The sequence below is a fragment of the Pseudomonas caspiana genome, from assembly GCF_040224095.2.
In the GTDB taxonomy this organism is placed as follows: Bacteria; Pseudomonadota; Gammaproteobacteria; order Pseudomonadales; family Pseudomonadaceae; genus Aquipseudomonas; species Aquipseudomonas caspiana.
Genome location: NZ_CP167995.1, coordinates 3,275,155 through 3,332,825, shown reverse-complemented (window position 1 = coordinate 3,332,825; position 57,671 = coordinate 3,275,155). Strand labels below are relative to the sequence as shown.

General features: G+C 57.4%; 46 protein-coding genes and 2 riboswitches (2 of these 48 only partly in view). Of the genes, 27 read left to right on the top strand and 19 right to left on the bottom strand.

The window, feature by feature from the left end:
- Together ABRP31_RS15260 and ABRP31_RS15255 are read left to right on the top strand one after the other, a co-directional pair.
- Positions 1-385, top strand: partial view of a gallate dioxygenase gene (locus ABRP31_RS15260; RefSeq protein WP_349969141.1) — the final stretch only. It extends 878 nt beyond the left edge of the window; 385 of the gene's 1,263 nt are visible here — the last part of the coding sequence; the start codon falls outside the window, past its left edge; the stop codon is at positions 383-385.
- 123 nt (positions 386-508) lie between these two features.
- On the top strand, positions 509-1,756 hold the full coding sequence (locus ABRP31_RS15255; protein WP_349969139.1) for an OprD family porin: 1,248 nt from the start codon (positions 509-511) through the stop codon (positions 1,754-1,756).
- Here the strand turns inward: ABRP31_RS15255 and ABRP31_RS15250 are convergent.
- Positions 1,731-2,966 (bottom strand): LysR family transcriptional regulator, encoded by a 1,236-nt coding sequence (locus ABRP31_RS15250; protein ID WP_349969136.1) that lies wholly within the window; start codon positions 2,964-2,966, stop codon positions 1,731-1,733. The genes ABRP31_RS15255 and ABRP31_RS15250 overlap by 26 nt on opposite strands.
- 156 nt (positions 2,967-3,122) lie before the next feature.
- On the opposite strand from ABRP31_RS15250, the gene galB reads away from it, so the two are divergent.
- The 3 genes from galB to ABRP31_RS15235 are packed head-to-tail and all read left to right on the top strand — an operon-like array spanning position 3,123 to position 5,661.
- Positions 3,123-3,857, top strand: a complete 735-nt coding sequence (gene galB, locus ABRP31_RS15245; protein WP_041064224.1) for a 4-oxalmesaconate hydratase — start codon at positions 3,123-3,125, stop codon at positions 3,855-3,857.
- The gene (locus ABRP31_RS15240; protein WP_098479577.1) at positions 3,854-4,570 is read left to right on the top strand and encodes a 4-carboxy-4-hydroxy-2-oxoadipate aldolase/oxaloacetate decarboxylase; all 717 of its coding nucleotides are present in this window, start codon (positions 3,854-3,856) and stop codon (positions 4,568-4,570) included. Before galB ends, ABRP31_RS15240 begins: the two co-directional genes overlap by 4 nt.
- 2 nt (positions 4,571-4,572) lie before the next feature.
- Positions 4,573-5,661 (top strand): 4-oxalomesaconate tautomerase, encoded by a 1,089-nt coding sequence (locus ABRP31_RS15235; protein ID WP_349969133.1) that lies wholly within the window; start codon positions 4,573-4,575, stop codon positions 5,659-5,661.
- Between the two features lie 831 nt (positions 5,662-6,492).
- On the opposite strand, the gene ABRP31_RS15230 is transcribed toward ABRP31_RS15235, so the two are convergent.
- A complete protein-coding gene (locus tag ABRP31_RS15230) occupies positions 6,493-7,407 on the bottom strand; it encodes a LysR family transcriptional regulator (protein ID WP_349969132.1) in 915 nt (304 codons plus the stop codon).
- A 559-nt stretch (positions 7,408-7,966) separates the two neighbouring features.
- Between ABRP31_RS15230 and ABRP31_RS15225 the strand changes: the two genes are divergently transcribed.
- From ABRP31_RS15225 to pgm, 4 genes are all read left to right on the top strand, one after another.
- Positions 7,967-8,995, top strand: a complete 1,029-nt coding sequence (locus ABRP31_RS15225; protein ID WP_349969131.1) for a zinc-dependent alcohol dehydrogenase family protein — start codon at positions 7,967-7,969, stop codon at positions 8,993-8,995.
- A gap of 679 nt (positions 8,996-9,674) precedes the next feature.
- The gene (locus ABRP31_RS15220; protein WP_349969129.1) at positions 9,675-11,180 is read left to right on the top strand and encodes a hypothetical protein; all 1,506 of its coding nucleotides are present in this window, start codon (positions 9,675-9,677) and stop codon (positions 11,178-11,180) included.
- Positions 11,181-11,390: 210 nt separating this feature from the next.
- Entirely contained in the window at positions 11,391-13,703 is a 2,313-nt protein-coding gene (locus tag ABRP31_RS15215) for an ATP-dependent DNA helicase (protein WP_349969573.1), read from the top strand.
- Positions 13,704-13,836: 133 nt separating this feature from the next.
- Positions 13,837-15,477 carry a phosphoglucomutase (alpha-D-glucose-1,6-bisphosphate-dependent) gene (gene pgm, locus ABRP31_RS15210; RefSeq protein WP_349969127.1) on the top strand — a complete coding sequence of 547 codons (1,641 nt, stop codon included), beginning with the start codon at positions 13,837-13,839 and terminating at the stop codon, positions 15,475-15,477.
- Between the two features lie 226 nt (positions 15,478-15,703).
- On the opposite strand, the gene ABRP31_RS15205 is transcribed toward pgm, so the two are convergent.
- Positions 15,704-16,399, bottom strand: coding sequence for a pirin family protein (locus ABRP31_RS15205; RefSeq protein ID WP_087264148.1), 696 nt, complete (start codon positions 16,397-16,399; stop codon positions 15,704-15,706).
- A 279-nt stretch (positions 16,400-16,678) separates the two neighbouring features.
- On the opposite strand from ABRP31_RS15205, the gene ABRP31_RS15200 reads away from it, so the two are divergent.
- Positions 16,679-19,171: a UvrD-helicase domain-containing protein gene (locus ABRP31_RS15200; RefSeq protein ID WP_349969126.1), complete on the top strand. Its 2,493-nt coding sequence runs from the start codon at positions 16,679-16,681 to the stop codon at positions 19,169-19,171.
- 128 nt (positions 19,172-19,299) lie between these two features.
- On the opposite strand, the gene ABRP31_RS15195 is transcribed toward ABRP31_RS15200, so the two are convergent.
- Positions 19,300-19,572 carry a DUF1652 domain-containing protein gene (locus ABRP31_RS15195; protein WP_158099085.1) on the bottom strand — a complete coding sequence of 91 codons (273 nt, stop codon included), beginning with the start codon at positions 19,570-19,572 and terminating at the stop codon, positions 19,300-19,302.
- Between the two features lie 79 nt (positions 19,573-19,651).
- Positions 19,652-19,798, bottom strand: coding sequence for a hypothetical protein (locus ABRP31_RS15190; protein WP_158099086.1), 147 nt, complete (start codon positions 19,796-19,798; stop codon positions 19,652-19,654).
- 133 nt (positions 19,799-19,931) lie between these two features.
- On the opposite strand from ABRP31_RS15190, the gene ABRP31_RS15185 reads away from it, so the two are divergent.
- The 6 genes from ABRP31_RS15185 (at position 19,932) to ABRP31_RS15160 (ending at position 27,834) form a co-directional block, all read left to right on the top strand.
- Positions 19,932-21,050, top strand: a complete 1,119-nt coding sequence (locus tag ABRP31_RS15185) for an MFS transporter (RefSeq protein ID WP_349969123.1) — start codon at positions 19,932-19,934, stop codon at positions 21,048-21,050.
- Between the two features lie 285 nt (positions 21,051-21,335).
- Positions 21,336-22,016 carry a hypothetical protein gene (locus ABRP31_RS15180; protein WP_349969121.1) on the top strand — a complete coding sequence of 227 codons (681 nt, stop codon included), beginning with the start codon at positions 21,336-21,338 and terminating at the stop codon, positions 22,014-22,016.
- Between the two features lie 65 nt (positions 22,017-22,081).
- The gene (gene lexA / locus ABRP31_RS15175; protein WP_349969120.1) at positions 22,082-22,699 is read left to right on the top strand and encodes a transcriptional repressor LexA; all 618 of its coding nucleotides are present in this window, start codon (positions 22,082-22,084) and stop codon (positions 22,697-22,699) included.
- Positions 22,699-23,316, top strand: a complete 618-nt coding sequence (gene imuA, locus ABRP31_RS15170; protein WP_144443217.1) for a translesion DNA synthesis-associated protein ImuA — start codon at positions 22,699-22,701, stop codon at positions 23,314-23,316. The genes lexA and imuA overlap by 1 nt, the downstream gene beginning before the upstream one ends.
- Before the next feature lie 7 nt (positions 23,317-23,323).
- Positions 23,324-24,739, top strand: coding sequence for a DNA polymerase Y family protein (locus ABRP31_RS15165; RefSeq protein WP_349969118.1), 1,416 nt, complete (start codon positions 23,324-23,326; stop codon positions 24,737-24,739).
- Positions 24,736-27,834, top strand: coding sequence for an error-prone DNA polymerase (locus ABRP31_RS15160; protein WP_349969116.1), 3,099 nt, complete (start codon positions 24,736-24,738; stop codon positions 27,832-27,834). The genes ABRP31_RS15165 and ABRP31_RS15160 overlap by 4 nt, the downstream gene beginning before the upstream one ends.
- A gap of 146 nt (positions 27,835-27,980) precedes the next feature.
- Here the strand turns inward: ABRP31_RS15160 and ABRP31_RS15155 are convergent, their stop codons facing one another.
- Positions 27,981-28,418: a response regulator gene (locus ABRP31_RS15155; protein ID WP_349969114.1), complete on the bottom strand. Its 438-nt coding sequence runs from the start codon at positions 28,416-28,418 to the stop codon at positions 27,981-27,983.
- Positions 28,419-28,941: 523 nt separating this feature from the next.
- Here ABRP31_RS15155 and ABRP31_RS15150 point away from each other — a divergent pair.
- Positions 28,942-29,841 carry a polysaccharide deacetylase family protein gene (locus ABRP31_RS15150; protein WP_349969113.1) on the top strand — a complete coding sequence of 300 codons (900 nt, stop codon included), beginning with the start codon at positions 28,942-28,944 and terminating at the stop codon, positions 29,839-29,841.
- A gap of 93 nt (positions 29,842-29,934) precedes the next feature.
- Here ABRP31_RS15150 and ABRP31_RS15145 read toward each other — a convergent pair whose 3' ends face one another.
- The gene (locus ABRP31_RS15145; RefSeq protein ID WP_349969112.1) at positions 29,935-31,023 is read right to left on the bottom strand and encodes an NADH:flavin oxidoreductase/NADH oxidase; all 1,089 of its coding nucleotides are present in this window, start codon (positions 31,021-31,023) and stop codon (positions 29,935-29,937) included.
- Positions 31,024-31,108: 85 nt separating this feature from the next.
- Here ABRP31_RS15145 and ABRP31_RS15140 point away from each other — a divergent pair, with 85 nt between their 5' ends.
- Complete coding sequence (locus ABRP31_RS15140) at positions 31,109-31,411, top strand: helix-turn-helix transcriptional regulator (RefSeq protein ID WP_087264167.1); 303 nt, start codon at positions 31,109-31,111, stop codon at positions 31,409-31,411.
- A 46-nt stretch (positions 31,412-31,457) separates the two neighbouring features.
- Positions 31,458-31,745, top strand: a complete 288-nt coding sequence (locus tag ABRP31_RS15135) for a DUF1883 domain-containing protein (RefSeq protein ID WP_349969110.1) — start codon at positions 31,458-31,460, stop codon at positions 31,743-31,745.
- Positions 31,746-31,941: 196 nt separating this feature from the next.
- Here the strand turns inward: ABRP31_RS15135 and ABRP31_RS15130 are convergent, their stop codons facing one another.
- From ABRP31_RS15130 to ABRP31_RS15105, 6 genes are all read right to left on the bottom strand, one after another.
- Positions 31,942-33,159 carry a M20/M25/M40 family metallo-hydrolase gene (locus ABRP31_RS15130; protein WP_349969108.1) on the bottom strand — a complete coding sequence of 406 codons (1,218 nt, stop codon included), beginning with the start codon at positions 33,157-33,159 and terminating at the stop codon, positions 31,942-31,944.
- Positions 33,149-34,783: an ABC transporter ATP-binding protein gene (locus tag ABRP31_RS15125; RefSeq protein ID WP_349969105.1), complete on the bottom strand. Its 1,635-nt coding sequence runs from the start codon at positions 34,781-34,783 to the stop codon at positions 33,149-33,151. The genes ABRP31_RS15130 and ABRP31_RS15125 overlap by 11 nt, the downstream gene beginning before the upstream one ends.
- Positions 34,780-35,613, bottom strand: a complete 834-nt coding sequence (locus ABRP31_RS15120; RefSeq protein WP_087264173.1) for an ABC transporter permease — start codon at positions 35,611-35,613, stop codon at positions 34,780-34,782. Before ABRP31_RS15120 ends, ABRP31_RS15125 begins: the two co-directional genes overlap by 4 nt.
- Positions 35,606-36,553, bottom strand: a complete 948-nt coding sequence (locus ABRP31_RS15115) for an ABC transporter permease (RefSeq protein WP_349969103.1) — start codon at positions 36,551-36,553, stop codon at positions 35,606-35,608. The genes ABRP31_RS15120 and ABRP31_RS15115 overlap by 8 nt, the downstream gene beginning before the upstream one ends.
- Positions 36,554-36,568: 15 nt before the next feature.
- Positions 36,569-38,140 carry an ABC transporter substrate-binding protein gene (locus ABRP31_RS15110; RefSeq protein ID WP_349969102.1) on the bottom strand — a complete coding sequence of 524 codons (1,572 nt, stop codon included), beginning with the start codon at positions 38,138-38,140 and terminating at the stop codon, positions 36,569-36,571.
- A gap of 94 nt (positions 38,141-38,234) precedes the next feature.
- The gene (locus ABRP31_RS15105) at positions 38,235-39,527 is read right to left on the bottom strand and encodes a M20/M25/M40 family metallo-hydrolase (RefSeq protein ID WP_349969101.1); all 1,293 of its coding nucleotides are present in this window, start codon (positions 39,525-39,527) and stop codon (positions 38,235-38,237) included.
- A 70-nt stretch (positions 39,528-39,597) separates the two neighbouring features.
- Here ABRP31_RS15105 and ABRP31_RS15100 point away from each other — a divergent pair, with 70 nt between their 5' ends.
- Entirely contained in the window at positions 39,598-40,368 is a 771-nt protein-coding gene (locus ABRP31_RS15100; protein ID WP_087264179.1) for a GntR family transcriptional regulator, read from the top strand.
- A gap of 170 nt (positions 40,369-40,538) precedes the next feature.
- Here ABRP31_RS15100 and ABRP31_RS15095 read toward each other — a convergent pair whose 3' ends face one another.
- Positions 40,539-41,468 (bottom strand): LysR family transcriptional regulator, encoded by a 930-nt coding sequence (locus tag ABRP31_RS15095; RefSeq protein ID WP_087264181.1) that lies wholly within the window; start codon positions 41,466-41,468, stop codon positions 40,539-40,541.
- A gap of 171 nt (positions 41,469-41,639) precedes the next feature.
- On the opposite strand from ABRP31_RS15095, the gene ABRP31_RS15090 reads away from it, so the two are divergent.
- Both ABRP31_RS15090 and ABRP31_RS15085 read left to right on the top strand, forming a co-directional pair.
- Positions 41,640-42,863 carry an acyl-CoA dehydrogenase gene (locus tag ABRP31_RS15090; protein ID WP_087264183.1) on the top strand — a complete coding sequence of 408 codons (1,224 nt, stop codon included), beginning with the start codon at positions 41,640-41,642 and terminating at the stop codon, positions 42,861-42,863.
- A 283-nt stretch (positions 42,864-43,146) separates the two neighbouring features.
- Positions 43,147-44,322, top strand: a complete 1,176-nt coding sequence (locus ABRP31_RS15085; protein ID WP_349973837.1) for an IS481 family transposase — start codon at positions 43,147-43,149, stop codon at positions 44,320-44,322.
- Between the two features lie 755 nt (positions 44,323-45,077).
- Here ABRP31_RS15085 and metH read toward each other — a convergent pair.
- Positions 45,078-48,785, bottom strand: a complete 3,708-nt coding sequence (gene metH, locus ABRP31_RS15080) for a methionine synthase (RefSeq protein ID WP_349972837.1) — start codon at positions 48,783-48,785, stop codon at positions 45,078-45,080.
- 165 nt (positions 48,786-48,950) lie between these two features.
- On the opposite strand from metH, the gene ABRP31_RS15075 reads away from it, so the two are divergent.
- The 3 genes from ABRP31_RS15075 (at position 48,951) to nfuA (ending at position 53,222) form a co-directional block, all read left to right on the top strand.
- Positions 48,951-51,251, top strand: a complete 2,301-nt coding sequence (locus tag ABRP31_RS15075) for a fatty acid cis/trans isomerase (protein ID WP_349972838.1) — start codon at positions 48,951-48,953, stop codon at positions 51,249-51,251.
- Positions 51,252-51,532: 281 nt separating this feature from the next.
- Positions 51,533-52,558 carry an acyltransferase gene (locus tag ABRP31_RS15070; RefSeq protein ID WP_349972839.1) on the top strand — a complete coding sequence of 342 codons (1,026 nt, stop codon included), beginning with the start codon at positions 51,533-51,535 and terminating at the stop codon, positions 52,556-52,558.
- Positions 52,559-52,628: 70 nt separating this feature from the next.
- Entirely contained in the window at positions 52,629-53,222 is a 594-nt protein-coding gene (gene nfuA / locus ABRP31_RS15065) for a Fe-S biogenesis protein NfuA (RefSeq protein ID WP_027902653.1), read from the top strand.
- Between the two features lie 196 nt (positions 53,223-53,418).
- On the opposite strand, the gene cobM is transcribed toward nfuA, so the two are convergent.
- The 4 genes from cobM to ABRP31_RS15045 form a co-directional block, all read right to left on the bottom strand.
- Entirely contained in the window at positions 53,419-54,180 is a 762-nt protein-coding gene (gene cobM, locus ABRP31_RS15060) for a precorrin-4 C(11)-methyltransferase (protein ID WP_087264190.1), read from the bottom strand.
- 37 nt (positions 54,181-54,217) lie between these two features.
- Positions 54,218-54,634: a cobalamin biosynthesis protein gene (locus ABRP31_RS15055; protein ID WP_349972840.1), complete on the bottom strand. Its 417-nt coding sequence runs from the start codon at positions 54,632-54,634 to the stop codon at positions 54,218-54,220.
- 162 nt (positions 54,635-54,796) lie between these two features.
- Positions 54,797-55,504: a CbtA family protein gene (locus ABRP31_RS15050; RefSeq protein WP_349972841.1), complete on the bottom strand. Its 708-nt coding sequence runs from the start codon at positions 55,502-55,504 to the stop codon at positions 54,797-54,799.
- Positions 55,505-55,515: 11 nt separating this feature from the next.
- The gene (locus tag ABRP31_RS15045; RefSeq protein WP_349972842.1) at positions 55,516-55,701 is read right to left on the bottom strand and encodes a CbtB-domain containing protein; all 186 of its coding nucleotides are present in this window, start codon (positions 55,699-55,701) and stop codon (positions 55,516-55,518) included.
- A gap of 96 nt (positions 55,702-55,797) precedes the next feature.
- Positions 55,798-56,023: riboswitch (cobalamin riboswitch) on the bottom strand.
- 57 nt (positions 56,024-56,080) lie between these two features.
- Positions 56,081-56,310, top strand: a riboswitch (cobalamin riboswitch).
- 124 nt (positions 56,311-56,434) lie between these two features.
- Here ABRP31_RS15045 and cobW point away from each other — a divergent pair.
- Positions 56,435-57,499 carry a cobalamin biosynthesis protein CobW gene (gene cobW, locus ABRP31_RS15040; RefSeq protein WP_087264196.1) on the top strand — a complete coding sequence of 355 codons (1,065 nt, stop codon included), beginning with the start codon at positions 56,435-56,437 and terminating at the stop codon, positions 57,497-57,499.
- 3 nt (positions 57,500-57,502) lie between these two features.
- Positions 57,503-57,671 carry the 5' portion of a cobaltochelatase subunit CobN gene (gene cobN, locus ABRP31_RS15035; protein WP_349972843.1) on the top strand. Its footprint extends 3,593 nt past the window's final position, so only the first 169 of its 3,762 coding nucleotides appear in the window; the start codon lies at positions 57,503-57,505; the stop codon falls past the right edge of the window.

Sequence of the window (57,671 nt, the reverse complement as noted above, 5' to 3'; positions counted from 1 at the left end):
CATGCAGCATCAGTTGGCGGGTATCGAGAAGCTCGAAGGCACCTATCCGTTCACCCTGGAACGCAGCGCCAAGGGCTATCGGTTGAACAAGTTTTTGCATCGCATGATCGAGCCGCACTGGCGTCAGCGTTTCCTTGACCAACCCGAGGCGCTGTTCGATGAAGCAGGACTGAGTGATGAAGAGCGGGATTTGCTGCGCCGCCGCGACTGGCGCGGATTGATTCACTACGGGGCGATTTTTTTCGTGCTGGAAAAACTCGCTGCCGTGGTCGGGGTGCCGAATCTGCAGATCTACGCGGCAATGCGCGGACAAAGTCTTGAGGAATTCATGAAAACCCGTAATCAGCAGGTGCTCTATTCGGTAGCGGGCAAGACCCCACGCTAACGACACGGCGTCATCGGCGGCTCGCTCCGGGCCGCTTCGCAACACCCTTGAATGACTTCACTGCGCCCGGCTCATGCGGGCGTAGCGGACTGCTTCATCCCAAAAAAATGGATAACAATAACAATGAAAATCACCGCCAATACACGCGTAGTCTTCACGCTGTCCGCCGTTTGTGCTCTGCCTGTCGAGGCGAGCGCCGCAGGCTTTGTGGAAGACGCCAGCGCCAATCTCAACCTGCGCAACTTCTACATCAATCGCAACTTCACCAACCCGGCCAATACGCAGGGCAAAGCCGAGGAATGGACGCAGAATTTCATTCTCGACTTCCGCTCCGGATTCACCCAGGGCACAGTCGGCTTCGGTGTGGATGTGCTGGGCCTGTATTCGCTGAAACTTGATGGCGGTCAAGGCACGGGTGGCACGCAGTTGCTGCCGCTGGACAGTGATGGCCGACCTGCCGATCAATTTGGTCGCCTGGCTGTCGCCGGGAAAATGAAAGTCGGCAAGACCGAAATCAAGCTCGGCGAGTGGATGCCAGTGTTGCCGATATTGCGTTCCGACGACGGTCGCTCGTTGCCACAAACCTTTCGTGGCGGGCAGGTCACTTCTCAGGATATCGCCGGGTTGACCTTGTATGGCGGTCAGTTCCGGCAGAACAGTCCGCGCAACGATTCAAGCATGGAAGACATGTTCATGCAGGGCAAAACCGCGTTTACCTCTGACCGTTTCAACTTCGTCGGCGGCGAATACGCGTTCAACGAAAAACGCACGATGATCGGCGTGTGGAATGCTCAGCTAAAGGACATCTACCAGCAACAATATCTGCAATTGGTTCATAGCCAACCACTGGGTGACTGGACGCTGGGCGCCAATCTTGGCTACTTCTGGGGGCGCGAGGATGGCAGTGCCCGCGCAGGCGATCTGGACAACCGTACGTTCTCGGCATTGCTGTCGGCACGCTACGGCGGCACCACGTTTTACCTCGGTTTGCAAAAGCTCAGCGGCTACGATGCCTGGATGAGAGTCAACGGCACCAGCGGCGGAACGCTGGCCAACGACAGCTACAACAACAGTTACGACAATGCGCGGGAGAAATCCTGGCAACTGCGCCATGACTACAACTTCGCCGTCCTTGGCGTGCCCGGTCTGACCCTGATGAACCGTTACATCAGCGGCGACGATGTGCACAGCGGGGCCGTCACCGACGGTAAGGAATGGGGGCGCGAATCCGAGTTGGGCTACACACTGCAAAGCGGTGCGTTGAAGAACCTCAACCTGCGCTGGCGCAACTCGAGCATTCGCCGCGATTACAGCAGCAATGAGTTCGACGAGAATCGCTTGATCATCAGCTATCCGTTGAACCTGCTTTAAGCGCCTCAGCGGCCTGTGCCTGGATCACCCGGCGGATCATTTCCATCAACGCCTGCGCGACCGGTGAGTGCAGGCAGCCGCTGCGGTAGGTCAGGCCAATGGCTCTGGCAGTCTGTTTCAATTCCAGCGGCAAAATGCACAACTCGCCGCTAGCAATTTCCTGTTCCAGTTGATGCGCTGACACGGCCGCGAGCATGTCCGAGCGTAACAACAGTCCGCGAATGATTGCCATGTCGGCGCTTTCCACTACCGGTGAAGGCGCAGGAATGCCGAAACCGGCGAAGCATTCCTCGAGCATCGTCCGCGCCGGTGAGCCGGCGCGAGGCAATACCCAGCGCGCGTTGCCCAGAAGATTCTGCAAATCGCCGTTGCCGCAGAGCGGATGATCACGCCGCGCAAGCACGACCATTTCTTCCGTCAGCAGTGACTCGCCGACTAGGTCGCTGGCATAGGTCGATGAACGCAGCGCACCCAAAATGAAATCCACATCTCCGGCACGCAACTCGGTCGCCAGCAGGTCGAAGGGACTTTCATTGGTAATCACTTGAATGCCGGGATGCTCTGCCATCAGGCGCACGATGGCCTCGGGCAGGATGCGCGTGCGGCCGAGGGGCAGGGCACCGACGTGCACAACACCGTGCAAGGCGCCGCGAAGGGCGGTGATGTCGGTGTCGATATGGCGCAATTCGTTCAGAGCACGGCGGATTGCAAACAGGATGTCATGGCTCGCGCGGGTCGGTTGCAAACCGCGCGGCGTGCGCTCGAACAGCGATTGGCCGCAGCCGTTTTCGAGGACTTTCAGCGTCGAACTGACCGCAGGCTGACTCAGCCCCAGCAGGTTGGCCACTGTCTGCATGTGCTGGGTTTCACAGAGTTTGACGAACACTTGCAGGCGTCGCGCCTGGAACAGATAAAGCGGTTCAATCGCGGCTTTTTCGCCTAGGCCGAGCAATGTCGGCACGCTCCCAAGCTCCGCCAGCACCCGTCGCGCTCGGGGCAGCAAACGCTCTCCGAAATTGGTCAGACGCATACCGTTGGCGTGGCGCTCGAACAGCGTCACGCCCAGGCGGGCTTCAAATTCCGATATGGAGCGGGTGACCACTGATTGCGCTCGGTACAGCGCCACTGACGCCTTGGAGACGCTGCCGTGATCAGCTACGCGGACGAAGGCACGCACGTGCATCAGATTTGGCAGTTCGGGGTTTTCCATCGGGCGAGGACTCTGCGGATCGGCGGTTCAGGCGACTATGCCGCCGGCATGTTTGAGTGGCAATAAAAAAAACGCATACCTCGAAAACTCGAACGCATTACTCCGTCGGCGGGGTGCGATGCGATGCTCTTTCGCAACGCAAGAGGAGAATCCGCAATGATCGATTCAACCAAAAACGCGCTGGTCGTCAGCGCCCACTCAGCCGATTTTGTCTGGCGTGCCGGTGGCGCCATCGCTCTGCATGCCCAGCAGGGTTACCACGTTCACATTGTCTGCCTGTCGTTCGGTGAGCGCGGCGAATCCGCCAAGCTGTGGCGCAAGGGCGAGATGAGCGAAGACAAGGTCAAAGCCGCACGTCGCGAAGAGGCTCAGGCCGCCGCCGATATTCTCGGGGCCAGTGTCGAGTTCTTCGATATCGGCGATTACCCGATGCGCGCCGACAAGGAAACCTTGTTCCGCCTTGCCGATGTGTTCCGCCGGGTGCAGCCGGAGTTCGTCCTCAGTCACTCGCTCAAGGACCCGTACAACTACGATCACCCGCTGGCCATGAACCTGACGCAGGAGGCGCGCATCATCGCCCAGGCCGAAGGCTATAAACCGGGTGAGAAAATCGTCGGCGCACCGCCGGTCTACAGTTTCGAGCCGCACCAGCCCGAGCAATGCGAATGGCGCCCCGATGTATTGCTCGACATCACGGAGGTCTGGGACAAGAAGTACGCGGCCATCCAGTGCATGGCCGGTCAGGAACATTTGTGGGAGTACTACACGCGCGTTGCCCTGCAACGCGGTGTGCAAGCCAAACGTAATGTCGGGATCACCTCAACCCGCAACATCGTCTATGGCGAGGGTTATCAGAGTATTTTCCCGCGTGTCACGGAGAATCTGGGATGAGCGAACATATCGGCAAGACTGGCGTTGTCGTGCGCAATATTCAGCGGGCCGAAGCGGCGCTGGTCGATGAGTTGAATCGCTTCGGGGTGGCGACTATTCATGAAGCACAAGGCCGCAAAGGACTGTTCGCGGCTTCGATCAGACCAATTCAACAAGGCTCGGTAATCAGTGGTTCAGCCATCACGGTACTCGTCGCTCCGGGCGACAACTGGATGTTCCATGTGGCCGTCGAACAATGTCGGCCCGGTGATATTCTGGTGGTTGCACCGAGTTCACCTTGCACCGACGGCTACTTCGGCGACCTTTTGGCCACCTCGCTCAAGGCTCACGGCGTTCGGGCGCTGGTAATTGATGCGGGCGTGCGCGACACCCACACCCTGCGCGAAATGGGCTTCCCGGTCTGGTCCCGCGCCATCAGCCCCCAAGGCACAATCAAAGAAACCCTGGGCTCGGTCAACCTGCCGCTGGTGTGCGGCGGGCAACTGGTGCACCCGGGTGATGTGGTGGTTGCGGATGACGATGGTGTTGTGATCGTGCGACGTACCGAGCTGCAGCAAGTCGTCGAAGCCAGTCGCGCCCGGGCCGACCTGGAGGAACAGAAGGCATTGCGCTTGGCCAAGGGCGAACTGGGTCTGGACATCTACAACATGCGCGCGCGCTTGGCGGAAAAGGGTTTGCGTTACGTCGACAATCTTGAAGAGCTGGGAGACTGAGCATGGCGCAGACCCGCATTCCCTGTCTGTTGATGCGCGGCGGTACGTCGAAAGGCGCTTACTTTCTGGCCGACGATTTACCGCAAGAGCCTGCGCTGCGAGACCGCGTGTTGCTGGCGGTGATGGGCTCGCCGGATGCGCGGCAGATCGACGGCATTGGCGGTGGTGATTCACTGACCAGCAAAGTGGCGATCATCAGACCGTCAAGCCGCGCGGGTGCAGATGTCGATTACCTTTTCGCCCAGGTGCTGGTGGATGAGCCGCGCATCGATTACGGTCAGAACTGCGGAAACATCCTCGCCGGTGTCGGCCCGTTCGCCATCGAGCGCGGGTTGGTGGCGGCGATAGCCGACGTAACCCCAGTGCGGATCTACATGGAAAACACCGGACAGATCGCCATCGCCCATGTACCAACCTCTGATGGTGAGGTGCGCTATGACGGCGACGCGTGTATCGACGGCGTGCCAGGACAGGCCGCACCATTGATTGTCGAATTCAAGGATATCGCTGGCGCCAGTTGCGGCGCCCTGTTGCCGACCGGCAGCGCCCGGGACGTGATCGACGGCGTTGAAGTGACCTGCATCGATAACGGCATGCCCGTAGTGCTGATCAACGCGCAAGAGCTTGGTTGCAGTGGCTATGAGAGTCCTGCGCAACTCGACGTCAATGCTTCACTGAAACAGCGTCTGGAGTCCATTCGACTGCAAGCGGGGCGACGTATGAACTTGGGAGATGTGAGCCAGCGCAACGTGCCGAAGATGTGCTTGATTGCACCACCGCAAATAGGTGGGGCCATCAGCACACGCAGTTTCATTCCCCATCGATGCCACACCAGCATTGGTGTGTTTGGCGCCGTCAGTGTAGCTGCTGCCAGCCTAATTGAAGGCAGTGTTGCGGAGGGCATGGCAGTTGTGGAGGAAGGTGATATGAAGCGCTTGTCGATCGAACACCCGACGGGCGAGTTTACTGTTGAAGTACGGTTAAAGGATGGGAAAATAGCGGGCTGCGGGTTGATGCGCACCGCCAGACTTTTAATCAGCGGCATCGTATTCGTTCCGTCGGGTCTATGGCGTGATATGCCAATCGGTTAAATTCGACCCTCCAATTAAGATCAACCGAGCGATCCTGTAGACACGGTTGTTAGTTTTGGTTGCGGAAGCCGAACAAATCATGCGGAAAGGATTTACGAAATCCGCGATTACAATCGCTTACCTCACAAACGACAAAGCCCTGAATAATCATGGCTTTGTCGTATCAAATACGGATGAGGCGGTGGGATTCGAACTCATGGACTTGTTACAGTTGACTGTTTCAATTCCATGACTATAACAAGTAGTTTCAATGGGTTATGGCCCAAAGTATTCCGCTTTGATCGTGTGCAAATGTCACTCGGTACGGCCGCTAACGGGCCAGAGTGTGTAAAAATGTCAGATTGGGTTTTCAGGACATCGAAAATGCTCTAGAAAAAATCGTAGAGACAGGAATTTTCGAGTCTGGCGACATCGTGGATCAGTATGCTCTGGAAGCAGCTCTAACTTAGCTCTGGATTATTTCCGCGCTCATTGCCTGTGCCGACTGAACGGCATCGCTAGACTGCCATCTACGGCGACTGACTCATGTCGACCCAAAGCTGCCATCACTGCTTACGACAATCGGTTTAGAACAGACATCGAGACTAGTAGAGTAGAGCCTACACTCTATTGCTACTGATCAAAACAGTTCGTGCGATGGTGGTTGCGAGCAGTAGCGTATGACTTTTCCGAGAAGGGGCTGTCGAACCTTAGGTTGGGGGCATCCTTTTCAAACCATCCAAAGCATGCCCTCAGATGTGCCCCCAATGTAGCAATCCACTGGAAGTGAATGGAGCTCCATGGTTTGTGGAAAGGCAGAAATGATTAGCCGAACTGCCTGCCTGACGAAACCTAAAGACTCTCAGGGTCGCCAAAAAACATCTGAATCCGCGACCTCAACCATCGCTCACCCGGATCGTTATCCTGCGACCCACGCCAGGCCATGTGCAGTTCGAAAGTCTGGCTTTCAATGGGCAATGCCTCGGCCCTTACGCCACCGGCAGCGGCCAGCACGGCCGCGGCGTAGTCCGGCACTGTGGCGATGATGTCGGTTCCGGCAAGCAGCGTTGCCAGCCCGTTGAACTGCGGTACCGCGAGGACGACGTGGCGTTTACAGCCAATCTTCTCGAGGTGTTCGTCGATAAAGCCACTCAAGTCGCCGGCAAAGGAAACCAGTGCGTGGGGGCGGGAGCAGAAGTCTTCGAGGCTTAATGCGCCGGGCATGGTGTCGGCGCGTAGCAGCATGGGTTTGCTGCGGCGCAGGACCTTGCGTTTGGCGTTGGCTGGCAGGTCACTGGTGTAGCTGACTCCGATGGATATCTCGCCGGACGCCAACAGTGCAGGCATCAGGATGTAGTTAACCCGGCGGATGACCAGAACGATGCCCGGTGATTCCGAGCGCAGGCGTTTGAGCAGGGACGGCAGCAGAGCGAATTCAACATCGTCTGACAGACCAATTCGAAATACGGCGGTGCTGGTCGCCGGGTCAAACTCCGAAGCGCGGCTAACGGCGGTGGAAATAGAATCCAGAGCCGGCGAGAGCAGGGCGAAAATCTCGGTCGCTCTTGCCGTGGGCTCCATGCTGCGTCCGGTACGCACAAACAATGGGTCGTCAAACAAACCACGCAGCCGCGACAGGGCTGCACTGATAGCCGGTTGCCCGAGAAACAGCTTCTCGGCCGCCCGCGTAACACTGCGCTCATGCATCAGGGTTTCGAAAACGATGAGCAAATTGAGGTCAACGCGACGCAGGTCGTTGCGATTCATGGCGGGATATCTCGGGCCGTTTATCAATGCGATGGTATGCAAACAGCTGACGTTTGTAGCTGTTTGGTGAAGCCGGATGGATCAAGCTGACATTCCAGCGGCGACCTTTCCTCAACAAAATATGGTGCTGGTATTTCCGTACGGATGCGGAGGTGATGACGACAGCGACGCTGTGTGTCAGATAAACCGCTATCGCGACCTCAATGCTGGTGCACGCCAAAAGACTAATCTTCTCCAGACGACAGCACTGTGTCGGAGGTTTAGCGACAATTCCTACACCCCTCGGGCGTGAATAGTACGAGCAAACGCTACCTTTGCGCATTCATAAATTTTACGCTGTGCCAGACGCCCGGCGACGCTGCGGGTTGCATTGTCAGGCTGACATGCCAACAATGGCGGCCCATGAATGCATGAGCGTTTGACGATTGGCCTGGGAATATCCCTGCGAAACCTATGACAATCGATGACAGACATGTCGACTATTAATAGCCACTGATAGTGTTACCGGCAGAGCCCGGATAGAGTTCATGGCATTAAGGTTTTCTAGGCGAGGTTCGAAATGTCCCGCACGATTCGTTTTCATCAGTTTGGTCCAGCCGAGGTGCTCAGGGTAGAAGAGCATCCGGTCGCGTTGCCAGCACCCGGTGAGGTACAGGTACGTGTCCAGGCGATCGGTATCAGCTGGTACGACGTGCTTTGGCGGCAAAATCTGGCACCTTCTCAAGCACGGCTTCCCGCGGGCCTCGGTCACGAAATGGCCGGTGTTGTCACCGCGGTTGGCGAAGGTGTTGATGACCTGAAGGTGGGTGACAAGGTCGCCAGCTTTCCGTCAGCCGATCCGAATCAGCACCCGGTGTATGGCGAACTTATCGTCATCCCGCGCACGTCATTGACGCGCTATCCCGATGTGCTGACTCCGGTTGAGGCCAGCGTTCACTACACGCCGTTGTTGGTTGCGTACTTTGCCTATGTTGATCTGGCGCGAATCAAACCGGGACAAACTGCTTTGGTCACAGATGCTAGCCATTGTTCAGGGCCCTCGTTTGTGCAGTTGGGCAAAGCGTTGGGGTTGAAGGTGATCGCGGTCACGAAAACCGACGACGCTCGCGACTATCTGCTGTCGCTGGGTGCCGACAAAGTAGTGGTGACCGAAGAGCAGGACCTGCTGATGGCCGTCAACAAGTACACGGACAATCGCGGTGTCGATGTGGTGCTCGACGGTTTGGGGGGGCCACAGATGTCGATCATGGGTGATGTTCTGGCACCACGTGGCAGCCTCGTGTTGTATGGCCTGCAAGGTGGTAATCAGACGCCATTCCCGGCCTGTGCGGCGTTCCAGAAGAACATTCAGTTCTTCGTCCACTGCCTGGGCAATTTCACGGGCAAGCCGGAACTGGGTATTACTCAGGATGACGCAGCGCTGCAACGTGCGCTGCGTGACATCAATCAACTGACTGCCGATCGGGTGCTGGAACCCCTCAAGACACGGGTTTTCGCCTTCAGCGACGTGGTTCAGGCGCACCGTTACATGGATGGTTGCCCGATTGGTGGCCGTGCAGTGCTCGAGGTTGAAGAGCCTCAGGCTTGATCAGATTCAGCGCTGCACCTCTTAAAATGCCTTCCGCTCTGGAGGGCATTTTGCTGTGGGGTATTTGGTTTAGTCCGTAACGGTATAGTGTCGGGATGTTTTTAAACATCCGGCTACCTATTGTCTGTCTGAACAAGCAACTATTAAACAGCGAGCTTTTTGCCTCGCTGTCGCATGCTCGTCCTCGATGTGAATGCACTAATGCTTATAGGCGTTAATGTGTTTAATAATGGGCGTATATTGATGCAGGCGAATCCAGATATCTTGAGTAACCGCAAATGCCTGAACTGAAATCCGGCTCGCTGTCGGGGCGAATTTGTTCTCGAAGCCGACACATGTTGTGCCTGATTTACCTCATCCGCTAATGAACTCTCGGCCTCAGGGATAGCGTTGCAGCACGCACGCCTTGCGCAAGTCCTTATCAGAAGCGGCCGGCCAGTGGGGCTTTTATAAACATTAAATTAAACTAAAGTGTTTAATAGCTGCAAACTTAAACGTACTTGCCTCGCAATATTATTCCCGTCCCTGATCTTGTAATTGTTAAATTAATATCGATAATAGTTGGGTGCTTACCACTCAGGGAATGAGTCATGGTCAATTATAATTTTGTGGTGCTTTCTGATTCAGAACTCCTTTCTTGCAACGCGCCTCGTTGGGGAAAACACAGGAGTGAGACAGCATGAGTTCTATTCACGAACAGGCAATGAACTACGTCTATCAGCAAGTGCTGCAACGCCTGCTGGGTTATTTTCGACGATCAGAGCGCACTGCATTGCAGCTACTGATACAGCGTCTGATCGTTGCGGCGGGCGGTATCGAACGTATTTCCGATTTCAAGGTGCTGGTGCCCTTCAGTGGCGGCAAGGACAGCGCTTACACGGTCGCATTGCTGCGGGCCGCCCAGTTGAGCATCGCTGGGCGTGCCCCCGCGACTTTTCATCTGCGTATTGCCAACATGCGTCACGCGGGCATGACCCCGGCGGTCATGGAGAACATCCAGCGCACGTACGCCGCACTGTTTCTGCATGACGACCCTCGTGTGGAACTGCTGGAGGTCGATCATCAGGCCGTCAGGATATTCGAGCCGGGTCAGCCGATGTCCCATGTCGGGCGCGAGCAAAATCGCTCCGACATGCTGGTCAGTGGTCACGTTTCTGCCGGTGACGGGCGCACGACATTCTGCAACAGCTGTTATCTGGGCATCGCTGAGTTCTTTGAGCTGGCGACTACCTGGGGCAGCGGTGTAGATGCCGTCGTGAGTGGCGACTCACGCAAGGAGCAGAAGCAATATGTCACATGGGTCATGCGACTTGCGCCACGTACGGCGTACCGCTTTACCGATTGGGGCAACCAGAACTTCAGCGCGATGCTGAGTATCATCGGAAATATCAGCCAGTCCTACCATCAGGAACTTTATGGGGCGAATGACGAATCTGCGGAGCCGTTGATTGCGCCTGTCAGTGTTGCGAATAAAGCCGCCGCTCCGGCATTCATTGCCATCAGTGACCTGATCGCCAGCAACGCAGAAGAACACTGGAAGTTGCTGACTGAATTCCTGGAGTTTCGTTTCGATGAGCTGGCGTTCGGTTTCAGCGAGTCCGATTGTGCCAACCCGCTGTTGATGGCGCATATGCGCGGGTTGAAAGTGCAATACGTCCAAGGCCGCAGTTACGCCGAAGGGATTGCCGAGTATCTGCAGTTGGCTAAAGCCATGATGCGTCGTAAACACATGCCTCAACGCTTGATCGATCAGGCCATGAACGCATATGCCAGCGAGGAGGAGATTGCCTCGCGTCGCGAGCTGGCCTCGGCCTTTGCTCAGGAAGGCTTCGGCGTGAGCGAAGCACAATTGATCTGCCTGTTGTTTTCCCCGTTCATCAACGAAGGTCGGGATCTCGAAGCTTTCCTGCGGCGTCTTCATCCGGGCATGCTGGTGGCTCTGCCGGATTTGCATAAGGCCTTGCAGGGCTTGGCCGCGCCTGATCAGGTTCTGCAATGGCTTGGCGATATAAGCGGGTTGACTCTTGAAGGCCTGCAGAGCCTTTATCGGAAAAAACGGGTGGACTTCAGTGATCCGACGTCGATCATTGCCCGGGTGCGCGCATCCGATCCTGACAAAAAACGAGTCATGACGATTGATCCGCAAACGGGGGGCAATATTGTCGAGGTGCTTTCCGGGCGTTGACGGTCGCCCTTATCGAGCCCGGATTGAAATGCATTCCCTGTGGGAACTGCCGGACACATGTTTGCTTCACGACAGTCCTGTGCCGCTGAGGTAGAGCGGCCCATTGATCCATTTGTATTTGCCAGATATGACCGGTGCTGTTATCTGTATGCCCATCCAGTACCGGCATCTCAGGTTGTGACCGTCATTTCTTTATCCAGCAGTTCCGAAATAAAGCCCGAGGTCAGCGCTGAAGAGCTCCGCTCGCTCGCTCCTGACCCCACTGATCAAGCTCGTTACCTTGTGGCTGTTCGTGCACTGTGCGAGTTCACCGCCAAGGCAGGTGATCTCGATCTGCGCTTTACGCCATCACCTACGGCCCAGGAAGGCATCGCCGGGCATCGCACTGTGGCGGCGCGACGCAGCCCCGGTTATCAAACCGAAGTTTCGCTGTCAGGGGAGTATCAGCAACTGAAGATCCGCGGCAGGGCAGATGGTTACGACCCTGCTCTGAACCAATTGGAGGAGATCAAGACCTACCGCGGTGAGTTGTCAGCGATGCCGGATAACCATCGGCAGTTGCACTGGGCACAGGTGAAGGTCTACGGCTGGCTGCTTTGTCAGCAATTGCAGCTGGATGAGGTGAATCTGGCGCTGGTGTATTTCAACATTGTCACCGAGCAGCAAACGCTGATTCGAGAGCGCTTCTCTGCGTTGACCCTACAGACGTTTTTTCAGCAGCACTGCGCCATATTTCTGCAATGGGCTGAGCAGGAACTCGCGCACGCTGGTGAGCGTAATCAGCAACTGAGCCAACTGAAGTTCCCCCATGCAAGTTTTCGTACCGGCCAGCGTCATCTGGCGGAATCGGTTTACAAAGCGGTCAGTACCGGACGTTGTCTGATGGCGCAGGCGCCCACCGGCATTGGTAAAACCATTGGCACATTGTTTCCGATGCTCAAGGCCGCGCCGACGCAGAAGCTGGACAAAGTGTTCTTCCTGACGGCGAAAACGCCGGGTCGCAAGCTGGCACTGGATGCGTTGACGGTGATTCGGACCAGTGCACCAGAGCTGAAACTGCGTGTGCTGGAGCTGGTCGCCCGGGACAAGGCTTGCGAGCATCCGGATAAGGCCTGCAATGGCGATTCCTGCCCGCTGGCCAAAGGGTTTTATGACCGTTTGCCGGCTGCGCGCAGTGCTGCGCTGGCCGCGCCCTGGCTGGATCAGGCCGGAATGCGTGAAGTGGCACTGGCGCATGAGGTCTGCCCGTACTACCTCAGCCAGGAAATAGCGCGCTGGGCCGACGTGGTGATTGCTGACTACAACTACTATTTCGATCTCAGCGGATTGTTGTTCGGGCTCAGTCAGTTCAATCAATGGCGCGTGGCCGTGCTGGTGGATGAAGCCCACAACATGGTCGAGCGTGCGCGGCAGATGTACAGCGCCAGTCTTGATCAGCAGAACTTGAACGCATTGCGTCAGACAGCGCCTGAGGCGTTACAGAAAACCCTGCAGCGGCTGAATCGTGAGTGGAACGCGCTGCATAAAGAACAACTTGCCTCTTATCAGGCTTACCCCGAAACCCCTGGCAAATTTCTGCAGGCCCTGAACCTCTGCGTGTCTGCCATGGGAGATTATTTCAATGATCACCCCCAGGCGCTGAACGGCGGGCTGCAAAGCTTTTATTTCGAGGTGATCGCGTTTGTGCGTATCGCCGAGTTGTTCGACGAGCACTTTGTATTCGATATCAGTAAAAGGGCGCTAAGCAGCAAGCGCAGCTACTCCAGATTGTGCCTGCGTAACGTGGTGCCAGCCCGGTTCATTCGACCGAGGCTGACGGCCGCACGCAGCAGCGTTTTATTCTCGGCCACCCTGAGCCCTCGTCACTATTACGCCGATCTGTTGGGGCTGCCCGCTGATACGGCGTGGATTGATGTGGAGTCGCCGTTCAGTCGGGAACAACTGGACGTGCAGATCATCAGCCGGATTTCCACGCGGTTCACCCATCGCCAGGCGTCACTGGCGCCGATCGTGGAACTGCTGGCTGAACAGTTTCAGGCTCGGCCGGGCAACTACCTGGCGTTTTTCAGCAGTTTTGATTATCAGCAGCAAGTCGCGGACTTGATGCAGCAAAGCCATCCGCACATCCCGCTCTGGCAGCAGGCGCGTGGGATGAGTGAAAGTGAGCGTCAGGGCTTTCTTGATCGTTTTACCCTTGAAAGCCAGGGGATAGGCTTCGCTGTACTGGGCGGCGCGTTTGGTGAAGGTATCGATTTGCCGGGCGCGCGACTGATCGGCGCATTCATTGCCACGCTAGGCCTGGCTCAACTCAACCCGGTCAATGAGCAGCTCAAACAACGTATGGCTGTGTTGTTCGGTGCGGGCTACGATTACACCTACCTTTTTCCGGGTGTGCAAAAGGTTGTGCAGGCGGCGGGGCGGGTGATTCGTGGGCAGCAGGACCGGGGTGTGGTCATGCTGATTGATGATCGATTTGCCGAGCCCAAAGTCCGTCAGTTACTCCCTCGCTGGTGGCAGCTTTGATTGCTCAAAGACTTAGGGATCGATAGCCAAGCAGCGAGGTCAAACTGCCAGTAAACTGCCGCGCCGCTGATCATTTTTTGTTTGCCGTACAGCAGCCAGCTTTATTTCTATTCTGTTTTTTCATGGAGGTTGTATGAGTCTCAGTCCCTTCGCCGGCAAGCTGGCACCGCCTCAGTTGCTGGTCGATATTCCGCGACTGGTTACCGCTTATTACACCGGCCAGCCTGATGCGTCGATTTCGACCCAGCGCGTGGCGTTTGGTACTTCCGGCCACCGTGGCAGCTCGTTTGAACTCAGCTTCAACGAATGGCACGTTCTGGCCATCAGTCAGGCGATTTGCCTGTACCGTCAGGCTAATGGCATCGATGGCCCGCTGTTCCTGGGCGCCGATACCCACGCCTTGTCCACGCCGGCCGCTGCCAGCGCCCTGGAAGTCCTTGCCGCCAATGGCGTGCAGGTAATGATTTCCGAAGGTGATGAATACACCCCGACACCGGCTGTTTCCCACGCGATCATTTGCTACAACCGTGGCCGCACATCCGGCCTGGCCGACGGCATTGTCATCACGCCGTCGCACAACCCGCCGGAAAGCGGTGGCTTCAAGTACAACCCGCCTAACGGTGGCCCGGCAGACAGCCACATCACCAAGTGGATTGAAGCCAAGGCCAATGAACTGCTGGCTGAAAAGATCAAGGGCGTCAGCCGCATCACTCATGAACGAGCGCTGCGTGCCGACACGACTCATCGTCATGATTACCTCAACACCTATGTTGCTGACCTGAAAAACGTCATCGACATGGACGCCATCCGCAATGCAGGTCTGCGCCTTGGCGTTGATCCGCTGGGTGGTGCCGGGGTTCGTTACTGGTCGGCAATCGGTGAGCATTACGGTCTGAATCTGGACGTCGTCAATCAGTTCGTCGACCCGACGTTCCGCTTCATGAGCGTTGACTGGGACGGCCGCATTCGTATGGATCCGTCGTCCAACTTTGCCATGCAGGGCCTGATCGGCCTGAAAGACAAGTATCAGGTCGCGTTTGCCTGCGACCCTGACCACGATCGCCACGGCATCGTGACCCCAAGCGGCGGGCTGCTGGCCCCGAACAACTATCTGGCTGTTTCCATCGATTACTTGTTCCAGAATCGTCCGGATTGGCGTGCGGATGCGGCGGTTGGTAAAACCGTGGTCAGCAGCGGTATGATCGATCGGGTCACGGCCCGCCTGGGTCGTCGTCTGTACGAAGTGCCAGTGGGCTTCAAGTTCTTCGCTGATGGCCTGTTTGATGGCTCGCTGGGTTTTGGCGGGGAAGAGAGTGCAGGTGCATCGTTCCTGCGTAAGGACGGCACCGTCTGGACCACCGACAAGGACGGTCTGATTCCTGCGCTGCTGGCTGCAGAAATCACCGCTCGCAAAGGCCGAGACCCAAGCGAAATTTACCAGTCCCTGACTCAGGAGCTGGGTGAGCCATTCTCGACGCGGGTTGAAGCCAAGGCGAGTCCGGAACAGAAAGCTGCGCTGAGCAAGCTGTCGCCGGATCAGGTCAAGTCCACAGAGTTGGCGGGCGAGGCGATTCAAAGCGTTCTCAGTCATGCTCCTGGCAATAATCAGGCGATTGGCGGCCTGAAGGTCATCACGGAGAACGGCTGGTTTGCGGCTCGTCCATCAGGGACTGAGGACATCTACAAGATCTACGCCGAGAGCTTCGTCGGTGAAGAGCACCTCAAGCGGCTGGTAGCAGAAGCTCAGGTGTTGGTGGATGCTGCGATTGCCTGACACACCGTTATCGCGGGCGTCGCGTATTCTCCGTGCTCTCTTACAGACTCATTATTGAACGGACGAATGATCTGTAGGAGCTGCCGAAGGCTGCGATAGCGGTGTGTCAGGACGACGGATTTCGCAGCCTTCGGCAGCTCCTACAAGTGATCTATTTCAATTCAGCGCAAAAAAGCCCGGACTCGCGAGAGTCCGGGCTTTTTCATTTGCAGCGCTTGCTCAAGGTTCAAGCCACGTCGACCAGCACGATTTCGCTGTCTTCGATGGCGGTGACCCGCAGTACGCGTTCATCTTCAACGGCAACACCGTCTCGGGCGTTCGCTTGCAGACCGTTGACCTCAATGCTGCCGGTAGCAGGTACCAGGTAGGCACGTCGACCCGCATCCATATGGTACTCGGCACTTTCCCCGGCTTTCAGGTTGGCGGCCACCAGACGTGCATCAGCGCGGATACGCAGGCTTACATCATCACCGGACTTGCCGCTGGCCAGGGTCACGAAACCTTCCCGATCACCTTTTGGAAACGGTTTGGCGCCCCAAGAGGGTGCTGCACCGGTTTCATTGGGCATGATCCAGATCTGGAAGATCTTGGTCGCGGTAGGTTCCATGTTGTATTCACTATGAGCCACACCCGTCCCGGCACTCATGACCTGAACGTCGCCAGCCTCAGTACGCCCTTTGTTGCCCAGGTTGTCTTCGTGAGTAATGGCGCCTTCACGAACATAAGTGATGATTTCCATGTCCCGGTGCGGGTGTTTCGGGAAGCCGGTCCCGGCCTGAATAACGTCATCGTTCCAGACTCGCAGCTGACCCCAGTTCATGCGTTTTGGGTCGTAGTATTCAGCGAACGAGAAGTGGTGGTGTGCGTCCAGCCAGCCGTGGTTGGCGCCGCCCAAAGTGTTGAAAGGTCGTAATTGCAGCATGGTGTGGCCTCCTGTGCAGAAGCGGGCATTGATTGTGAGCCCGGGCTGCTGAACGTTGTAGGTTGTTGATGGCAGCTATGATTGATCAAATAATTATCGATAAAAAGCGTAAATACTCGCTTTTAATTATCTATTTAATCGATGTTATGTCGGGCCATTATTCTCCAATTGACCTGCACTTGATCGGCTAATTACCTGATGGAAAAGCATTTACTGGAGCTAAAGGACGAATCGGGCGACCATAGGCGACTTTTGCCCTATCTGTGCCCCGGAGCCTGCGTGCCAGACAATCTGCCTGTTGATGTTGCCGCCGATGTCGAACCCGAACTCACACCTCCCCATCAGCTTCCATTGATCAAGCGCGTGCTCTCGCGCTTGTTGGGGCGAGGGCTAAACCGTCTGGGCGGGCAACACCTGCCGTCATGGACTCAAGGCCATGCCGACGGTTATCTCAACGGCCACTTGCAGGGTGTCGAAGAGGGTTATGCCGAGGGGCATCTGGACGGCATTGAAGAGGGCCGCAAGGTTCTGGTGATCCGCGATACTCGCCCCCATGAGCATCGCGGGCCGAAAGTCGACGACCATCTGTTCGATGACTGGCGCCTGCCGCTGACCGCTGACATCAAGAAGCGGATGAAAGCCGATGTCAGTCAGAAGTTACCCGCTCATGCGCAACCGAGTGCTGCGCAGTGGAAGATGATCTTCAGTGACACGCCATCGACGTACGTCATCGCCGGGGCAGGCGCAGGCAAGTCGACTTCATTGGTATTGCGGATTTTGCTGCTCAGCCATTATTTGGGCTTCGAGCTGGACTCCATGACCGTGGTGACTTTCACCCGTGAGTCGCGCAAGGACTTCGTCAATAAGCTGGTCGAGATATTTGCTTGCTGGGGTCTCAATCTGGATCAGAAACAGGCGCGGGACGTGGTTCGCACCTTCCATTCGCGGATTCTGCCGCTGGTGCGAAGTATGCCGGGGCTTGAGAGACTCACTGCTTTTGAAAATCTGGGTGCTCAATCCACAGCAGGGCTGGAGGAGGGGGCGGATAGCAATCCTTTTGACTTACGCATCAATGACGCACAGCGTCAGCAACTGAACCTGTGTTACCGCGACCTGTACGCCAGCAACGAGCGTTTCCGTGATGTCATGGCGCCGTTGTATCGCCAGGCACTGCAGCTCAAGGAGCTGGAGCGCGATCATCCCGATGTGCAGAAGCGGGTGACGGTCACCGAGTTGTCGGCCAAGCGTGATGAAGAGCTGTGCGACACCATCGAAGACCTGTGGATTCGCGCAAAAGCCTGGCCCGTCAAAGGCATCGAGCCGATGCGGCAAACGGTCGAGATCAACGGCTTCGGCTTTCATCTGCATGGCTACGTGGCAGAACTGGACGCCTGGGTGGTGCTCGGGTTTGATCCATCCGAAGACCAGCAGATGAAACGCCCTGGCGCCAAGTTGCCGATCTGGGCGGAATGGGTCATCAAGCGCACACTGTTTCAAGCTTTCTGTCGCAAGCCGGTGATCTGGCTCGATAACTATGAAGCGGGCGGTCGTGTGCTGCAGTCCTTGTCCGGCGCAGCGGTGGCCGGGCCGGGCTTCGATTACAAGGTCAAGGGCGATCTAAGTGCTGCGCCACTGCTGGACAGTTTTGTCGCGGCAGCAGGCTTTATCGAAAACCTGGGGCTTGATGTTGCGGCTGCCGTTGCCGAAATGAGCTTTGCCAACAACGATCCTGACCGGTATTTCTTTGAAGCCCTGAGCCTGTTCTGGAAGGCGTTTGAAAATCACTTGTTGAGCCAGACACCGCCGGTGATGACCTATAACCGGATGTTTGCCTTGTTTGGCGAGAACTCACCGGAAAACCTCAAGCTTGTCGGTGATCATCAGCTCAGGCCACTCTCGCATTTGATGATCGATGAGTTCCAGGACGTCTCGCCGCAGATCGTTTCCTGGGTCCGCGCCTGTTTGCGAGAGATCCGCCGTCGCGGTTCCGACCTGCATATCGGCCGCACCGCTCAGCACGCATCGCTGCTGTGTGTGGGGGATGACTGGCAGTCTATCTATGGTTGGCGTGGCAGCTCTCCGAAGTTCTTCATGGAGTTTCCCAAGGAGTTTCCGGCTCCCGCCACCACTAAGGTCATGCTCAGCGATAACTATCGCAGTCATCAGCACATCATTGATGCTGCGGAACATATTGTGCGGGCGGCACCGGCCATTGCGGGCAAAAAAGCCAAAGCCAGCGGAGCAGCGCAGGAATTAATACCGGTCACGGTGCTGGAGCGCGATGATGATTCACTGACAGAGCGTCTGATCGAGCATTACAACGACGGTGATTCGATCCTGTTGCTATATCGAAAGAGCAGCGATAAAGCTTTATTTTCCGATAAGTTACAGGCGCTTGTTAATGCTGATTATGCATTGCCACCTCAATCGCGGCGCTTCAAACAACTGACCTACCACAGCGCCAAGGGCCTGCAGGCGGACGCAGTATTCCTGCTGGGTGATTGCCAGCATCTGACTCACTCGCCGCACAAGAATCAGCTTTATCGTCAGGCCGGGTTAGGTAATCCCGGGGATACGGATGCCTTCGACAATGCGCAAAAAGACGAAGTCTTGCGCTTGGCATACGTGGCAATCACTCGTGCAGTGCGACATTGCTATTGGTATATCGATGGCAGCGCGAAGGAAGGGGTGAACACGACAAAGGCGTCAGACCGGATCCCGGCAGACAAGCCGTTTTTTGAGGATCTGCGCGGTCGTAGGGGAGGATTGTAGATATCGCTCCAGGACAGTGTCCTTCTGTAGGAGCTGCCGAAGGCTGCGAAAGCACTGATTCTGATGCCTCGCCATCGCAGCCTTTGTCGCTCCTACAGATCAACTGCTTTCTGAAGTGCGAAGGCTGTTCAGAGCCCTACAGCGCGCAATGGCACGAACGATTCCAGTTCTGCCTCAATAGCCTCAATAATCAGCTCCACCTCGGTTGCGTTCATGACGGTTGCGCAACGCAGACCGGCAACAGCGATGACCGTCTCGCCACTGGCCCGATCAAACAGGCGGACCACCATGCTACTGGGGGCGTCCATGGTGGCTTCAAAGCCCACCGGGTGGAAATACCAGCGCATCAGCTGACAAGCATTGGGGAACGTGACTTTATTCATGAGGCCTACCTCTTTCAAACGAGCACTTCCATAGCTCAAATGGGGAGGCAAGGGAGTTGTCGAAACGTCAGCAAAAGCTGAATGGCCTTAGAGTGAATCAGTCGATTTCTGCGTCAGCCATGGCGCTTTCTTGCAACATTTTTGGACAGTCCTTACGAAGAGCAAAAGTAGCACTCTTGTAGAACGCCAGCAGAGATTTTTTTGCAGTAAATGAAAAATATTTCGATTTATTGATGTGAGTCATGTTCGTTATTCCTAAAGGCTATTTGCGCTGAGCGCTAACATTGAAAATGCTATTTCGCGTCGTCACAGGGTTGTCATGACCAACCCTCACGCGGCATGCTGCGGCTCCGCTTTGTAACCGGATTTTTCTGGATATGGCTTCGGCTCTGCGCACTGTTGATGTGGCTTCCCGTCGTTCCGCAATTGTTCTGGCGCTGTGTCTACCCAGCGATGTCTTGCTGTATCTCTTGCTCCCCATGCATGTGCAGGCTTTTGGTATCACCCTCGCGCAAGCGGGTGTGTTGCTGGCGGCTAACCGGTTGGTGCGGATCTTCGGTTACAGCTATGTGGTGCGTTACTACGCACGCAAGGGGGATCGGCCTACGGTCATGCTGGCCGCCGCAACGGCTGCCATTTGTGCGTTGGGTAATGCGTTTATTTCGGGCTTTTGGTGGCTATTGATATTGCGCCTGGGGTGGGGGCTGGCTTATGCGGCCATGAATCTTTCGACCCAAGTGTTGGCGACTTCGGATGCGGCGGGTGCCGCTCATCGTTCGGGTCGATCCAGAGCCTTTATTGCCATAGGACCGATGATTGCACTGCCGCTGGGCGCTTTATTAAGTATCGAATTTGGCCCACGGCTGATATTCCTACTGCTGGCGGTTGCTGCGGCTGTCGGTTGGTGGCTCGCCCGAAGCTTGCCCGACAGCCCGCATAGCATGCCCGCACCGACTGGTCGTCGGTTCAAGGCACCTGACAGTGTCGCTGTCTGGTCATTCATCGAAGGTGTTGCGCTGGACGGCCTGTTTATCTTCGGTCTCGCTTTGCAGGCGCAATCTGTCATGGGCGCGAATGCGGTGGTGGTTGCCGGAGTTCTTCTGGCCCTGCGCTATGTTTCCGAAATGGTTCTCAGCCCTTTGGGAGGGCGTGCTGCGGACCACTTTGGCGCGGTGCGCATGCTGGTGGTCTGCTCTGTCCTGACCTGTATTGCGCTGACCGCTTTTGGCTCGCACTGGCTGATACTGGGCGCGGGCGGCGTACTGGTGCTGCGTGCAGTGCAGCTGCCGCTGGTGGCAACGCTGGTTGCTCAGCGCAATCCCGGGCCTGATCGCGTGCAGGCATTAGCGTCCAATGCGGTCTGGCGGGATATCGGTGCGGGCATCGGGCCTTTATTGGCGGGGCTATTGTTGCCTGTAACTTCGGCGGTATGGGTGTATGCTCTGGCGGGTCTGGCGGTAGCGCTCAGTGCCGTATTCTGTGGGCTTCGCAAGTAGAAGACGCCAGCAGACCGAGTGTTTATAGCTGAGAAAACACACATTCAATTACACCTTACTCTTTGATTTGTCCGGCTTTCGGGAGTGTCTGGTGAAACCTTAGGGGCTATTTTGACTCCTATTGGCACGTCAACAAGATCGAAACATGTGCGCGTTAGGCTGTGGGGCGTTTCAGGGACACGCTTCGGAGTGCTCGAAAAAGGGAGTTGTACGGGGTAGCTGACCCAGTCAGGGAAGCATTTCACGCTACGCACCTCACTACTGCACACCAAAAATCAGAGACTCATGAATATTCTCAAATCCCCCATCCTCAGCCGGTTTCAGCGCCGCTGTGCCTGGTTTTTTGTTCCCGTGGCATTGGTCGCTTCCTCCATTGCACTGTTCAGCCTGGGCAAAGGCGTACATGCCGAACCCAAGAACGGTACCCAGACGCTGGTGTTCATGCGCCATGCGGAGAAACCCTCCATGGGGCTCGGGCAACTCAACTGCCAAGGCCTGAACCGCGCCATTGATCTCTCCGAACTGCTGCCACGACAATTCGGTAAGGCCAACTTTATCTTTGCCGCCAGCCCCAGCCGTCATGTGGAAGAGGGCGAGGGTGATCTTTCCTATAGCTACCTTCGGCCATTGATGACCGTTGGCCCGAGCGCCATCAAGCTTGGTCTGCCGGTCAATATTGATTTCGGTGCCAATGACACCGGCGCGCTGGCTGATGAGTTGATGCGCGACAAGTATCACGACGCTACGATCTATACGGCCTGGTCTCACGGTTATCTGCCGGAACTGATCAACAAGGTGGCCGAAGAGGCTTCCGGAAAGAAAATCAAACTCCTGGATGACTGGACTGGTGATGATTTCGATTCAGTGCTGGTCCTGACCCTCAGGTGGGTCAATGGCAAAGCCACGCTGGAATACGAGAACTACAAGCAGGGGCTTAACGACGGTGCTGAGGGTTGTCCGAGCTGATTTTTTGAGTACCACATGACGCGGCGACCAAATGCTCTAGTCACCGATAACGCAATGGAGTACAAATGTGCTCCATGAGCACATTATCTCCCAAACGTAGCGCCATCCTGACCTTCATCCGCGATCGTATCGCGCAGCAGGGTCAATCCCCGAGCCTGGCCGAAATCTCCGAAGCCTTTGGCTTTGCTTCGCGCAGTGTGGCCCGCAAACACATTATTGCCCTCACCGAAGCAGGGCTGATCGAGGTCATGCCCAATCAGGCGCGAGGTATTCGTCTGGTGCAGTCCACCCCACGTCCCGAACTGCTGGAGATTCCGGTTATGGGCCGGGTGGCTGCAGGTATGCCGATCGGACCGGACGTGGACTATCACGACACCTTGCTGCTGGACCGCAGTACCTTTTCCCGCGTGCCTGATTACCTGTTGCGGGTTCAGGGTGACTCGATGATCGAGGATGGCATCCTTGACGGTGATCTGGTGGGCGTGCACCGCAGCAGCGATGCTCATGACGGGCAAATTGTGGTAGCACGGCTCGACGGTGAAGTGACCATCAAGCGCCTGCAAAAGGGCAGCGATACCTTTGTCCTGCTGCCGCGCAACCCGGCGTATGCTCCCATCGTTGTAGAGCCGGATCAGGATTTCGCCATTGAAGGCGTGTTCTGCGGTCTGGTGAGGCGTGCATGATGGGCGCCGTGGTCAGTCTCGATGCGCTGCTGGACGAGCGCCGGGTCTGGAAAGGCAGACAGCACACCGCGCCTGTCGGCTTGCAGCCCACGGGCCATTCAGCGCTGGACAAGGTGTTGCCAGCGGGAGGCTGGCCCGCCTCGGCACTCAGTGAAATCCTTATTGCAGCTGATGGTAGCGGCGAATTGCGCCTGCTCTGGCCAACATTCGCCCGGTTGACCGACAGCGGCGAGCGTATCGTGCTCGTGGCTCCTCCTTATATTCCATACCCCCAGGCCTGGCTGGCGGCCGGAATAGACATGCGTCAGGTCAGCGTGATTCAGGCCAGCGAGCGTGATGCGCTCTGGGCGGCTGAACAATGTCTGCGTTCCGGCAGTTGCGGTGCGGTTCTGTGCTGGCCGCGCCACGTAGATGATCGCGCATTGCGGCGCTTGCAGGTGGCCGCTGAAACGGGACAGACGCTGGCATTCGCCTGTCGGCCAATGACGGCGGTGCACAACCCGTCCCCCGCAGCGTTACGTATCGCTATCGATACCAGGCCTGGCCAGTTACGCGTGCTCAAGTGCCGTGGCGGTCTGGCACCCGTTTCACCCATTCCGTTTTCCACTGACGCCTGAGGTTCCTATGCTGTGGGCCTGTGTCCTGCTGCCACAAATGGCACTGGACGGCGTCATGCGCCGTCGCGCTGAACCCGACGCACCATTAGCGTTGCTGAGTGGCACTGCGCAGCGGCGTATTCTGCAAGCGGTAAACCCTGCTGCCAGGGCGCTGGGCTTGCGTCCAGGTCAATCCCTGACCAGTGCGCAGGTATTGGTCAAGGAGTTTGCCACGGTCGAACATGACCCGGCCGAAACCGAGCGTTTGCACCGATTGCTCGCTGCATGGGCCTACTGCTTCAGTTCCCAGGTCAGCCTCAAGTACCCAAGGGTATTGCTGATGGAAATCGAGTCCAGCCTGGGCCTGTTTGGTCCATGGCCGGTGTTCGAAGCGCGGCTGCGTCAGGAGCTGACCGCGCTGGGTTTCAGTCATCGCATCGTCGTTGCCCCCAACCCTGTCGCAGCACGGATGCTGGCCAACGCTCATGATGGTCTGGCCGTCACCTGCCCCCGAGAGTTGCGCCACAAGCTGGAGCAACTGCCTGTGGATCGGGCCGGATTGAGCCGGGACACCGCTACAGCGCTGTCCCGCATGGGCTTGCGTAACCTGCGTCAGGTTCTTGGTTTACCACGCGACACCTTGGCCCGGCGCTTTCCGGCGCAGGTGCTGCATCACCTCGATAACCTGCTGGGCGAGCGTCCGGTTGCTCTGGAATGTTATGTACCGCCGGACTATTTCGATGTACGCATCGAGCTGAATTTCGATGTCGAGTCTCATCAGGCGCTGCTGTTCCCGCTCAAACGTCTTATCGCAGATCTGGCGGCGTTTCTGGCCGGCCGCGACAGCGGTGTGCAGCGTTTTGGCCTGTATCTGGAGCATAACGACGGGCCAGACAGCGTTGTGCCTGTCGGGTTACTCAGTGCCGAACGCGAAGCAGGCATGTTGTTTGAGCTGGCCAGAGGCCGACTTGAGCAGATTCAGGTGACATCACCCGTCAAGGCCGTGCGTTTGTTGGCGCGGGATCTGCCAGCTTTTGTTCCGGCACATCGGGAGCTGTTCGACGAGCGTCCACAGCAGGCCTTGCCCTGGGAGCAATTGCGCGAACGCTTGCGGGCGCGTCTTGGTGATGATTCAGTCAGCGCTTTGCAGATGCACGCTGACCATCGTCCTGAATGCGCCTGGCAGCGCGATGTGGTGGCCAAGACCCGATCCAGCGCGCCGGGTGTCCCAAGGCCTGGCTGGTTATTACCAGAGCCACAGCCTGTTCAGGGCGTAGGTACACGGATTCTTGCCGGACCTGAACGGATTGAGTCGGGGTGGTGGGACGGTGGCGATGTTCGTCGCGATTATTACTTGATCGAGACCCGAACCGGGCAGCGTGGCTGGGCTTATCGCCCCGTGGGTGAGCAAGGTGAGCTATTGCTCCATGGCTGGTTTGCATGAGCGATCACTATGCCGAATTGCACTGCCTGTCGAACTTCAGCTTTCAGCGTGGCGCATCCAGTGCCCTTGAGCTGTTCGAGCGTGCCAAAGCCCACGGTTATTCCGCGCTGGCGATCACTGACGAATGCACCCTGGCGGGAATCGTCCGCGCCTGGCAAGCCGCTAAAAAAACCGAAGTGGCATTGATCGTCGGCAGCGAAATACAGATCGCTGACGGCCCCAAGGTAGTTCTGCTGGTAGAGAATTTGCAGGGCTATCAGGCGCTGTGCCAATTGATAACCGTGGCCCGGCGTAGAGCCAAAAAGGGTCAGTATCAACTCTTTCGTAGCGATTTGAGCCTGCCGTTACCGGGATTGATGACGTTGTGGATCCCGGACACTGACCTGCCTGGCAGTGTCCTGCTAGAGCAGGGCCGATGGCTTGCGGGCCATTTTGTCGAGGCGTTGTGGCTGGCTGTCGAGCTGCATTGCGGCCCCGATGATCAGCAGCGCCTGGATAAACTTCTGGAGCTGGCGAGCACTCTGCATATTTCCGCCGTAGCCAGCGGCGACGTCCACATGCATGCCCGCGGACGGCGAGCCTTGCAGGACACTATGACTGCCATTCGCCAGCACACAACAGTCGCCGAAGCAGGTCATCACCTGTTTCCCAATGGCGAGCGGCATTTGCGCTCGCCCAGTGCATTGGCTGCGCTGTACCCCGAAGCATTGCTGGCTGAAACCGCACGGATTGCCCGTCGCTGCTGTTTTGACCTGAGCCAGTTGCGCTATGAATACCCCCACGAGCTTGTGCCGCCAGCGCATACGTCCACTTCGTGGTTACGAGAAAAAACCGAAGAAGGTGTGCGCAGGCGTTGGCCACTCGGACCTGCGCCAGAGACAAGGGCACAGATCGAAAAGGAACTGCGCCTGATCAGCGAAATGAAATTCGACAGCTATTTCCTGACGGTCCATGACATCGTCACATTTGCTCGCAGCCGCGACATCCTTTGTCAGGGGCGTGGCTCGGCGGCCAACTCGGTGGTGTGCTTTGCGCTGGGCATCACTGAACTGAACCCGGAAAAAAGCAACCTGCTGTTCGAGCGCTTCATCTCGAAGGAGCGTAACGAACCGCCGGATATTGACGTGGACTTCGAACACGAGCGCCGCGAGGAGGTTTTGCAGTATGTGTTTCAACGCTATGGCCGGGGCAGGGCCGCGCTGACGGCTGTAGCGAGCACTTATCACGGCACAGGCGCGGTGCGCGATGTCGCCAGAGTACTGGGCCTGCCACCTGATCAGATCAATGCCCTGGCCGATTGCTTCAGCAGTTGGAGTGATGAGTTGCCGTCGGCGGAGCGCCTGCGTGAAAGCGGTTTCGATCCGCAAACGCCGATTCTTCACCGGGTGCTGACACTGACCCGAGAGCTGATCGGCTTTCCCCGGCACCTGTCGCAGCACCCCGGTGGCTTTGTGATCTCCGAGCACCCGCTCAACACGCTGGTGCCGGTTGAAAACGCAGCCATGGCTGATCGAACCATCATTCAGTGGGACAAGGACGATCTGGACGCGGTTGGTTTACTCAAGGTCGACATTCTGGCGCTGGGCATGCTCAGCGCGTTACGTCGGACTTTCGATCTGGTCAGCCGCTATAGGGGAGATAAATGGACTCTGGCCACACTGCCAGCTGATGATCCGGCCACTTACGAAATGATTGGTCGTGCCGACACCATCGGGGTTTTTCAGATTGAATCCCGGGCGCAGATGGCCATGCTGCCGCGCATGAAACCCAAAGAGTTTTACGATCTGGTGATCGAAGTCGCCATTGTTCGTCCGGGGCCGATTCAGGGCGATATGGTTCATCCTTATCTGCGCAGGCGTAATGGCGAAGAGGAAGTGACCTATTCGCCCAGGCTGGAGAAAGTATTCAAACGTACCCTGGGCGTACCTTTGTTTCAGGAGCAGGTCATGGAGGTGGCAATCATTGCCGCCGACTACTCACCGGGAGAAGCGGACGAGTTGCGTCGCTCCATGGCCGCCTGGAAGCGTCACGGCGGGTTGGAGCCACATCGGGTGCGTCTGGCCGAACGAATGACCGCCAATGGTTACGAGCCTGCCTTCATTCAGCGCATCTTTGAGCAGATCAAGGGCTTTGGCAGCTACGGGTTTCCGGAGTCTCATGCGGCCAGTTTCGCCTTGTTGACTTACGCCAGTTGCTGGCTCAAATGCCATGAGCCAGCGGCGTTTGCCTGCGCATTGATCAACAGTTGGCCCATGGGCTTCTACAGCCCGGATCAAATCCTGCAGGACGCCCGTCGCCACCACATCGAAATCCGCCCCGTAGATGTGCGTTATAGCGATTGGGATTGCTCCCTTGAGCCTGTCGAGCATAGCGATCGTAATCGCTCACTGGCGTTGCGGATGGGACTGCGCATGGTTCGGGGATTTCGTGAAGACGATGGTCGACGTATCGAAATGGCGCGCGCCCGCAGTGCGTTGCGCGATGCCAGCGATTTGAGCCAGCGCGCCGGTCTGGACGGACGAGCGTTAGAGCAACTGGCTGATGCAGGAGCGCTGCGCGGCCTGATTGGACATCGGCATCGGGCCCGCTGGGAGGTGGCCGGTGTTGAGGCGCAGCGGCCATTGTTTGGACCTGAGCACGCGACTGAGGAAACTCAAGTGGCACTGCCGTTGCCGACGGTGGCGCAAGACTTGATGGCTGATTACGCCATGACCGGTACTACGCTAGGGCCGCACCCGTTGGCGATGTTGCGGCGACAACTGGCTGCCAAACGGTTTCGCAGTTCAAAAGACTTGCTCGAACTTGAGCATGGCCGGACCCTTAGTGTGGCTGGGCTGGTGGTCGGTCGTCAGCGTCCAGGTACGGCCAGCGGCGTTACTTTCGTAACACTTGAGGACGAGTTCGGGATGGTCAACGTGGTGGTCTGGCGTGACCTTGCCGAGCGTCAGCGCAAAGTGCTGGTGGGATCACAACTGCTTCAGGTGTTTGGTCGTCTGGAATCACAAGGGGGTGTGCGTCATTTGATTGCTCAACGCATGTATGACCTGACGCCTTTGTTGACCGGGCTGGATGTACGTAGTCGGGATTTTAGATAAACCATCAGATAAACCATCTGCCAGCCAGTCGGCTTGTTGAACCCAGAGCCAAAGTGCTCAGTGGCTGACAGATGATTTAACGTCGGGTAACTGCCCTTAAGGTTTCAGATCGAAAAGGCAGTTCGGGAATTCCAGGCAACGTTTTTTCAGCGAATTTCGCTGGCGGGTACGCTTAACGGCGCTTTACTCGCACTGAGGGTGTCGTTGACACCATCGAGCAACTGGGAAATGGTCCAGGGTTTAGCGATAAACAAAACATCGGTAGGCAACTGGTCGCTACCGGGTGTTCCATGACCTGACATGACCACAATGGGAATAGCCCATTTTGTTGCAACCAGATTGGCCAATGCGATGCCATCCATGCTGCCGGGCATGCGTACGTCAGTCAGCAGCAGCGAAACATCACCCGCATGCTGTTCCAGGTACTCAACTGCCTGATCGGCATTTTCCACAGACTCAGTCCTGAAGCCGCCCTCGAACTCCAGAATTTCCTGCACAAAGTCCCGGATCATCGGTTCGTCTTCGACGATCAAGATCAGATCCTGGTTTTGCGAGGACTCCCCGTACTGCGGTGATTGAGTCATTTTTCCTTTCCTCAGCCTCATACATTAAAAATCGGGAAGCACTGCAACGTGGATCCATTTTGTTGCTCCCCGATATCTGAACAAATCAAACCCGAAAAAATTCATTTTTTTATAAAAAACGACGAGTTGCAGATAATCGGCTTATTTATCCCTGCTGCAAGTACGGAAAATACCCGTTCAAACCCGACTGGCAGCGAAGTTATCACGATTGGAATGGATCATAGTCAGTTAATAAGAATGCAGCGGATCGAGCTGTGAACTGGATCTGATTCAGGCCCTGCCGGGCTTGGACGATACCGGTGGCAGGCGAGGGCGGTGAGCACGAGAGCATCAATATCTACACAGCCAAATGGCCGGCGTATACACTTGGTTGCTTTCGCATCATCCGGCACATCCAGGCAAAAAGACTTGGGTGGACTGGCTGTTGCCTTCTTCGCCAGACCGCTCACGATCTGCTTCGCAATGGTGCCTGAAGAGACTCTGCGCCATACCTTGCGGCTGTAATCCGGAAAAACCACGGCAAATGAGAAGTATCTGTATCGTTTTAACCGGACTGACCCTTTCGGCGGTTCTGGCGGGGTGTATTTCGGCGCCTATCCCCCTGAGTCAGCAAACTTCGGAACGATTGGACCAGCAACCACCTGTGCGCTTTGTTGTGACCTTTGACGATGGTCCGAGCGCTTCCAGCCTGGCCAACCCGACACTGCAAGTGCTGCATAGCCTCGCGCAGAATCCCGTGCAAAACGATATCAAAGCGATCTTCTTCGTTCAGACCGGTGTTTCGCGCGCGGGCAACAGCGATCGGGGGCGCAGGATCATGCGTCGCGAAAGCGCCGCAGGGCATATTCTGGGCTTTCACTCGGGGACCGCTGGCCATACCAACCACCGCTCGTTAAGCCCCGAAGTACTGGAGCAATCCTTACAGGAAGGTAGCGCGATCATTGCCTCAACTATGGGGAGCGCGCCAACCTTACTTCGTCCGCCATTCTGGAACTACGATCAGCGTACATTTGCTGCTTACCAGCGCCATGGTCTGCACGTGCTGCTGACCGATATCAGCGCCAATGACGGCAAGATCTGGGGTTTCAATGCCAGCCCGCGCCGACGTGCTCATATGCTTAGGGAAATGTCCGAAGTGCGCGAGCGAATTGCTGCCGGCGAATTTGCGGCGGTAGATGGTGCCATCCCGATTGTGGTGACGTTTCACGACTTGAATCGCTACACCGCGCGGCATACTCGGGAATATCTGCAGATACTGCTGGACAGCGCCCAGGCAACCGGTCTGAAAGTCGCTCCCAAGGCGTTTTATGACGACCGCGCTGAATTACAACGCGCCGCCATGTCACGAACGGTGCCCAGCAGTGCGGTGGCCGTGCACTTGCCGGGACTGTGGGGATGGGTCTGGGACAACGACTCCAGATAAACCACGTACAGCGACAAGCAGCTTTTGAGAAAGCAGAAAGGCGACACCGGGTCGCCTTTCTGCTTTTCGCTTGATAATCGGCGCAGCTAACGCTTAGTAGCGCTCAAGCCAGTGAGCGTACGGCGCTGGCAATGTCCAGGATGCCCGATCAACACCCAGTTCTTTAGCGGCAAAATAGGCCCAGTGCGGGTTGGCCAGGTGAGCCTTGCCGACCATCACAAGATCCAGCTGACCATCCTTGACCGCCTGCTCGGCGACCCCCGGGAACCCAAAGCCCCATGCGGATGAAACCGGAATGTCGGCTTCGCGACGTACACGCTCGACGATAGGCCCCATGAACGCCGGAGCCCAAGGGATTTGCGCCTCGACAATGCTGAAGCCAATGCTGACGCTCAACATATCCAGACCTGCGGCCTTGAACTGACGAGTCAATTCAATGGACTCCACCAGCGTCTGCTCGTCGCGGCCATCAAATTCCAGTACGCCGAAACGCGCAGTCAGTGGCAGATGCTCTGGCCAGACTTCGCGTACGGCAGCGAGGGTTTCCAGCAGGAAACGGCTGCGGTTTTCAAAGCTGCCGCCGTAGGCGTCTTCGCGATGGTTGGAGTGCTCGGAGAAGAACGATTGAGCCAGATAGCCATGTGCGAAGTGCAGTTCCAGCCACTCAAAACCGGCATCCCGCGCCCGGCGGGCCGCAGCGACGAAGTCCTCGCGAACACGGGCGATGTCGTCCAGGGTCATGGCCGTTGGCTGCTTCGGCAAGTGAGCGCCAAAGGCAATGGCGGAGGGGGCGATGGTCTGCCAGCCGCGTGCATCATCAGCGGCGATATGATCGTCACCCTCCCATGGCCTGTTGGCACTGGCCTTGCGACCGGCGTGCGCAATCTGAATGCCAGGTACCGAACCTGCTGCCTTAATGGCCTTCACGACAGGCACAAACGCCTGCGCCAATTCATCGTTCCAGATACCGGTGCAACCCGGAGTGATCCGGCCCTCGGGCGAAACCGCAGTAGCTTCGACGATAACCAGACCTGCACCGCCGCGGGCCATGGCTGCCAGATGAACCTGATGCCATTCGTTAATCAGGCCATCGACAGCGGTGTATTGGCACATGGGCGGAACCGCAATTCGATTACGCAGCGTGATGTCTTTCAGGGTGTACGGTTGGAATAAAGCAGACATTGAACAGGCCTCGGGATGATGTTTCGTTTGTTCGATACTATTCGAACAATAGCTGTCTGGTAAACCCCCGTGTATGATTCGCCCCATGCGTCCATTCAAACATCCCCCTGCCAGCGACTTCGAACTCGAGCGCGTGTTTCATGCCTTGAGCGATCCGGTCCGTCTGGAGATTGTCCGTCATCTGGGCAGCGTGCCTCAGGCCACGTGTGGCGAGCTTGACGGCGGAAGACCCAAGTCGAGCATGTCCCATCATTTTCGGGTGCTGCGTGATGCAGGTCTGGTCATGACCCAGAACGTAGGCACCACGCACATGAACTCGCTGCGAACCGATGACCTGGACAGTCGATTTCCGGGGCTGATGGCCGCGATCCTTGCCCAAAAGGCTTGAAGCTTTCAACGACAGAAAGGCCTGACCCACCTGGCCGGAGCGGTAAATGAAATTCATACACCAGCGTGAACACCTCAATGAAGACGATATCGTGGTCATTCAGGCTTCGCAGACCTGCAACATTCGCCTGATGAGCGATGCAAACTTCCGCAGTTTCAAGAACGGCGGACGGCATACCTATCACGGCGGAGCGTTCGATACGTTTCCAGCCAAAATTACTGTACCGAGCAGTGGTTACTGGAACATCACCCTCGATATCGTCACGCGCCGAGCCATCAGCGTGACACGCAAACCGACACTGACGCACTCGATCAAGATTATTCGCAGGTCTTGATACTGCTGCCTGCGGAATCAGACCTGTAGGAGCTGCCGAAGGCTGCGATCGCGGTGTGTCAGGCTAAATGCTTCGCAGCCTTCGGCAGCTCCTACAGAAAATGTTGGCGTCCTTGCCGTCTGGTTATGAATTCTTGTGCGTGAATTCACTGTCATTAGATGCAGCGTTATTCAAAACAGGGCAATTCGAAGCAGAGCTATTCGGCGACCTCACAAATGCTGAGGATGGCCAGAATGTAGACGCGCACCATGTCCAGGTAATCGCTAATGTGTACGCGTTCGTCCGGCATGGTGTTGAACTTGCCACCGGGGCCGCAGACCACGCCTTGCATGCCCAGACGCTGATAAAAATGCGCCGCGTCGGTACCGAAATAGGCGGGCGGGGTGATGATCCCGGTGGGTTGCGGTTCACCTCGCACCTGTTGGTAGGCCTCATTGACGGCCTTGACGATCAACGAGTCGTGGGACACTTCGAACGGCGGCATCAGCGGTTGGTTGTCACTGTCATTGATCAGCGTGGCCTGCAACCCCGGAAATTGCTCGCAGAGCTGATCCAGCAGGCGCTGCAAATCAGCCAGTACCGACTCTACGGTCTGGCCCGGGGTGTAGCGCGCCGAACCGCGCAAACGCAAGAAGTCTGCGACTTGCGGAGGACGCCATTCTTCGAGGTCGCGGCCAAGGGCGCCGCGCACCACGCCGATATGCCCGCGGTTGACCTTTTCATGTTCCGGCGAGCGGGCTCCGCTAAAGGTGATGCCGTTGATCTGCGGGATCAATTGCACCGCAGCGGTGATCACGTCCACGGCTTCTTCACGCTTGGACAGGTGACGGGTGTCGCCGGTCAGCTCAATGACAAACATCAAAGAGCCCACATGCAGGGTCACGGCCTGCAAGTCGGTGGGCTCGGAGTTGATGAAGTAGTCCGCCTTGACGCCTTGATCGATGGCCGCAATGGTCCCGATGCCGCCCTGCAGTTCACCCACCACATAAGTGAGGATGACATCGCCCTTGAGCTTGATACCGGCATCGATCAAGGTTTTCAGCGCACAGAAATAGGCCGCATCGCCGGCCTTCATGTTGGACACGCCAATACCGTAGATGAACTCGTCATCAATCTTTCCGGCCCAAGGGTCCACGGTCCAGCCCTCGGTCACCGGGTTGGTGTCCAAGTGCCCGTTGAACAGCAGGCTATGGCCGCCGCCTTGTCCCTTCAGGGTTCCGATCGCATTCAGGCGCTCGCCTGGAACCGGCATCAGTTCGGCGTGCAGACCCAGCTCCTGCATTTGCCCCGCCATGTATTCGGCCAGTTGCCGTTCTTCGGGGGTGGCGCTGTAGCTTTTGTGTTGCACCATGCGCGCCAGAAAATCCAGGCAGTACGCCTCGTCAATGCGGTCGAGTAGCGCTTCAGGCGTCATGCTGGGGCTCCAATTCATTCAAAGGCTGCGGCACTGCGTCGAGCAGGGCGCGGGTATAGGGGTGAGTGGCCTGCGCGGCCATATCCACGGCGGGCAGAATTTCCAGCAAGTCGCCGCGGTACATCACGGCGATGCGATGGGCGATCTGCCGGATCAGGTTGAGGTCATGAGTAATGAACAGGTACGCGGTGCCGTGCTGGCGGCGCAGCTCCAGGAGCAGTTCGATCACCGTGGCCTGCACCGAGACGTCCAGCGCGGCGGTTATTTCGTCGCAAATCACCAGTTCCGGGCGGGCGGCGAAGGCACGCGCAATGGCCACACGTTGCTTTTGTCCGCCCGACAACTCGTGAGGGTGGCGGCTGGCAAAGTCTTCGGGCAGACGCACTTCACGAAGGAGTCGGGCAATGGCCTGAGCCTCCGTTTCGCCGTCGCTCAGGCCGTACAGGCGCAATGGTCGCGAAAGGATCTGACCGATGGTCTGGCGTGGGTTCAGCGACGCATCCGGGTGCTGAAAGATAATCTGCACTTTGCGTCGGTAATCGCGATCCATTTGCGCCGGGCCGGAAATCGGTTTGCCGTCGAAATACACAGCGCCGGTGAACGGCGTTAAACCGGTCAGGGCCTTGGCCAGGGTCGATTTACCCGAGCCGGACTCGCCGATGATGCCGAGAATTTCACCGCGCGCCATGTTCAGGTTCATATCGCGAGCACCCATTGAGGGCACTGACTTGCGCCGCAGCAGGCTGTCGAGCATGCCGGGCCGACCATAACGAACGTTGAGGTCGCTGACTTGCAGCAGCGGGGCGCCCATGGCTTTCTGTTCATCCAGCAGACGCTTGTCTGCGGCTGGTACGGCGGCCACCAGACGTTGCGTGTAAGGATCACTTGGGGCGCTGAAAATACGCCCGCCACTTGCCTGCTCGACGATGCGTCCCTGATTGAGGACGCAAACCCGGTCCGCGACTCGCGACACCAAAGCCAGATCATGGGAGATATAAAGAGAAGCAACGCCCGTTTCTTCGCGCAGGCGGCGGAACAACTGCAGGATCTGCGCGGAGCTGATCACGTCAAGGGCCGTGGTCGGCTCATCGAAAATCAGACACTGGGGGCGACACGCGAAGGCTGTCGCAATCAGCACGCGTTGCTTCTCACCACCGGACGCTTCGTGAGGGAAGCGCTTCATCATGGCGGCCGGGTCTTTGAGGTCGACATCGGCCAGCAATTGCTCGCCCAAGGCCCAGGCCTCGCGATAGCCCAGGTTTCGGTGTCGGGTTAGCACTTCGACCACTTGCTCGCCAAGGCTGAGCGTCGGGTTGAGCGAGGCGCTCGGGTCTTGAAAAATCATCCCCAAACGTCCGCCACGCAGCTTTTCTACCTCACGTTGAGGCATCTGCAGCAGGTTCTCGCCCTGTAGGCTGATGCTGCCGCCAAGCTCCCTAGCGTTGCCAGCCAGATACCGCATGATCGCCCAGCCAAGGGTGGTCTTGCCTGAACCGGACTCACCGACCAGACCGACGACTTCGCCTGCCGCGACGCTGAAATCAATATTTTGCAGAACATGCAGGGCGCCCGTGGACAATTGATAGTCGAGGCTGTAATCAGCCACTTGCAAGACGGTACTCATGAGCGCTGCCCCTTGGGATTAAGGGCATCGCGCAAGCCATCGCCCAACAGATTGAAACCGATCGCAATGATCGCGATCGCCAGGCCTGGCATCAGCATCATCCACGGTGCCTGGAAGAAATAGCGGCGGGCTTCGGCAACCATCAGGCCCCATTCCGGCTGCGGTGGTTGCGCGCCAAGGCCGAGGAAGCTGAGGGTGGCGAACAGCATGATGGCGAAGGCCACGCGGATGGTTGCTTCGACGATGATCGGCGCCACGATATTGGGCAGCATTTCCCGCACGACGATGTAGCCAGTGGATTCACCACGGGCAATCGCCGCATTGACGTAGTCCTGACGGCGAGCAGCGAGGGCCACGCTACGAGCGATACGCGCCATGCCGGGCACGAAGGCAATGGTGATCGCCAGTACCGCGTTGAAGTCGCTTCTGCCCAGCGTGCTGACAATCAACAGTGCAAACAACAGGGTGGGGATCGACATCACTGCATCCAGCGTACGCATCAGTGCTTCGTCGATACGCCCGCCGAGGTAGCCGCTGACGGTGCCTAGCAATGCACCGATGAGCATGGCCATGACGGTGGCGAAAACAGACAGCGAAATCGTCGCCCGTGCGCCAATCAGCAAGCGACTGAAGATGTCTCGGCCCAACTGGTCGGTACCCAGCCAATGCACCAGACTGGGGGCTTTGTAGCGGGCAAGGATTGAAATGGCTTCCGGGTCGAACGGTGCCAGAGCCGGTCCTGCGACGACCAGTACCACGGCCAACAACAGGATCAGACTGCCGAGCAAGCCTTGCGGCGTGGTTAGCAGCCGGTAAAAAACATTACGCATATTGAATTCGCCGGTCGAGATAGGCATAGGTCAGGTCAGCCACGAAGTTGACCAGGCAATAGGTAGCAGCAAGGATCAACACGCCGCCCTGAATAGCCGGCAAGTCGCGGGCGGCAACGGCCACCAGCAGCTCGCGGCCAATACCGGGAATGTTGAAAATCTCTTCAACCACCACGATGCCGCCCAGCAGATAGCCTACGTCCAGAGCGACGATGGTGATCGTCGGCAGCAAGCCATTGCGCAGTGCGTGCCGCAGTAACACCCGCCGCCGGGTCAGGCCTTTGAGACGTGCCGCGCGTATATAGTCGGTTTCCAGGACGTCGACCATCTCCGAGCGCACCATGCGCGAGACATGGGCAACCATGATCATCGACACCGTTAGCGTCGGCAGGATCAAGTGGCGAATACTCTCGCCAACGTTGTCACCCAGTGGCACGTAACCGGTCGCTGGCAGTAATTGCCAGACATCGGCAAACAGCAGGATCAGTAATGTGGCGGTGACGAATTCCGGCAACGAAACGCCGATATACGACAACACGCCGATGATCAGGTCCACCGGGCGACCGCGACGTACAGCGGCGATGATCCCCAAAGGGATTGCCACCGCCAGCATCAACAGCAGCGAGCAGCCTGCCAGCAACAATGAGCGTCCCAGCGCATCGACCAGCGAGCCGAGCACGGGCTGGCCATTGCGCATTGACACACCCAGATCGCCTTGCAGGACCGCCATCATCCAGCGGCCGAATTGCAGCCACGCGGGTTGATCCAGACCGAGTCTGGCGCGCAGTGCAGCCAAGGCTTCGGGCGTGGCGCTCTGGCCGAGCAACGTCACCGCGGCATCTGCCGGGAGTATCTGCGTGATGGCAAAGACCAGCAGTGAAACGATCAGCAAGGTGTACACGACCAACAGCAAACGCTTGGTCAGATAAGCAGCAGTCACGGGTTTATCCTCGGTTCATCCACGCTTGGGAGCGCTATCGTCCAGCCAGGCCTGATCGAGACGGAATACCGCGCCGCGCGGGTGCAGTTGATAGCCTTGAACGTACTTGCGTTGAGCTGCCAATACATCGAAGAACGTCGGAATCAGCGACGGCACCTGCTCGTGCATCAGCTTCTGCGCGGTGGCATACAGCGCTGCGCGTTTGACCGGGTCGTCAGTACCGCGGGCAGCCGCCACTGCAGCGTCGAATTCGGCGTTGTTCCAGCGAGTTTCGTTCCAGGCCGCGTCTGACGTGTACAACAGCGAGAACAACGCATCGGCTGAAGGCTGCATGTTGTAGAAGCCGACGTAGAAGTTGCCTTTCTTCCAGACCTGATCCAGATAAGTACTGTTGGCCATGGTTGCGACGTTGATATTGAAGCCCGCTGGCCTGGCCATTTCGCGCACGGTAATCCCCAGTTGGGTGCGCGTGGAGGGTTTGTCCGAGGCCACAAGGGTGATGTCCAGACCGTTGGGGTAACCGGCATCGGCCAGCAGTTTTTTCGCTTTTTCAATATTCGCTTCGCGCAGTGGGATATCCGCGTGGTAGCGGTAAGCGGCATTGAGCGGGGTGTCGTTACCGGGTGTGCCGAAGCCTTCAGCCACAAAGTCCACGAGCGCTGCGCGGTCGACGCACAGAGAAAGCGCCTGACGCACGCGCACGTCATTAAAGGGCGGCTGATCGCACGCCATGTTGATATTCAGGAACTGACCAGAGGCGACGCGCAGGCCTTCGACGCCGTTCGCTTCACTGAGACGGTTGAACTCGGTGGCTTGCGCAGAAAGCATCAGGTCGATATCGCCAGAGATCAATGCCGAGCCTTCCGAGGATGGATCGGGATAAACACGGATTTCTACGCGGTCCAGGTGCGGACGCTGCGGGTCATAGAAGTGCTCGTTCCGGGCAACCACCACCATGCGCTCCGGCTCGAACGACACCAGTTTGAACGGGCCTGTGCCGATTGCTTCGCGGGACAGACGCGCCAGATCGCCCTGAACGATGGCTGCCGGGACGATCTTGGCGTCCGGGTAAGCCAGGCTTACCGGCAAGTCGGCGTAAGGCGCGTTGGTGGTGAGCTTGACCCGCAGGTCATCGAGTGCTTCGACTTTTTGAATCGGACCGATGTTACGCAGGCCGGGCGAAGCTGTTTTAGGATCGAGGATCGCTTGCAGGCTGGCGGCGACATCCTTGGCGGTGCAAGCGCTACCGTCGTGGAATAGCACATTGCTGCGCAAGGTAAAGGTCCACTCGGTGAGGTCGTCGCTTTGGGTCCAGGATTCTGCCAGATCGGGTTCAGCCTGCATGTCCGGGCTCAGGCGGGTCAGACCGTTATAAAGCAGCTCGCTGAGTAGATACTCGGGGTTGATCCGCGCCAGTAGCGGGTTGAGCATGCCGACCGCCTGGTCGACGCTGATGCGCAACGTGCCACCCTTGCGCGCTGCCGCAGCAGCCCAGAGTGTGCCGGAAAACGGCAGCATGGCGGCACCGGTGACGATGGCGGAGGTGGTCAGGAAACGACGGCGGTTGAGCCTGAAAACTGTATTCATGGCAATACTTCACTTAGCGATGAGTGGGCGTAGGGCAGCCAGGTAAAACAACGCCGATAACCAGTCTTGATGCCAGTCTTCGGGCTTACGGTCCTTAAGAATCCGAGTGTTCAGCCGGGCAGGACGGGGTGAAGTCGGCTGCCAGGTAAGCGAGGATAGATTGCGCCAGGGCGACCAGGTCGCTGCGCGTGGTGTATTCGTCGGCGGCATGGATTCGGCTTTCCGGACGAATCAGCCCGCCGAGGAGAATTTCCTGTATGCCAGCTTGCTGCACCCAGCCCATGTCCGAGCTGCTCGATGAGCCATAACATTGAAATTGTTCCGGGGTGAAGCCAAAGCCGACTCCCAGCGCCGCCTGCCAGCGTGGCCAGTGCGGACCGGTGGGATCGGCCACTGGCGCGAGATGGCCGATCACTTCGTGTTCGACGGACAACGCTTGGGTATCCGCCATCGCGCGATGGATGCAATTTTGCAGCTCAGCCATGACCTGTTCGAATGGCTCTTGCGGCGCGTAGCGACGATTGATCAGGATCTCGAACTGTGCCGGGACGGTTGAGCCTTTGCTGCCACCGTGGGCGGCGGCCAGGGTCATGCGGGAAATCAGCGGGGCCCCGTTGTAGTGCGGCGGTGCGGGCATTGGCCAGGCGCGCAGTTGTACTTCGTGCTTGAGGCTGTGCAGTGCGTTAAGCAGCGGCAGGCTCTGTTCAATGGCGTTGATCGCATTGACCGGCTCACCCGAATGCGACGATCGCCCTTTGACCGTAATTTTCAGGTCGATACTGCCAAAGCAGCCGGCCCATACCCGTGGTGCCGCGCCGCCGTTGAAGCTGAGGATATGACCTTCTACCAATTGCTGTTCAGCCAGATACCGTATGCCGGGGTAAAGTCCGCCTTCTTCGTCAGTGCACAGCAGCAGCGCCGGGCAATAGCGCAACGGCAGGTTGAAGCGTTGTACTGCGCGCAGTGCGGCCAGGGTGGAGGCGATGCTGCCTTTCATGTCGGCGGTACCGCGTCCGACCAGCTTGCCTTCGACTTCGGTCAGTTGCAGCGGTGGCTGTGTCCAGCCGTCACCCGGCGGAACAGTGTCGACGTGGAAGTACAGGCTGCAGACTTCCAGATCGCCAGGCTGGCGGGCGATGAGATTGACGCGGTCGCCATGCGCCTCACCGCTGCGGGTTTGCCAAAGCGCCTCAGGCACGGTGACCCGTTGAGTGTTCAGGCCCAATGGAGTAACCAATTCATCCATGAGGTCGGCAAACGCACCGTAGCCTGCCCCCGGAGGAAAACAGGTGTCCACGGCGATCATTCGTTGCAGATCATCAACTAGCGAATCATGATCCGCCTCGATCGACTTGAGTGCCTGATTCAACGCCGCCTTCGTCGTCATTTTTTGCTCTCGATGTATTTCTATATAGTTTATAGTTAAGTATCCACGCACGGCCCGTCAAGGAAAAAGGATGACAGATAGCAATTCGCCGCCCGCAGCAGGGAATTTCTCGCGGCTGAGCGAGAATGACAGCGCGCCTTTATATGAGGTGGTCAAACGGCACATCTCTGAAGCGATCCTCCTCGGCGAGTGGAGCAGCGGCACCGTGATACCCAGCGAGAATGCATTGGCAGCTGACTTTGGTGTTTCGGTCGGCACAATCCGCCGCGCGTTGGCCGAGCTGGTGTCAGAGGGCATGCTGATGCGTCGGCGCAAGACCGGCACCGTGGTGACTGGCTGGGCGCCGTTGCACAACCTGCGTTATTTCTTCCAGTACTTCCGTTTGCATAACAAGGAAGGATCGCTGCTGAAGTCGCGCACAGTGCTGCTGGATTACCAGCTGGGGGAGGCGAATGCGAAGGATGCCGAGAAGCTGTTGATCGAAGAGGGCAGCCCGGTCTATCGCTTGCATCGTTTGCGCAGCATCGATGGCGTGCCCGCGATGCACGAGCAATTCACGATCGTGGCAAGCAAAGTGCCGGATTTCCCCGGACCGGAAGAGCTGCCGGAACTGCTCTACCGCTACCTGTTGGAGCAATACGGTCTGCGTGTCGCCGCAGTGCGGGAACAGCTGACGGCGGGTCTGGCGAATGACGAGGATTGCCGATTGCTGGAGCTGACAGCGCCGCATGCGGTGATGATCATTGATGCGGTGTCATTCGATCAGGCTGCCACGCCGGTGATGATGACCCACCAGCGCGCGAGCACCGAGCATTTCATGTACGTCAATGAAATTCGTTAGGAGAGCCTGGGCTGTCTTACGGCGAACAATGACCGCGTAGGTGTTGCCAAAGGCTGCGATAGCGGTATGTGAGGATGAACGCTTCGCAGCCTTCGGCAGCTCCTACAGAAAATGCGTTCCAATTCAGATGTGCGTTGCTGATAAACGCGGCCGGTGAATGCCTTTGATCTTCAAGCGATTTCGAGCTTTTGTTCATGCGCAGTGACCTGCTGGCACAGCTCGATAATCTGCTCTCGCATCCAGCGATTGGCCGGATCCTGATCGGTGCTTTCATGCCAGTACAGATGCGTTTCCACGGGGGGAACGTCGTTTACCGGCAGCTGGAAGTAGCGCAGGTCGTGACGTTTGGCGAACCGCTCCGGGACGGTCATGACCATATCAGTCTGTTGCAGTACCTGGGAGGCCATCAGGTAATGCTGCGAGCGCAGGGCAACCTTGCGCTGGATTCCCATTTTGCCTAGCGCCAGATCCACATAACCCAGTCCACTTCGACGACTGGAAATATGAATGTGCGACAGCGACAGGTAATCATCCAGCTTGAAAGCGTCTTTGGTTGCCAGCGGATGACCCTTGCGCATGGCGCAGACGTATTTGTCCGCCATCAGCTTGACGTGGCGTACCTGCGGGTCGGTATTGAGCGGGGCATCCACGGCAAAATCCAGACGCCCGGCCGCCAGCTCCTTGGTCATCTCGCGACGTTTCGACAGAAAACTCTCAATGGTGACCTGGGGCGCCTGGCGACGCAGGCGCTGAAACAGCGCGGGCAGGATCACCGCTTCGGTGAGGTCAGTCATGCTGATCCGGTAATTTTTCACCGCCTGTAAAGGCGTGAAAATCCGGCTTTCCTGTACCGAGACCCTTAATAGAGACAGCGCATTTCGCACCGGTCCGATGATGTTCTGGGCCATCGGCGTGGGCACCATGCCTTGGGCGGTGCGCACGAACAGAGGATCGTTGAAGGTTTCCCGCAGTCGGGCCAGTGCGTTGGAGACCGCAGGCTGGGTGATACCGACGATTTGTCCGGCGCGAGTCAGATTGGCTTCGGTGTAGATCGCGTCGAAGACAATGAAAAGGTTGAGATCGACCTTGCTCAGGTTCATTCCGTGCGCCTCTTGTACTGTTCTTGTTTTGTCGCTTCCGTGGCGGAGCGTAGCCCGATCATATATCGGTTATGAATGTTTATACACGCTGAGAATAGGTTAGATAAATGTTGGGGGTAGGCCTAGCATCGTCACATGACCTTACAAACCTCATTCAGAAGGTAGCTGCTCATGGATTTTGCTTACTCCCCAAAGGTTCAGGAATTGCGCGAGCGCGTCACGGCGTTCATGGATAGCTACGTTTATCCTGCTGAACCGGTGTTCGAGCGGCAAGTGGCCGAGGGGGATCGCTGGCAGCCCACCGCGATTATGGAAGAGCTCAAAGCCAGGGCCAAAGCCGAAGGCTTGTGGAACCTGTTTCTGCCGGAGTCCGATCTGGGTGCTGGCCTGAGCAACCTGGAATACGCGCCGCTGGCGGAAATCATGGGCCGCTCGTTACTGGGGCCCGAGCCATTCAATTGCTCGGCACCTGACACCGGCAACATGGAAGTCCTGGTCCGCTATGCCAGTGAGGAACAGAAAAAACAGTGGCTTGAGCCATTGCTGCGTGGGGAGATCCGCTCAGCCTTTGCGATGACCGAACCTGATGTTGCCTCGTCGGATGCCACCAATATGGCTGCTCGGGCCGAGCGTCAGGGTGATGAATGGGTCATCAACGGGCGCAAATGGTGGACGTCGGGTGCCTGCGATCCGCGCTGCAAGATTCTGATCTTCATGGGCCTGAGCAATCCCGATGGGCCGCGTCATGAACAGCATTCGATGATTCTCGTACCGACAGACACACCCGGGCTGAAAATTGTTCGTCCGTTGCCGGTGTTCGGCTATGACGATGCGCCTCATGGGCACGCCGAAGTTGTCTTCGAAAATGTGCGGGTGCCTTATGAGAACGTGCTGCTCGGGGAAGGGCGTGGCTTTGAAATCGCCCAAGGGCGGCTAGGGCCGGGACGCATTCACCATTGCATGCGTTCGATCGGAATGGCTGAGCGAGCGCTGGAATTGATGTGCAAACGTGCGATCAGCCGCGAGGCATTCGGGCGACCGCTGGCACGGTTGGGGGGGAACGTCGACAAGATTGCCGATTCCCGGATGGAGATCGACATGGCACGCCTGCTCACATTGAAGGCGGCCTACATGATGGACACGGTGGGTAACAAGGTCGCAAAAAGCGAAATCGCCCAGATCAAAGTCGTCGCGCCTAACGTGGCATTGAAGGTCATTGATCGCGCGATTCAGATTCACGGTGGTGCAGGGGTGTCCAACGATTTCCCGCTGGCGTACATGTACGCCATGCAGCGCACACTACGCCTGGCCGACGGCCCGGATGAAGTACACCGGGCGGCGATTGGCAAGTTCGAGATCGGCAAGTACGTACCGAAAGACATGTTGCGGGGCTGAGCTGTCTATGAGTTAGAACGCGGTCTAACTGTGGGAGCGGTGCTTCCCCCGCGATAAGCATAGGTATGTAAACAACTTTCATGCCGCAATTCTTGTGTACATATCCGTTACCGCTGTCACTGCTGATATTGGTTGCGCTTTTACAGCGCCTCACTTTTGAAAGGAGCCCAAAAGTAAGCAAAAGGCTCATGCCGGTATGACTCACCCACATGGGTTAAAAATCAGTTCACGCACATAGGTAACAGTTTTTAACTGGCAGGGTCGATTTCGCGAGGATCTGACCATGCCCTGGAAAGAGCTGAAACCTATGGACCTTAAAGTGATGTTTATCGCCGACTACCTGTCCCAGAAGCACAGCCTTAGCCAACTGTGCCGGGACTATGAGGTCAGCCGAAAGACTGGGTATAAGTGGATCAGGCGTTACGAGGCAGAGGGTCCGAGCGGGCTTGATGAACATAGCCGCTGCCGCCACAACCAAACCTACGTGGTGCCCTTGGTGGTGAAGCAGGCAATCGTTGAGTTTCGCTTAATTGGCGAGACGATCCCCGGCCCGAAGAAGATTCAGAACAGCCTCATGCAGCGTTTCCCAGACCAGGATCCGCCCTCTAAAACGACCATTTACAACATTCTCAAAGCAGCTGATTTGATTACCCCCAAGCCATTGCGCCGACGGGTGGCTGTGTATCCCAAGCCTTTACGTAAGGCAGAAAATCCCAACCAGTTATTCAGTGCTGACTACAAGGGCCAATACCTGACCGGAGCAGGGATTTGGTGTTATCCGCTGACGATCATGGATCATGCCAGCCGGTTTTTGCTGGCTTGCCAGAGCATGAGCAGCACCAATCTCAAGGAAACACAGCAAACCTTCGAAAGGGTTTTTCGCGAATACGGCCTGCCAGAGCGTATTCGTACTGACAATGGGATTCCGTTTGCCAGCACCAGTCGTGCAGGGCTGTCACAGCTGTCGATCTGGTGGATGAGACTTGGGATCATTCCTGAGCGAATCGAGCCCGGTCGCCCAGACCAGAATGGGCGGCATGAGCGTATGCACCGGACGCTGAAAAGTACGTTACCTCATCCATCGGCAATTGCCTGGGAGGCCCAGCAGCGCCACTTTGATCGCTTCCTGCAGCACTACAATTACGAGCGTGGACACGAGGCGCTTGGTCAGAAAACGCCTGCTGCTTGCTATACGCCTTCAACTCGAATGTACCCAGAAACGCTACCGGAAATGACCTATGCGAGTCATATTGAGAGTTACCTGGCCGACAGTAGCGGAATCATCAATCGAGGAGGCATGCGGGTTTATGTGGGCAATTTACTTTGTCATCAGACCATCGGAATGGAGATGATCGGTGATGGGGTATGGAATGTAATCTTCGGTCCGGTGATCTTGGGCCATGTGAATGCGAGAGATGCAAAAAACGGTTATGTCTCAATCAAAGTGTCACCTATGTGAATGCACTTTTTTGTAACCCATGTGGTTGATCCGTACATGCCCCACCACTGGGTGCCTCGCCTAGGCTCGGGATGCCCGCCCGCAGATCCAGAACCGTGGGCTGCCGCAACGGGCCATCCATGGCCCAATGCGGCTAACCCGGCGTCCTGCCGGGTTACCCACGCTTCAGAATCTGCGTCCGGCCTGCGTGGTTTAACGGGGCGCCTGAGATCAAAATCAAAAGCAGCGGTTTCACCGCGGAACGGTAGGAGCGAACTTGTTCGCGAGACCTCACCACAACCAACGCATTCGACATCTGACACACCGCGTTGCAGCCTTCGGCAGCTCCTACTGAACGCCTGAAAGCTCACACAACCAAGTCGGCTGTCAGGCCGCCGCGCTTTTGATTTTGATCTTAAGCGCCCCGTTAAACCACGCCGGCCGGAATCCGATATTGCTGTGTGGGGCAAACCGGCAGGGATGCCGGTTTAGCCGCCTCAGGCCATGGATGGCCGGTGGCGGCGGCCCCACGCAGCAATGTCGGATTCCGGGTATGCCGAGCGACAGCGAGGCACCTAGTGGTGGGGTAAGAGCGTTTTGCTTACTTTTGCGCCCCAAAAGTGAGGCGCCGTAAGGGCGCAACCAATATCAGCCGTGACAGCGGTTACGGATATGTACACAAGAATTGCGACATGAAAGTTGTGTACATCGCTTATCGCGGGCAAGCCCAGCTCCCACAGGACTGCATTATCAGTTCAATCCCTGAGGATTACTGCTCACTCCTCATACCCCAGATTCGGCGCCAGCCAGCGCTCGGTTACGCTCAGGTCCTGACCTTTGCGCGCGGTGTAGCTTTCGACCTGATCCTTGTCGACCTTGCCCACTGCGAAGTACTGCGCCTGCGGGTGGGCGAAGTACCAGCCGCTGACCGCCGCTGCCGGGAACATGGCGTAGTGTTCGGTGAGGAACACGCCGCTTTTGCCCGGCTTGCCGTCCGGCATCGGGTCCAGCAGTTCGAACAGGGTGCCTTTCTCGGTGTGATCCGGGCAGGCTGGATAGCCGGGAGCAGGGCGTATGCCTGCGTATTGCTCTTTGATCAGCGCATCGTTGTCCAGTTGCTCATCCTTGGCATAACCCCAGTGTTCTTTACGCACTTGCTGGTGCAGCCACTCGGCGCAGGCTTCGGCGAGGCGATCGGCAAGGGCTTTGACCATGATTGCGTTGTAGTCATCGCCCGCATCCTGATAGGCCTTGGACACTTCTTCAGCGCCAATGCCCGCGGTGGTGATGAAGCCGCCCACGTAATCAGTGATGCCGCTGTCTTTCGGCGCAACGAAGTCAGCCAGCGAGAAGTTCGGCTTGCCGTCGGTCTTGATGATCTGCTGACGCAAGTGATGCAGTTTCGCCAATGGCTGGCCGTCGTCGCCGTAGACTTCCAGGTCGTCATCATTCACTTGGTTGGCCGGCCAGAAGCCAAACACGGCGCGGGCGCTGATGAGTTTTTCGTCGATCAGCTTGCGCAGCATTTGCTGGGCATCGGCGAACAATGACGTGGCTGCTTCGCCGACCACTTCGTCAGTCAGGATGCGTGGGTACTTGCCTGCCAGATCCCAGGAAATGAAGAACGGCGTCCAGTCGATGTATTCGGCCAGCACGTCCAGATCGATATTTTCCAGCACCTTGGCACCGGTAAACGTCGGCTTCACCGGATTGTAAGCCGCCCAGTCAAACTGCGGCTTCTTGGCCACTGCGGCGCCGTAGCTCAGGCGCTCGGTGCGGGCGCTGCGAGCCGAAGTGCGCTCGCGAACTTCGACGTACTCGAGACGGGTTTTCTCGATAAAGGCCGGTTTCAGCTCTTTGGACAGCAGTTGCGTTGCCACGCCGACAGCACGAGAGGCGTCCGTCACGTAGACCACGGCATCGTTGCTGTACTTGGGCTCTATCTTCACCGCCGTATGCGCTTTGGAGGTGGTCGCGCCGCCGATCATCAGAGGCAGGTGGAAGTCCTGACGCTGCATTTCCCGGGCAACATGAACCATTTCATCCAGCGACGGAGTAATCAGGCCCGACAGGCCAATGATGTCGCACTTCTGTTCTTTGGCAACTTGCAGGATTTTCTCTGCTGGGACCATCACGCCCAGGTCGACGATGTCGTAGCCGTTACAGCCCAGCACCACGCCCACGATGTTCTTGCCGATGTCGTGCACGTCGCCCTTCACCGTAGCCATGAGGATCTTGCCCTTGGCTTCCGGCTTGTCACCTTTTTCCAGCTCGATGAACGGAATCAGGTGGGCAACTGCTTGCTTCATTACGCGGGCGGACTTGACCACCTGCGGCAGGAACATTTTCCCCGAACCGAACAAGTCACCGACGATGTTCATGCCGGACATCAGCGGGCCTTCGATCACCTCGATCGGGCGGGCGAAGGACTGACGGGACTCCTCGGTGTCCTCAACGATGTGCGTCGTGATGCCTTTGACCAGCGCGTGTTCCAGGCGCTTGTTCACCGGCCAGCCGCGCCACTCTTCGGTTTCCGCTTCTTTAACGCTGCCATCGCCCTTGAACTTGTCGGCAATGGCCAGCAAAGCATCGGTACCATCTTCGGTGCGATTGAGTACGACGTCTTCAACACAGTCGCGCAACTCGGCCGGGATCTGGTCGTAGATCTCCAGTTGCCCGGCGTTGACGATACCCATGCTCAAGCCGTTGCGGATCGCATGCAGCAAAAACACCGAGTGAATCGCTTCGCGTACCGGGTTGTTGCCCCGGAACGAGAACGACACGTTGGACACGCCGCCTGATGTCAGTGCATAGGGCAGTTCATCGCGGATGTAGGCACAGGCATTGATGAAATCGACTGCGTAGTTGTTGTGCTCTTCAATGCCGGTGGCAATGGCGAAGATGTTCGGGTCGAAGATGATGTCTTCCGGCGGGAAGCCAACTTCATTGACCAGAATGTCGTAGGAGCGTTTGCAGATTTCTTTCTTGCGCGCTTCGGTATCGGCCTGACCGGCTTCGTCGAACGCCATGACCACAACCGCAGCACCGTAGCGCTTGCACAGCCTGGCGTGGTGAATGAACTGCTCGACGCCTTCCTTCATGCTGATGGAGTTGACGATGCCTTTGCCCTGGATGCACTTGAGGCCGGCTTCGATCACTTCCCACTTGGAGGAGTCGATCATGATCGGCACCCGGGAAATGTCCGGTTCACCGGCGATCAGGTTGAGGAAGGTCACCATGGCCTTCTTCGAATCCAGCATGCCTTCGTCCATGTTGATGTCGATCACCTGGGCACCGGCTTCGACCTGCTGCAAGGCGACTTCCAGGGCTTCGGTGTAGTTATCTTCACGGATCAGGCGGGCAAAGCGGGCGGAACCGGTAATGTTGGTCCGCTCGCCGACGTTGACGAACAGCGAGTTGCGATCGATGGTGAACGGCTCAAGACCGGACAGGCGACAGGCTTTCGGGATGTCCGGGATTTGTCGCGGCGCATAACCGGCGACGGCTTCGGCGATAGCCTTGATGTGCCCCGGTGTTGTACCGCAGCAGCCGCCGACAATGTTCAGGAAGCCGCTTTGGGCGAATTCTTCAATGATTTTTGCTGTCTGGCTTGGCAGTTCGTCGTATTCGCCAAACTCATTGGGCAGGCCCGCGTTAGGGTGCGCGGATACATAAGTACTGGCCTTGTTCGACAGCTCTTGCAGGTAAGGGCGCAGATCGCTGGCGCCCAGCGCGCAGTTCAAGCCCACCGAGATCGGTTTTGCGTGGGCTACCGAGTTCCAGAACGCTTCAGTGGTTTGCCCGGACAGGGTACGTCCGGAGGCATCGGTGATGGTCCCGGAAATCATGATCGGCAATTCGAAGCCGGTTTCTTCGAAGACGCCCTGCACGGCAAAGATCGCGGCCTTGGCATTAAGGGTGTCGAAGATGGTTTCGATCAGGATCAGGTCCGCGCCGCCTTCGATCAGACCGCGGGTCGCCTCGGTGTAGTTTTCCACCAGTTCATCGAACGTGACGTTGCGATAGCCTGGGTTGTTGACGTCCGGGGACAGCGAACAGGTCCGGCTGGTCGGGCCGAGGACACCCGCTACGAAGCGCGGCTTGTCCGGAGTCTCCAGAGTCTTGGCATCGGCGACTTTACGCGCCAGTCGTGCGCCTTCGACGTTCAGCTCGTAAACGATCTCTTCCATGCCGTAGTCGGCCTGGGAAACCTGGGTGGCGTTGAACGTGTTGGTCTCGAGAATATCGGCACCGGCGTCCAGATAGGCCTTTTCGATAGCGCCGATCACATCCGGGCGCGTCAGCACCAGCAGGTCATTGTTGCCCTTGACGTCGCTTGGCCAGTCGGCAAAACGCTTGCCGCGATAGTCTTCTTCCTCAAGGCGATAGCTCTGGATCATGGTGCCCATGCCACCGTCAAGGATCAGGATCCTCTGCTGAAGAGCTTGCTGGAGAGCATGAAGACGGGCGGTGCGATCAGACATAGGGCTACCTGGAAAAGATCGATACAGAAAGGTCGAAATGATAGCAAACCCGAACGGTTTTGGTGTTGATAACACTTTGGTATGAATATCGCTCATGTTGGCGTGCGATATCCTCTGTAGAATTGCTGCGTTTTTTTACCTTTCTCGACCTTTTGGACGCTGGATATGCCGTATCGCTTCTTGATAAGCATCGTTGTGTTGTTGATCGGCACGTCTCAGGCCCAAGCGGCCGACCAGCCTGTGCAGCCGAACATTTCCTATGTTCGGGATATTCAGCCAATCCTTACCGAGAAGTGCGTGGCCTGTCATGCCTGCAACGACGCGCCATGCCAGTTGAACCTGGGGGCCGGGGAGGGCGTTGCTCGAGGCGCCAGCAAGATTCCGGTGTATGAAGGCGATCGCAGCGTTGCTCAGGCGCCCACCCGATTGTTCATCGATGCCAATGGGCCGAAAGCCTGGGAGAGCAAGGGTTTTTACTCGGTGCTCGACGCTCAGGGAAGCCAGGCTGCATTAATGAGCAGAATGCTCGACTTGGGACGTAACGCGCCGCTCGAGCCGAATGCGAAGATCCCGCCTGAAATCGTGCTGGGCCTGAATCGTGAAAATCTCTGCGCCCAGCCGGGGGAGTTCAACGCGTATGCCCAGGCGCACCCCAAAGAAGGTATGCCGCTGGCCGTCGCCGGGTTGACCGACGCCGAGTACGAGACCCTGCAACGCTGGTTCGCTGCGGGTGCTCCGGTGGATGACAAGGCGCAAAGCCCCTCAATCAGTGAACTGTCGCAGATTGCCGAGTGGGAAGCTTTGCTCAATCAGCCAGGTTCGACTCAGGCGCTGGTGGGCCGCTGGTTGTACGAGCATCTGTTCCTCGCGCACATCTATTTTGCAGGCGGTGAGCCGGGGCATTTCTTTCAGTGGGTGCGTTCCCGTACGCCGAGCGGTCAACCGATCGATGTGATAGCCACCCGCAGGCCGAACGACGATCCGGGAAGCGACTTCTATTACCGTCTTGAACAAGTCAAAGGGGTGATCGTTCACAAGACTCACATCACCTATCCGCTTGGCCCGCAGAAGATGGCCCGGGTCAAGCAACTGTTCTACGGCAACGATTGGCACGTGGATTCGTTGCCAGGGTACGGCCCGGGGCGTCGTGCCAATCCGTTCGAAACCTTCGAGGCGATTCCTGCGGTCGCGCGTTATCAATTCATGCTGGATAACGCGGAATACTTCGTTCGCACGTTTATTCGCGGGCCTGTGTGTCGCGGGCAGATCGCTACTGACGTGATTCGCGATCAGTTCTGGGTGATGTTCCAGGAGCCAGCCCACGACCGCTATATCTTCGATGCCCGGTATCGCGGTCTGGCGACACCCTTGCTGGCCATGCCGGGGCAAAACGACGATGTAGGCAGTGTGCTGAGCTTGTGGCACAGCTACAGAGACAAGCGCAACGAATATGAAGACCTGCGCCGCGACAGCTACGCCGACATGCCGCCCCCTGGCTGGGCGACATTATGGGCTGGCAACGATAACGCCTTGTTGACCGTCTTCCGCCACTTTGACAGTGCGTCGGTCAATAAAGGCCTGATCGGTGAAGTACCGCAGACATTATGGCTGTTCGATTTCCCGCTGCTGGAGCGCACGTATTATCAGTTGGCGGTGAACTTCGATGTTTACGGCAACGTGTCGCATCAGGTTCAGACGCGGCTTTATTTCGACCTGATCCGCAATGGCGCCGAGGTTAACTTCTTGCGTCTGATGCCGGCCAACAAACGTGACGATATCTTGAGTGACTGGTATCGCAACGGCGGCAAAGTGAAGATGTGGCTGGACTATCAGAGCATCGACAATGACACGCCAAGCGGCATGAAACTGGACGAGAAGGATCCGAAACGCGATTTCGCCCTGAAGCTGGTAGAGCGTGCAGGTACGTTGAATGCTGCGCCGGACCCAATCAATCGCTGTTCAGGCGCTTACTGTTCGCGGGCGGGTATCAGTGACACTTTCGCTCAGGTCGAGCAGTCGCTGAGCCATCTCACTGGACGCCCGGCGGCAGGGTTGAAGGTTATTGATTTTTTGCCTGAAGCAACGATGCTGCGTATTGAAGATGGCACTGGCAAACGAACGATGTACAGCATGCTGCGCAACCGGTCCCATACCAACGTCGCGTTCTTGCTGGGTGAGTCTTATCGTTACCAGCCAGGCCTGGACACGTTGACGATTTATCCGGGGATGTTGGCGAGCTACCCCAATTTCATGTTCAACGTGCCTGCCAGTCAGGTGCCTGAGTTTGTTCAGCTCATGCAGCAAGCCCGGCATCAGCAGGAGTTTGAGAAGATTGTTGAACGTTGGGGCGTACGCCGTAGCAGTCCGCAGTTCTGGTCGTACTTTCATGACCTGACTCGCTATATTCAGGAAACCGATCCTGTCGAGGCGGGGGTGATGGATATGAATCGGTACGAAAATCTCTAGATTTGCGCCGTCCTTATTGGGCAAGCCTCGCTCCTAAATGAGATCGCATTTCTCATGTAGGAGCGAGGCCTGGTTTGGGCGGCATTCCGACGATAAGCGCGCCTCTTTTTCCCTGTCTGACCCACGCTCCACATGGCCCGCAGCCATCTACCGCTGACCGGAAATCTCATTTTTTCATGACCTTTTAGGAACTATCACGGTCCGACCCCGTGAGTGTCCTTGTGCATGCTGATGTTTTTTGCAGCCCTGGATTGTTGTTTAAAGAGGCAATGAGGTTTGTGATGTTGATTTCGGTTCAAGCCCTGCGGGCACTCGCCGCGTGGGTCGTTGTGTGTCATCACTTCATGCAGATTTTTTTCAATTTCCACGCCAGCGGCCCGGTTGGCGACTTCTTCGTGACGAAGGGGGCAGTGGGGGTTGATATCTTTTTCGTCATCAGTGGCCTGGTGATCTTCCTTTCTACTCAGAACAGTGAAATGCCTGCCAGCCGCTTTATGCTCAATCGCATTATCCGGATTGTTCCTGCGTACTGGTTCTACACTGCAGCCATGGGCTTGCTACTGGTGTTTGCAGCGCCGCTGCTGCCACACCAGGTGATCAACTGGCAGACGTTCATGCTGTCGCTGTTTTTCATTCCGGCCGAGAATCCCGGTGGTTACGGCCTGTACCCCACGCTGAACGTAGGCTGGACGCTTAATTACGAGATGTTCTTCTATCTATTGTTCTCCACGGTTTTCCTGTTCAAGCAGCGTCATCGACCCTTGATTGTGGCTGCAGCGCTGTTTGCGGTGTGTGAGGTGCTGGCGCGTTCCGGTCTGATCAGCCGTTTCTACGGCAACGACATCATTTATGAGTTCTTGCTGGGCATTGGCATCGGCATCATTTATCGCAAGGGCTGGATCAAAGAAGGGTTCTGGCTACCGTTGCTGGGTATCGCCACAGGACTGGTGGTCATTTATCACTTGGGTGCTGATCAGCAGCGGTTGCTTAACTGGGGCCTGCCAAGTGCATTGATTGTGCTGTCGTGCATCGCCATGGAACCGGTATTCAGGGGTAACAAGATTCTCAAGGTGCTGGGTGACTGTTCCTACTCGGTCTATCTGCTCCATGTTCTGGTGCTGTACGGCGGCTGGCTCGCCTCGCAACACTACGACCTCAATCCCTATCTGGTTTTCGCTATCTGCGTACCGGTCATCGCGCTGGGTGCATGGATCAGTTATGAATGGCTGGAGAAGGGCCTGTACCGGCGCATGAAGGGCTGGCTGGACGAAAGACGCGCCAGAAATGCTTCTCAAGCGCTTTCCTGACAAAAACACTAGGACTTTGTACGAAGCTGGGGATTGGCGTAAACTGCCCGCACGTCTGCGAGGAATTTTCATGACCGCTATTACAATTACCGATGCTGCCCACGATTACCTGGCCGATCTGCTGGAAAAGCAGAACACCCCGGGCATCGGCATCCGCGTGTTTATTACCCAACCTGGCACCCAGTACGCTGAAACCTGCATTGCCTACTGCAAGCCGGGCGAAGAAAAACCGGAAGACAAGGCCATTGGCCTGAAGAGCTTCACGGCCTGGATTGACGGCTTCAGCGAAAACTTTCTGGATGATGCCGTTGTTGATTACGCCACCGACCGCATGGGCGGCCAGCTGACGATCAAGGCACCCAACGCTAAAGTGCCAATGGTCAATGCTGATAGCCCGATCAACGAGCGCATCAACTATTACCTGCAAACCGAGATCAACCCAGGGCTGGCCAGCCACGGCGGTCAGGTCACGTTGATTGACGTGGTTGAAGAGCAGGAACAGCACATCGCTGTTCTGCAATTTGGCGGCGGTTGTCAGGGTTGCGGTCAGGCTGACGTGACGCTGAAGGAAGGCATCGAGCGCACCTTGCTTGAGCGCATTCCAGAACTGCACGGCGTGCGTGACGTGACTGACCACACGCAGAAAGAAAACGCTTACTACTAAGCTGTTTGCTGCGCAGTATCAAAAGCCCCGACGTGTTCGGGGTTTTTTGTGTGATCGGGATACCTGAGCATGCCGCGGTTATAAGTTGCAATGCTAATCCTTTGTGGGAGCTGGGCTTGCCCGCGATGAGGTTGGTTAACTTTTAGATCGCGTCACCCTCATCGCGGGCGAGCCCGGCTCCCACAGTAAATTGTGCTTAACGCGTGCCCTCATACTTCCTGAACAAATGCGCATGCCCGGCGCGGTACAGCGATGACTCGCTGAATGCATCGCTGGACAGCACACGCCCCACCAGAATCAGCGCCGTGCGGCGAAAACCTTTCTCTTCAACCCTGGCTTCGATATCCGCCAGAGTGCCGACGACCCAATCCTGATCCGGCCAACTGGCGCGATGCACCACGGCGATCGGGCAATCTGCTCCGTAGTGGGGTGTCAGTTCGGCGACGATCTTTGATAGGTTATTGACCCCAAGATGAATCGCCATGGTTGCCTTGTGACGGGCAAGATCGGCCAGCGCTTCGCCTTCGGGCATCGACGTCTTGTCCGCGTAACGGGTCAGAACGACCGTCTGAGAAATATCCGGCAGGGTCAGTTCAGTCTCCAGCAACGCAGCACAGGCTGCAGTCGCCGTAACGCCCGGGATGATCTCGAACGGAATATTCAATTCACGCAAGTGGCGAATTTGCTCGCCAATCGCGCCATACAGGCTTGGGTCTCCGGAGTGCACACGGGCCACATCCTGACCTTGTTCATGAGCGGATTTCATCAAGGCGATGATCTGTTCCAGGTGCAACTCGGCACTGTTGCTCACCTGAACCGCCTGGTGACCTTCCAGAACGGCGGCAGGCACTAGCGAGCCTGCATAGATGATCACCGGGCAACTGCGGATCAGCCGCTGGCCTTTGACTGTGATCAGCTCAGGATCGCCGGGGCCTGCGCCGATGAAAAAGACCGTCATGAAGACTCCAGATGTGAAGGGACAAAAATAGCGATTATCAGCTAATTGGCCGAGCAATGGCCAAAGCAAAAGTGGCGTGCAAGGATTTCTTGCGAGTTATCAGCAGCTCGGCAGCGCCTGACTGGCTTGCCGAAGCCAGCGCGGCGCTTTCTGCGATGCCATAGCAACCGGTGTGTTCAAAGGCGATCTCTGAGCGATGACTGAGCTGCGACTCGTAGGCGGTCAATTGTTCCGGGCTGAAGAAACTCAACGGCAAATCAAGCTCAGTCGCTAATTCCAGCAGGCCTGGCTCCTGGCTTTTCAGGTCGATAGAGGCGAGGGCGCTGATGTCTTCACGGCGCAGATCATGACTTTCAAGGCTGCGCTCAATAAGCTCCAGCAGCGCCGCTGCGGAGCAACCACGTTGGCAACCCAAGCCTGCCACCAGGATCGGCCGCTTGTTATCAAACAACATATAACTCACTGAATTGAAATGTTTTTCTGTAGGAGCTCACGAGCGCTGCGAGGCAGCGACGAGGGTGTATCCGGCGGGACGCCATCGCTGCCTCGCGGTGCTCGTGAGCTCCTACAGATCCAATGTTTGCTGCGAGCCAGCTTATGTCAAATTTGCTCAAGATCAGGCTGGGTCGAGATCAGGATTGTTGCGACGGAACAGCCACGTGCTGATCAGCCCCATGGCGATCCAGAACACCGCGTTGGTCAGCAGCGAAGCCATCACGAATTGCGACTCCAGCGCTTCTGGTGCCAGGCTTTCATGGGTTTCAGGCTGCGGAGCGCCAATGAGGTGAGGCACTACCAGAATCGCCACGCCCAAGGCTTTCAACAGCCAGTTCTGGGCAAAGACGATCAGCGCGAGAGCAACAGCCGTCGAGGCTGCCGTGCCGATCCACCAGATTTGTCGCTGATTGAGGTCCGCAGCAGCGGTGCCCGGCAGCTCAGGTGGCAGGCCCAGCGTTGGCGCCAGGGTAAACACGGCAAAACCGGCCAGCCCCCAGAACAGGCCTTGGGAGGTTTTGCCCGGCGCTCGCAAGGTGTACAGCGCCGCCAGCATCAGTGCGAAGCCGACCGCGACCACCAGATTGCCACCCGTGGTCGAGACGATGCGCTGCCAGCCGTCTTCCGGCGACCAGGCTTCGTCGTCATGCACGTGACCCGCCGGTGCGGCCTCGTCGTGAGCGTGATGATGGACCTGTTCGGCAGGTGCGTTTTCATAGGTTTCAGCCTGCAGGATCAACGGCGTAATCCAGAAACTTTGCAGCAGGGTCAACAGCAGGGCGGCAAGCAGGCCAGTAAACCCGGCCGTTTGAGCGATTCGCTTGAACATGGCGTCAGGTCTCAATGGCAAGGAAAGGCGGCGCTGTGCCGGGTATCGTGAGCGGCATTGTGTACCGCTTCGATGTGGGAGAAGCCCGCGAAGTACACCAGGCAGGCACCAAGAATCGCTGCGCTGATGGCGGCGGTCAGGCGTTGGCTTCGGGTGGTTGCAGTGCTGGCGGAATGGCTGGCTGTACTGATCGACATGGCGCTTCCCTCTGGATGTCGGCAAGCAGGCATGCGCAGCAATATCCCGCTGACGAAAGTCAGGGGAGTGCAACTGCGCCCGCCCACCGCGGGTTCGTTATTTGTTTCATGTCGGGCCGGTCTCCGGGCTTGTGAGGGGCCGAGCGCTCGATGGCGTTCAACCTGCAAGAATCGCCTTCCCATGCCGTGATCGGCACAGTGGATCTGATTCTTCGCTCACTTACCGTTGCGGGGGCAGCGCCGGACTTGCACAGACCAAAGGCCTGAACGCACCGGTTTCCCGTTTCACCCCGTGAGGGGCACCCGTAACAAGGCGTGTAGGAGAGCATGCGCCTGCATGGAACGTCAATCAGTCGATTGACCTGCCCGCAGTCACTGCGTAGCCTTGCAGGTTCGAGGTTCTCCAGCTGATCCAATGGCATGGAGCTAAGACGGGAACGCGGTCGATGCCGCGGCTGCCCCCGCAACTGTAAGCGGTGCTGATTTATCGCACAGTCTCTGCAAAGCCACTGCGCAGCCTCTGTCTGTGCGGGAAGGCGCAATGACTGCCCCGGAGATGCTCCGGGTGCGCCGCAAGCCAGGAGACCTGCCTCGATTCGGGCCTTGTGCCCGACGAATTCTCACTACAACCGGGCGGGGTGATCCGGTGGCGAATCGTATCTCTGTGGCTACACATTTGTGGCCACACAGGGTTTTCGTCCTGCTTGCCCGCCGTATTGCCAAAGGGCATCCGATGAAAACACTGGCCAAACTTCCCGTCACTATCGTTACCGGCTTCCTCGGTTCGGGCAAAACCACCTTGCTGCGCCACATGCTGGATAACGCGGAAGGTCGGCGCATCGCCGTGATCGTCAATGAGTTCGGCGAGCTGGGCATTGACGGCGAAATCCTCAAGCAATGCACCATCGGTTGCACCGAAGAAGAGGCGGTTGGCCGTGTTTACGAACTGGCCAACGGCTGCCTGTGCTGCACCGTTCAGGAAGAGTTCTTCCCGGTCATGCGTGAACTGGTGGCACGGCGTGGCGATCTGGACCACATCCTCATCGAAACCTCCGGCCTGGCGCTGCCAAAACCACTGGTACAAGCCTTCCAGTGGCCAGAAATTCGTAATGCCTGCACCGTTGATGCGGTCATCACTGTCGTCGACAGCCCCGCAGTTCTCGCAGGTACGTTTGCTGCTTTCCCTGATCAGGTCGACGCACAGCGCAAGCTGGATCCGAACCTGGATCATGAATCGCCACTGCATGAGTTGTTTGCTGATCAACTGGCCAGCGCTGATCTGGTAATCCTCAACAAGTCCGACATGATCGACGCTGCCGGTCTGGCCGCCGTGCGTGCCGAAGTCTCCGAAGAGCTGCCGCCAGCGGTCAAGGTCATCGAAGCCAGCAGCGGTCGTCTGCCTATCAATGTCTTGCTGGGCCTGGGTGCTGAATCCGAGCAGCATATCGATGGACGCAAGACCCATCATGATCATCACGAAGGCGATGACCACGATGATCACGATCACGACGCGTTCGATTCCATTTCAATCAAACTGCCCGAAGCTGACGACAGTCTGTTGCTCGATGCACTGACCCAACTGGTCGTGCAGCACGGCATTCTGCGGGTCAAGGGTTTCGCCGCCATACCGGGCAAGCCGATGCGCTTGCTGATTCAGGGCGTGGGTACGCGTTTCGACAAGCACTTCGACCGCGCCTGGGGGGCTGACGAAGAGCGCGCCACTCATTTGGTATTGATTGGCCAGAAACTCGACGCTGCTGCGCTTGAATCCCAGCTGCGCGCTGCGCTAGCGGGTTGATTCATGCATCTGCTGAGAACCCAGCCCGGTGGTTTTGTACCGGACGACAGTATTGCCGACTTGGGGCAAACCCCCGCCGAGCTGGTGATTCTCTGCAGCGGTGATTCAAGCTTGGCACTGCTCGCCGAAGCGGCTCAGCAACTGCCGGACGATTACCCGAGCTTGCGTCTGG

Coding starts and splice junctions, on each gene's coding strand:
- ABRP31_RS15230 (WP_349969132.1), bottom strand. CDS start 7,407: ATGAATCGCAACGACCTGCGTCGCGTTGACCTCAATTTGCTCATCGTT.
- ABRP31_RS15155 (WP_349969114.1), bottom strand. CDS start 28,418: ATGACTCAATCACCGCAGTACGGGGAGTCCTCGCAAAACCAGGATCTG.
- ABRP31_RS15095 (WP_087264181.1), bottom strand. CDS start 41,468: ATGAACCTGAGCAAGGTCGATCTCAACCTTTTCATTGTCTTCGACGCG.
- ABRP31_RS15180 (WP_349969121.1), top strand. CDS start 21,336: ATGAATATTCTCAAATCCCCCATCCTCAGCCGGTTTCAGCGCCGCTGT.
- cobW (WP_087264196.1), top strand. CDS start 56,435: ATGAAAACACTGGCCAAACTTCCCGTCACTATCGTTACCGGCTTCCTC.
- ABRP31_RS15085 (WP_349973837.1), top strand. CDS start 43,147: ATGCCCTGGAAAGAGCTGAAACCTATGGACCTTAAAGTGATGTTTATC.
- ABRP31_RS15240 (WP_098479577.1), top strand. CDS start 3,854: ATGAGCGAACATATCGGCAAGACTGGCGTTGTCGTGCGCAATATTCAG.
- ABRP31_RS15145 (WP_349969112.1), bottom strand. CDS start 31,023: ATGTCTGCTTTATTCCAACCGTACACCCTGAAAGACATCACGCTGCGT.
- ABRP31_RS15105 (WP_349969101.1), bottom strand. CDS start 39,527: ATGACGACGAAGGCGGCGTTGAATCAGGCACTCAAGTCGATCGAGGCG.
- nfuA (WP_027902653.1), top strand. CDS start 52,629: ATGACCGCTATTACAATTACCGATGCTGCCCACGATTACCTGGCCGAT.
- ABRP31_RS15070 (WP_349972839.1), top strand. CDS start 51,533: ATGTTGATTTCGGTTCAAGCCCTGCGGGCACTCGCCGCGTGGGTCGTT.
- galB (WP_041064224.1), top strand. CDS start 3,123: ATGATCGATTCAACCAAAAACGCGCTGGTCGTCAGCGCCCACTCAGCC.
- ABRP31_RS15235 (WP_349969133.1), top strand. CDS start 4,573: ATGGCGCAGACCCGCATTCCCTGTCTGTTGATGCGCGGCGGTACGTCG.
- ABRP31_RS15100 (WP_087264179.1), top strand. CDS start 39,598: ATGACAGATAGCAATTCGCCGCCCGCAGCAGGGAATTTCTCGCGGCTG.
- imuA (WP_144443217.1), top strand. CDS start 22,699: ATGGGCGCCGTGGTCAGTCTCGATGCGCTGCTGGACGAGCGCCGGGTC.
- ABRP31_RS15110 (WP_349969102.1), bottom strand. CDS start 38,140: ATGAATACAGTTTTCAGGCTCAACCGCCGTCGTTTCCTGACCACCTCC.
- ABRP31_RS15090 (WP_087264183.1), top strand. CDS start 41,640: ATGGATTTTGCTTACTCCCCAAAGGTTCAGGAATTGCGCGAGCGCGTC.
- metH (WP_349972837.1), bottom strand. CDS start 48,785: ATGTCTGATCGCACCGCCCGTCTTCATGCTCTCCAGCAAGCTCTTCAG.
- lexA (WP_349969120.1), top strand. CDS start 22,082: ATGTGCTCCATGAGCACATTATCTCCCAAACGTAGCGCCATCCTGACC.
- ABRP31_RS15220 (WP_349969129.1), top strand. CDS start 9,675: ATGAGTTCTATTCACGAACAGGCAATGAACTACGTCTATCAGCAAGTG.
- ABRP31_RS15140 (WP_087264167.1), top strand. CDS start 31,109: ATGCGTCCATTCAAACATCCCCCTGCCAGCGACTTCGAACTCGAGCGC.
- ABRP31_RS15160 (WP_349969116.1), top strand. CDS start 24,736: ATGAGCGATCACTATGCCGAATTGCACTGCCTGTCGAACTTCAGCTTT.
- ABRP31_RS15045 (WP_349972842.1), bottom strand. CDS start 55,701: ATGTCGATCAGTACAGCCAGCCATTCCGCCAGCACTGCAACCACCCGA.
- pgm (WP_349969127.1), top strand. CDS start 13,837: ATGAGTCTCAGTCCCTTCGCCGGCAAGCTGGCACCGCCTCAGTTGCTG.
- ABRP31_RS15150 (WP_349969113.1), top strand. CDS start 28,942: ATGAGAAGTATCTGTATCGTTTTAACCGGACTGACCCTTTCGGCGGTT.
- ABRP31_RS15075 (WP_349972838.1), top strand. CDS start 48,951: ATGCCGTATCGCTTCTTGATAAGCATCGTTGTGTTGTTGATCGGCACG.
- ABRP31_RS15055 (WP_349972840.1), bottom strand. CDS start 54,634: ATGTTGTTTGATAACAAGCGGCCGATCCTGGTGGCAGGCTTGGGTTGC.
- ABRP31_RS15050 (WP_349972841.1), bottom strand. CDS start 55,504: ATGTTCAAGCGAATCGCTCAAACGGCCGGGTTTACTGGCCTGCTTGCC.
- ABRP31_RS15255 (WP_349969139.1), top strand. CDS start 509: ATGAAAATCACCGCCAATACACGCGTAGTCTTCACGCTGTCCGCCGTT.
- ABRP31_RS15120 (WP_087264173.1), bottom strand. CDS start 35,613: ATGCGTAATGTTTTTTACCGGCTGCTAACCACGCCGCAAGGCTTGCTC.
- ABRP31_RS15205 (WP_087264148.1), bottom strand. CDS start 16,399: ATGCTGCAATTACGACCTTTCAACACTTTGGGCGGCGCCAACCACGGC.
- ABRP31_RS15135 (WP_349969110.1), top strand. CDS start 31,458: ATGAAATTCATACACCAGCGTGAACACCTCAATGAAGACGATATCGTG.
- ABRP31_RS15125 (WP_349969105.1), bottom strand. CDS start 34,783: ATGAGTACCGTCTTGCAAGTGGCTGATTACAGCCTCGACTATCAATTG.
- ABRP31_RS15165 (WP_349969118.1), top strand. CDS start 23,324: ATGCTGTGGGCCTGTGTCCTGCTGCCACAAATGGCACTGGACGGCGTC.
- ABRP31_RS15185 (WP_349969123.1), top strand. CDS start 19,932: ATGGCTTCGGCTCTGCGCACTGTTGATGTGGCTTCCCGTCGTTCCGCA.
- ABRP31_RS15225 (WP_349969131.1), top strand. CDS start 7,967: ATGTCCCGCACGATTCGTTTTCATCAGTTTGGTCCAGCCGAGGTGCTC.
- ABRP31_RS15250 (WP_349969136.1), bottom strand. CDS start 2,966: ATGGAAAACCCCGAACTGCCAAATCTGATGCACGTGCGTGCCTTCGTC.
- cobM (WP_087264190.1), bottom strand. CDS start 54,180: ATGACGGTCTTTTTCATCGGCGCAGGCCCCGGCGATCCTGAGCTGATC.
- ABRP31_RS15190 (WP_158099086.1), bottom strand. CDS start 19,798: ATGACTCACATCAATAAATCGAAATATTTTTCATTTACTGCAAAAAAA.
- ABRP31_RS15130 (WP_349969108.1), bottom strand. CDS start 33,159: ATGACGCCTGAAGCGCTACTCGACCGCATTGACGAGGCGTACTGCCTG.